At 71.2% G+C, this 57,671-nt stretch carries 44 protein-coding genes, 1 tRNA gene and 1 pseudogene (1 of these 46 running past the window's edge); 15 read left to right on the top strand and 31 right to left on the bottom strand.

Annotated elements, in window-relative coordinates; all coding sequences use genetic code 11:
* The 5 genes from GA0074694_RS20375 to GA0074694_RS20355 form a co-directional block, all read right to left on the bottom strand.
* A protein-coding gene (locus GA0074694_RS20375) for an ABC transporter substrate-binding protein (RefSeq protein WP_091460806.1) crosses the window boundary here: on the bottom strand, positions 1-479 show its 5' portion. The gene continues 550 nt to the left of window position 1, outside the view; only the first 479 of its 1,029 coding nucleotides appear in the window; its start codon is at positions 477-479; its stop codon lies off the left edge, out of view.
* A 67-nt stretch (positions 480-546) separates the two neighbouring features.
* Positions 547-1,362, bottom strand: coding sequence for an ABC transporter ATP-binding protein (locus GA0074694_RS20370; RefSeq protein WP_091460804.1), 816 nt, complete (start codon positions 1,360-1,362; stop codon positions 547-549).
* 1 nt (position 1,363) lies between these two features.
* On the bottom strand, positions 1,364-2,434 hold the full coding sequence (locus GA0074694_RS20365; protein ID WP_245714821.1) for a FecCD family ABC transporter permease: 1,071 nt from the start codon (positions 2,432-2,434) through the stop codon (positions 1,364-1,366).
* A gap of 2 nt (positions 2,435-2,436) precedes the next feature.
* Positions 2,437-3,456, bottom strand: a complete 1,020-nt coding sequence (locus GA0074694_RS20360; RefSeq protein WP_218105850.1) for a FecCD family ABC transporter permease — start codon at positions 3,454-3,456, stop codon at positions 2,437-2,439.
* 40 nt (positions 3,457-3,496) lie between these two features.
* On the bottom strand, positions 3,497-4,828 hold the full coding sequence (locus tag GA0074694_RS20355; protein ID WP_091460799.1) for an MFS transporter: 1,332 nt from the start codon (positions 4,826-4,828) through the stop codon (positions 3,497-3,499).
* An 89-nt stretch (positions 4,829-4,917) separates the two neighbouring features.
* On the opposite strand from GA0074694_RS20355, the gene GA0074694_RS20350 reads away from it, so the two are divergent.
* Together GA0074694_RS20350 and GA0074694_RS20345 are read left to right on the top strand one after the other, a co-directional pair.
* A complete protein-coding gene (locus tag GA0074694_RS20350; RefSeq protein ID WP_141714218.1) occupies positions 4,918-12,789 on the top strand; it encodes a non-ribosomal peptide synthetase in 7,872 nt (2,623 codons plus the stop codon).
* Positions 12,786-19,025 carry a non-ribosomal peptide synthetase gene (locus tag GA0074694_RS20345; protein ID WP_176738039.1) on the top strand — a complete coding sequence of 2,080 codons (6,240 nt, stop codon included), beginning with the start codon at positions 12,786-12,788 and terminating at the stop codon, positions 19,023-19,025. The genes GA0074694_RS20350 and GA0074694_RS20345 overlap by 4 nt, the downstream gene beginning before the upstream one ends.
* A gap of 53 nt (positions 19,026-19,078) precedes the next feature.
* On the opposite strand, the gene GA0074694_RS20340 is transcribed toward GA0074694_RS20345, so the two are convergent.
* The 5 genes from GA0074694_RS20340 to GA0074694_RS31825 all read right to left on the bottom strand — a co-directional run bounded on the left by GA0074694_RS20340 (position 19,079) and on the right by GA0074694_RS31825 (position 23,203).
* Positions 19,079-20,425 carry a salicylate synthase gene (locus tag GA0074694_RS20340; RefSeq protein ID WP_218105752.1) on the bottom strand — a complete coding sequence of 449 codons (1,347 nt, stop codon included), beginning with the start codon at positions 20,423-20,425 and terminating at the stop codon, positions 19,079-19,081.
* 292 nt (positions 20,426-20,717) lie between these two features.
* Positions 20,718-20,918 carry a hypothetical protein gene (locus GA0074694_RS31035; protein WP_141714217.1) on the bottom strand — a complete coding sequence of 67 codons (201 nt, stop codon included), beginning with the start codon at positions 20,916-20,918 and terminating at the stop codon, positions 20,718-20,720.
* A 215-nt stretch (positions 20,919-21,133) separates the two neighbouring features.
* On the bottom strand, positions 21,134-22,324 hold the full coding sequence (locus GA0074694_RS20335; protein ID WP_091460790.1) for a serine hydrolase domain-containing protein: 1,191 nt from the start codon (positions 22,322-22,324) through the stop codon (positions 21,134-21,136).
* A gap of 169 nt (positions 22,325-22,493) precedes the next feature.
* Complete coding sequence (locus GA0074694_RS33065; RefSeq protein ID WP_245714819.1) at positions 22,494-22,823, bottom strand: TetR/AcrR family transcriptional regulator C-terminal domain-containing protein; 330 nt, start codon at positions 22,821-22,823, stop codon at positions 22,494-22,496.
* A gap of 252 nt (positions 22,824-23,075) precedes the next feature.
* Positions 23,076-23,203 (bottom strand) — tRNA-OTHER (locus tag GA0074694_RS31825).
* 242 nt (positions 23,204-23,445) lie between these two features.
* Here GA0074694_RS31825 and GA0074694_RS20325 point away from each other — a divergent pair.
* Genes GA0074694_RS20325 through GA0074694_RS20305 form a run of 5 tightly spaced genes read left to right on the top strand, consistent with a single transcriptional unit; the run spans position 23,446 to position 28,212 of the window.
* Complete coding sequence (locus tag GA0074694_RS20325; protein ID WP_091463483.1) at positions 23,446-24,312, top strand: siderophore-interacting protein; 867 nt, start codon at positions 23,446-23,448, stop codon at positions 24,310-24,312.
* A 48-nt stretch (positions 24,313-24,360) separates the two neighbouring features.
* Positions 24,361-25,299, top strand: a complete 939-nt coding sequence (locus tag GA0074694_RS20320) for an ABC transporter substrate-binding protein (protein ID WP_218105751.1) — start codon at positions 24,361-24,363, stop codon at positions 25,297-25,299.
* Positions 25,296-26,345, top strand: coding sequence for a FecCD family ABC transporter permease (locus GA0074694_RS20315; protein WP_091460782.1), 1,050 nt, complete (start codon positions 25,296-25,298; stop codon positions 26,343-26,345). The genes GA0074694_RS20320 and GA0074694_RS20315 overlap by 4 nt, the downstream gene beginning before the upstream one ends.
* Positions 26,342-27,418, top strand: coding sequence for a FecCD family ABC transporter permease (locus GA0074694_RS20310; RefSeq protein ID WP_218105750.1), 1,077 nt, complete (start codon positions 26,342-26,344; stop codon positions 27,416-27,418). The genes GA0074694_RS20315 and GA0074694_RS20310 overlap by 4 nt, the downstream gene beginning before the upstream one ends.
* The gene (locus GA0074694_RS20305; protein WP_218105848.1) at positions 27,415-28,212 is read left to right on the top strand and encodes an ABC transporter ATP-binding protein; all 798 of its coding nucleotides are present in this window, start codon (positions 27,415-27,417) and stop codon (positions 28,210-28,212) included. Before GA0074694_RS20310 ends, GA0074694_RS20305 begins: the two co-directional genes overlap by 4 nt.
* Before the next feature lie 93 nt (positions 28,213-28,305).
* Here GA0074694_RS20305 and GA0074694_RS20300 read toward each other — a convergent pair whose 3' ends face one another.
* The 8 genes from GA0074694_RS20300 to GA0074694_RS20265 form a co-directional block, all read right to left on the bottom strand.
* Positions 28,306-28,701, bottom strand: coding sequence for a RidA family protein (locus GA0074694_RS20300; RefSeq protein WP_091463480.1), 396 nt, complete (start codon positions 28,699-28,701; stop codon positions 28,306-28,308).
* A gap of 153 nt (positions 28,702-28,854) precedes the next feature.
* The gene (locus tag GA0074694_RS20295; RefSeq protein ID WP_342670939.1) at positions 28,855-30,261 is read right to left on the bottom strand and encodes a trypsin-like serine protease; all 1,407 of its coding nucleotides are present in this window, start codon (positions 30,259-30,261) and stop codon (positions 28,855-28,857) included.
* A gap of 141 nt (positions 30,262-30,402) precedes the next feature.
* Positions 30,403-31,659 carry an amidohydrolase gene (locus tag GA0074694_RS20290; RefSeq protein WP_218105749.1) on the bottom strand — a complete coding sequence of 419 codons (1,257 nt, stop codon included), beginning with the start codon at positions 31,657-31,659 and terminating at the stop codon, positions 30,403-30,405.
* The gene (locus GA0074694_RS20285; protein WP_091460774.1) at positions 31,656-32,654 is read right to left on the bottom strand and encodes an aldo/keto reductase; all 999 of its coding nucleotides are present in this window, start codon (positions 32,652-32,654) and stop codon (positions 31,656-31,658) included. Before GA0074694_RS20285 ends, GA0074694_RS20290 begins: the two co-directional genes overlap by 4 nt.
* Before the next feature lie 47 nt (positions 32,655-32,701).
* On the bottom strand, positions 32,702-33,061 hold the full coding sequence (locus tag GA0074694_RS20280; RefSeq protein WP_091460772.1) for a tautomerase family protein: 360 nt from the start codon (positions 33,059-33,061) through the stop codon (positions 32,702-32,704).
* 46 nt (positions 33,062-33,107) lie between these two features.
* Positions 33,108-33,923 (bottom strand): MetQ/NlpA family ABC transporter substrate-binding protein, encoded by an 816-nt coding sequence (locus GA0074694_RS20275; RefSeq protein ID WP_091460769.1) that lies wholly within the window; start codon positions 33,921-33,923, stop codon positions 33,108-33,110.
* Positions 33,924-33,965: 42 nt separating this feature from the next.
* The gene (locus GA0074694_RS20270; RefSeq protein WP_091460766.1) at positions 33,966-34,628 is read right to left on the bottom strand and encodes a methionine ABC transporter permease; all 663 of its coding nucleotides are present in this window, start codon (positions 34,626-34,628) and stop codon (positions 33,966-33,968) included.
* Entirely contained in the window at positions 34,628-35,590 is a 963-nt protein-coding gene (locus tag GA0074694_RS20265; RefSeq protein ID WP_091460764.1) for a methionine ABC transporter ATP-binding protein, read from the bottom strand. Before GA0074694_RS20265 ends, GA0074694_RS20270 begins: the two co-directional genes overlap by 1 nt.
* A 158-nt stretch (positions 35,591-35,748) precedes the next feature.
* Between GA0074694_RS20265 and GA0074694_RS20260 the strand changes: the two genes are divergently transcribed.
* A complete protein-coding gene (locus GA0074694_RS20260) occupies positions 35,749-37,815 on the top strand; it encodes an FAD/NAD(P)-binding protein (protein WP_176738037.1) in 2,067 nt (688 codons plus the stop codon).
* 97 nt (positions 37,816-37,912) lie between these two features.
* Here GA0074694_RS20260 and GA0074694_RS20255 read toward each other — a convergent pair whose 3' ends face one another.
* Entirely contained in the window at positions 37,913-38,410 is a 498-nt protein-coding gene (locus tag GA0074694_RS20255) for a DinB family protein (protein WP_091460759.1), read from the bottom strand.
* Between GA0074694_RS20255 and GA0074694_RS32315 the strand changes: the two are divergent.
* The 3 genes and pseudogenes from GA0074694_RS32315 to GA0074694_RS32305 all read left to right on the top strand — a co-directional run.
* Positions 38,409-39,491, top strand: a pseudogene (locus GA0074694_RS32315) (exo-beta-N-acetylmuramidase NamZ family protein); the annotation flags it as partial. The gene GA0074694_RS20255 and the pseudogene GA0074694_RS32315 overlap by 2 nt on opposite strands.
* Positions 39,492-39,517: 26 nt before the next feature.
* Positions 39,518-39,679, top strand: coding sequence for a hypothetical protein (locus tag GA0074694_RS32310; protein WP_218105748.1), 162 nt, complete (start codon positions 39,518-39,520; stop codon positions 39,677-39,679).
* A 5-nt stretch (positions 39,680-39,684) separates the two neighbouring features.
* On the top strand, positions 39,685-39,921 hold the full coding sequence (locus tag GA0074694_RS32305; RefSeq protein WP_218105747.1) for a serine hydrolase: 237 nt from the start codon (positions 39,685-39,687) through the stop codon (positions 39,919-39,921).
* Positions 39,922-40,342: 421 nt separating this feature from the next.
* Here GA0074694_RS32305 and GA0074694_RS20245 read toward each other — a convergent pair whose 3' ends face one another.
* From GA0074694_RS20245 to GA0074694_RS20230, 4 genes are all read right to left on the bottom strand, one after another.
* Positions 40,343-41,551 carry an aminotransferase-like domain-containing protein gene (locus GA0074694_RS20245; RefSeq protein ID WP_091460755.1) on the bottom strand — a complete coding sequence of 403 codons (1,209 nt, stop codon included), beginning with the start codon at positions 41,549-41,551 and terminating at the stop codon, positions 40,343-40,345.
* Positions 41,552-41,555: 4 nt separating this feature from the next.
* Positions 41,556-41,948 carry a hypothetical protein gene (locus tag GA0074694_RS20240; RefSeq protein ID WP_176738036.1) on the bottom strand — a complete coding sequence of 131 codons (393 nt, stop codon included), beginning with the start codon at positions 41,946-41,948 and terminating at the stop codon, positions 41,556-41,558.
* Positions 41,949-41,983: 35 nt separating this feature from the next.
* Entirely contained in the window at positions 41,984-42,598 is a 615-nt protein-coding gene (locus GA0074694_RS20235) for a cupin domain-containing protein (protein ID WP_091460749.1), read from the bottom strand.
* A gap of 586 nt (positions 42,599-43,184) precedes the next feature.
* On the bottom strand, positions 43,185-43,793 hold the full coding sequence (locus GA0074694_RS20230; RefSeq protein ID WP_091460746.1) for a CGNR zinc finger domain-containing protein: 609 nt from the start codon (positions 43,791-43,793) through the stop codon (positions 43,185-43,187).
* A 93-nt stretch (positions 43,794-43,886) separates the two neighbouring features.
* Here GA0074694_RS20230 and GA0074694_RS20225 point away from each other — a divergent pair, with 93 nt between their 5' ends.
* A complete protein-coding gene (locus GA0074694_RS20225) occupies positions 43,887-44,762 on the top strand; it encodes an NAD(P)-dependent oxidoreductase (RefSeq protein ID WP_218105746.1) in 876 nt (291 codons plus the stop codon).
* A 119-nt stretch (positions 44,763-44,881) separates the two neighbouring features.
* Here GA0074694_RS20225 and GA0074694_RS20220 read toward each other — a convergent pair whose 3' ends face one another.
* The 8 genes from GA0074694_RS20220 to GA0074694_RS31820 all read right to left on the bottom strand — a co-directional run bounded on the left by GA0074694_RS20220 (position 44,882) and on the right by GA0074694_RS31820 (position 53,802).
* Entirely contained in the window at positions 44,882-45,841 is a 960-nt protein-coding gene (locus tag GA0074694_RS20220; RefSeq protein ID WP_091460740.1) for an electron transfer flavoprotein subunit alpha/FixB family protein, read from the bottom strand.
* Positions 45,842-45,850: 9 nt separating this feature from the next.
* The gene (locus GA0074694_RS20215) at positions 45,851-46,630 is read right to left on the bottom strand and encodes an electron transfer flavoprotein subunit beta/FixA family protein (RefSeq protein WP_091458136.1); all 780 of its coding nucleotides are present in this window, start codon (positions 46,628-46,630) and stop codon (positions 45,851-45,853) included.
* 99 nt (positions 46,631-46,729) lie between these two features.
* A complete protein-coding gene (gene pntB / locus GA0074694_RS20210; protein WP_091460737.1) occupies positions 46,730-48,199 on the bottom strand; it encodes a Re/Si-specific NAD(P)(+) transhydrogenase subunit beta in 1,470 nt (489 codons plus the stop codon).
* Between the two features lie 3 nt (positions 48,200-48,202).
* Positions 48,203-49,753: a Re/Si-specific NAD(P)(+) transhydrogenase subunit alpha gene (locus tag GA0074694_RS20205; RefSeq protein ID WP_245714818.1), complete on the bottom strand. Its 1,551-nt coding sequence runs from the start codon at positions 49,751-49,753 to the stop codon at positions 48,203-48,205.
* Between the two features lie 156 nt (positions 49,754-49,909).
* Positions 49,910-50,809 carry an SDR family NAD(P)-dependent oxidoreductase gene (locus tag GA0074694_RS20200; RefSeq protein ID WP_091460735.1) on the bottom strand — a complete coding sequence of 300 codons (900 nt, stop codon included), beginning with the start codon at positions 50,807-50,809 and terminating at the stop codon, positions 49,910-49,912.
* Positions 50,782-52,002, bottom strand: a complete 1,221-nt coding sequence (gene hutI, locus GA0074694_RS20195) for an imidazolonepropionase (protein ID WP_245714817.1) — start codon at positions 52,000-52,002, stop codon at positions 50,782-50,784. The genes GA0074694_RS20200 and hutI overlap by 28 nt, the downstream gene beginning before the upstream one ends.
* Positions 52,003-52,042: 40 nt before the next feature.
* Positions 52,043-53,317 (bottom strand): NAD(P)/FAD-dependent oxidoreductase, encoded by a 1,275-nt coding sequence (locus GA0074694_RS20190; protein ID WP_176738035.1) that lies wholly within the window; start codon positions 53,315-53,317, stop codon positions 52,043-52,045.
* Between the two features lie 83 nt (positions 53,318-53,400).
* On the bottom strand, positions 53,401-53,802 hold the full coding sequence (locus tag GA0074694_RS31820; protein ID WP_176738034.1) for a nuclear transport factor 2 family protein: 402 nt from the start codon (positions 53,800-53,802) through the stop codon (positions 53,401-53,403).
* Between the two features lie 213 nt (positions 53,803-54,015).
* On the opposite strand from GA0074694_RS31820, the gene GA0074694_RS20180 reads away from it, so the two are divergent.
* The 3 genes from GA0074694_RS20180 to GA0074694_RS20170 are packed head-to-tail and all read left to right on the top strand — an operon-like array spanning position 54,016 to position 57,559.
* On the top strand, positions 54,016-56,001 hold the full coding sequence (locus GA0074694_RS20180; protein WP_176738033.1) for a flavin-containing monooxygenase: 1,986 nt from the start codon (positions 54,016-54,018) through the stop codon (positions 55,999-56,001).
* Between the two features lie 53 nt (positions 56,002-56,054).
* Positions 56,055-56,939 (top strand): alpha/beta fold hydrolase, encoded by an 885-nt coding sequence (locus tag GA0074694_RS20175; protein WP_176738032.1) that lies wholly within the window; start codon positions 56,055-56,057, stop codon positions 56,937-56,939.
* A complete protein-coding gene (locus GA0074694_RS20170) occupies positions 56,936-57,559 on the top strand; it encodes a HutD family protein (RefSeq protein ID WP_091460720.1) in 624 nt (207 codons plus the stop codon). The genes GA0074694_RS20175 and GA0074694_RS20170 overlap by 4 nt, the downstream gene beginning before the upstream one ends.
* Positions 57,560-57,671 lie beyond the last annotated feature (112 nt).

The following is a 57,671-nucleotide window of genomic DNA, read 5'->3' as shown; positions in this document are numbered from 1 at the left end:
ATCGGGGCGATCTTCTCCACCTTCGCCCGGACCTCGTCGGGGATGTACCAGATCATCGGGCCGTAGGCGACGGTGACGATCAGGTCGGGCTTGAGCGCGATCAGCTTCTCCAGCTGGAACTCGCCGAAGGCGGTGCCGACCGACTCGACGCCGGTGAGGTCCAGATTGCCGATCTGAGGGCTGGGCTTCCCGTCGGCGGTCTTCTGCGGTCCGAACACGCCGACCGGCTTGATGCCGAAGTCGTACAGGGCGGCGGCCGGGTGGGACTGCGCCACGATCCGCGTCGGACGCTTCGGCAGGTCGATCTTCGTACCCCGGTCGTCGGTGAAGCTCCACGGCCCCTCGGCACCCGCGGACGACGCGTCGCCCGGGGCCGGGGTGTCGGCGCCGCAGGCGCCCAGCAGAACCGTCATGGCGACGGCGGCGCCCACGGCGAGCAACCGCCCCACGCCCCGGACGGGGGAGCCGATCAATGACATGGTGGATGTTTCCTTTCAGCAGGCGCCGCCGAGCACCCTGCCCGGCGGCGTCGTCAGGTCGTCAGGGTCAGTGGGCCACGGGGACGCGGTGGTGGCGGCCGTAGGGGACGACGTGCGGCCCGCCGCTCACCGGGTCGTCGACGACGACGCACGCGAGACCGAAGACGGTCTCGACGAGGTGCCGCGTGATCACCTCACCGGGCGACCCGGCCGCGACGACTCCGCCACCGACCATGGCGATGACGTGGTCGGCGTAGCGCGCGGCATGGTTCAGGTCGTGCAGGACGAGCACGACGGTGCGGCCCTGCGTCCGGTTGAGGTCGGCGATGAGGTCGAGGATCTCGATCTGGTGGGCGAGGTCGAGGTGGTTGGTGGGCTCGTCCAGCAGCAGCACGCCGGTGTCCTGGGCGAGCGCCATCGCGATCCAGGCCCGCTGGCGCTGGCCCCCGGACAGCTCGTCGACGCTGCGCCGGGCCTCCGCGAGCAGGCCGGTCGCGGTCAGCGCGTCCTCCACGGCCCGCTCGTCCTCGGCGGACCACTGCCGCCACCACGACTGGTGCGGGCTGCGACCGCGGCGGACCAGGTCCAGCACGGTGATGCCGTCCGGTGCGGCCGGGTTCTGCGGCAGCACACCGAGCAGCCGGGCCAACTCCTTGCCCCGCAACGTGTTGATCGACCGTCCGTCGAGGTGCACGGTGCCCGCGGTCGGACGCAGCAGCCTGGCCAGGCCCCGCAACAGGGTGGACTTGCCGCAGGCGTTGGCACCGACGATGGCGGTCACCCGGCCGGGTGGGATGGTGACGTCCAGCCCGTCCACCACACAGCGGCCGGGATATCCCAGCGTGAGTCCCTCTGCGGCGAGTCCGTGGGTCGGTCGGTTCACGTCAGCCTCCTACACCGGAACGGTTCGCGCGGCCCAGCAGCCACAGCAGCACGGGTGCGCCGAGCACGCCCGTCACGACGCCGACCGGCAGTTCGGTGCCGGGCAGCGCCTCCCGGGCGATCACGTCGCCGAGGAGCACCGCCACGGAACCCACCAGGCCGGACGAGACCAGCGCGGGGCCGGGTCCTCCGACGAGCCGTACGGCGATCTGCGGACTGATCAGGGCGACGAAGGCCACCGGCCCGGCGGCGGCGGTGCCGACGGAGACGAGCGCGGCGGCCACCGCCAGCAGGGCCGCCCGGGCCAGGTGAACGGGATGGCCGAGGGCCCGGGCGGGGGCGTCGCCGAGTTGCAGGCCGGTCAGCCACGGCGCGAGCACCGCGACGGCCGGCGCGAGGACGGCCAGGCCGACGACGAGCGGGCCGACATGTTCCCAGCCCCGGGCGTTCAGGCTGCCGGTCAGCCACATCAGTGCCTGCTGCGCCTGGTAGACCCCGGCCTTCAGAAGCAGGTAGGTGGTGACGCTGCCGCACAGGGCGGCGACGCCGACACCGACCAGCACGATCCGGAAGCCGGTGGTGCCGCCGTTCCAGGCGAGCAGGTAGATCAGCAGGGCGGACCCCAGCCCGCCGAGCAACGCCACCGTCTGCAGGCCGAGCCCGGAGCCGGCGCCGACCAGCAGTCCGGCCGTGGCGGCGGTGCCGGCGCCGGCGGTCACGCCGATGACGTCGGGGCTGGCGAGCGGGTTGCGCGTGAGTGACTGGAAGACGGCCCCGGAGACGCCGAACGCGGCGCCGACGAGCAGGCCGACCAGTGCGCGGGGCAACCGCAGGTCGTGCACCACCAGGGCGGTCACGTCGTCCCCGCCGGCCAGCAGGGCGGCCGCGACGTCGGACAGTGGAAGGTCCAGCTCGCCGACGGCGATGTCGAGCAGGAAGGCCGCGGCGACCGCCACCGAGAGCAGCAGGCACACCAGCACCGCGCGGGGCCGGACGAACCAGGACGCCCGGGTGCCGGGGACCCGGATCACGGCGCCCGGAACGAGCGCCGTCGCCTTTCCGTCGACGGACACGGTCACAACTCCCGGAGTCCGCTGCGGCGGACCAACGCGACGAAGAACGGCGCGCCCAGCGCCGTGACGACGATCCCCACGGGTAGCTCGTCGGGCCGGGCGACCAGGCGGCCGCCGATGTCGGCGGCGAGCAACAGGCACGGGCCGAGCAGCGCCGAGTACCACAGGATCCACCGGTGGTCCGGGCCGGTGAAGGCGCGCACGACATGGGGTACGAGCAGGCCGACGAAGGCGATGGGCCCGCACAGCGCCACGGCGGCACCGGCGAGCACGGTCACCGCGACGGCACCGCGCAGCCGGGCGAGCCCCACGCGCTGCCCGAGGCCACGGGCGATGTCCTCGCCGAGCGTCAGGGTGTTCAGCGCGGGCGCGGTGGTGGCGGCGAGCACGGCGCCGGCCGCGAGGAAGGGCAGGACGGGTCCGAGCGTCGCGGCGGGCTGGCCGGTGAGCGCCCCCACCGCCCAGAACCGGAAGTCACCGAGAGCTGCGGCATCGACGAGCAGCGCCGCGTTGACGAGCGACTGCAGCAACGCGGAGACGGCGGCACCGGCGAGGGCCAGCTTGGCGGGTGTGGTGCCGCCGCGACCGGCCGAGCCGATTCCGTACACGAGCGCGGTCGCGGCGAGCGCACCGGCGAAGCCGAACCAGACGTAGCTGTAGACCGACACGACGTTGAACGCAGTGGTCATGACGACGATGCCGACGGACGCCCCGGCGGTGACACCGAGAATTCCCGGATCGGCGAGCGGGTTCCGGGTGAGCCCCTGCATGAGGGCACCGGCGACCGCCAGCGCGGCTCCGGCCAGCAATCCGAACAACGTTCGTGGCACCCGCATCTGGCGCACGATGCCGGCCACTTCGGACCCGTCCGGGTGCAGCAGGAACGTGAAGACCTGATCCGGTGGGATCCACCGGGTGCCGAGCGTCACGGACAGCAGGCAGAGCAGCAGCAGGAGGCCGAGACAGGCCAGCGTCGCCCACGCGTGCGAACGGCCGGCAGGCGCCGGTCGATACGGCGCCACGCTCGTCACCTCGGATGTCACCGAGATAGGATAGCCTCGCCTAACTAGATTGGACAGTCGAGGTCACCACTTCCTCGGATGGCGGTGCTGCGGTGTCCCGATCGGCCTCTTCCGTGCCGTCGAGCCGCTGGTGCCACAACTGCGGAAAGCGCCATCCGACCAGGATGGTGGCGATGACGCAGAGCGTCCCGCCCGCCGCGACGGCCACGGAGGGACCCAGCAGCCCCGCTCCCAACCCGAGGAGCACGCCGCCGAGCGCGGGAGCGGTCATCGCCTGCGCCAACCATAGACTGCCGACCCGGCCCTGCAGGTGCGCGGCGGTGTGCTGCATGAGCAACGTGCGGCGCAGGATCTCCGAGACGGTGTCCACGGCACCGCCCACCGCCAGGAAGACGAGGGCCAGACCGAGCACCGGACTGGCCCCGAACCCGATCGTCACCAGCCCGTAGACACCGACCACCCCGAGCAGCACGCGGCCGGGCCGGCGCAGCCGGGCCGTCCAGCCGGACAGCACCGAGGCCAGCGCCGCCCCGGCTGCCGGTGCGGCGCTGAGCACGCCCACCACACCTGGCCCCGCCGCGAAGACACGTTCCGCGAACTGGGGAAACAGCGCGGTCGGGGTGGCGAACAGCGCACCGCAGAGATCGACCACGAGGACCGCGGCGACGATGCGGCTGCGCCGGACGAACGCGAGCCCCTCCCGCAGCGCGGGCCACCAGGTGGCGGCACCGGCCTTCTCCGGCGGCGCCCCCGCCTCGCCGGGCGCTTCCGGTGGCAGCGCGCCGAGCCGGGCGAGCAGTGGGACCGCGCCGGCCGCGCCGAGCGCCGCCAGCGCGTACGTGGTGGCCAGACCCGGGCCGGCGAGGAGCAGACCACCCAGCAGTGGACCGGCGATGGCACCGACGGTGGTCGTGACGGTGACCAGTGCGCCCGTCGCCGGCAACTGGTCAGTGGGTACGAGACTGGGCACCACGGCGGTCAGGGCGCTCTCGGCGATGCCCTCGGTGACGCCGAACAGCGCGCCGAGCAGGTAGATGAGCCACACCCGCGGGCGGTCGGCGGCCGCGTTGACCGCCAGCGCGCCGAACGTCACGACGGCCCAGCCGCTGCCGAGCAGGATCAGCGACCGGCGCTCCCGGCCGTCGGCGAGCACCCCACCGGCGAGCAGGCCCACCAGCAGGCCGGCACCCAGGGCCAGGCTGACCGCCGCCACCTGGAACGACGATCCGGTCAGGGCGTAGACCTGCACGACCACGGCGACGGACGTGAGTCCGATGCCGAGCAGCGCCAGCAGCCGGGCGGCGAGCACCCAGACCAACCGCGACCCGCCCCACAGGGGACTCAGGTCCAATCCGAACTCACGGACGCGCAAGCGTCACCTCCCCGCATCGCTATGGCTTGATTAGGCTAACCTAAGTTAGGGTGCCCTCCGAGCGATTCGGCTTCGGAGGTGACGGAATCTTGTTTAATCTGGACGGCGACGGCAGTGCCGACCTGGCGGCCCGGCGGCGGGAACTCGTCCGCCGGCGACTCGCGGAACGGGGCATCGCCCGACGGCCGGACGAACCGTCCGCCGTCCCGCGCGTCACCGGGCCCGCACCACTCTCCGCGGCCCAACGTCGCATGTGGCTGCTGCACCAGCTCCGGCCCGAGGAGACCGCCTACCACGTCTGCGTCGGCGCACGGATGTCCGGCCCGTTGTCGGCGGCGGAGCTCGACCGGGCGCTGCGCCGCGTCGTACAGCGGCACGACGTGCTGCGCTCCGTGTACCAGGTCGACGAGGAGGGCGAGCCGCGCCAGGTCACCGCTCCGGCGGACGGGCTGTGGCTGCGCACCACCGACCTGACCGCGCTGCCACCCGCCGAGCGGGAGGCCGCCGTCGACCGGGCCGCCGCACGGCTCGCCGAACGCCCGTTTGACCTGACGACCGAGCTGCCGGTCCGGTTCGAGATCGTCCGGCTCGCCGCAGACGAGCACGTCCTGCTGCTCGTCGCGCACCACATCGCCTGGGACGACGGCAGCTGGCAGGTCCTGCTGCACGACCTCGGCGCGGCGTACGCGGGACGGGAGCTACCCGACCTGCCGGCGCAGTACGCGGACCTGGCCGCCGCCGAACACCGCAGTCCGCCGTGGACCACGGCGGACCTGGACCACTGGCGCGACCGCCTCGCCGACCCGCCGGCCCCGGTGCCGCTGCCCACCGACCGTCCGCGCACCGACGGGCCAGCGGTCGGCGGCCGGCTCGGCCGACACCTGCCGACCGCGCTCCGCGAGCGGCTGCACGCGGTGTGCCGCGCCGAGGGCGTCACCCCGTTCATGGCGCTGCTCGCCGGCTTCACCGGCCTGCTGCACCGCGTCGGCGGCGTGCCGGACCTCATCGTCGGCTCCCCCGTCGTGACCCGCACCGACCCGGGCGCCGACCGCATGATCGGCAACTTCGGCAACACCCTCGCCCTGCGCACCCGGGCGACGCCGGCGACGACGTTCCGCGCCTTCCTGCGGCACGTCCGCGAGGAGTGCCTCGCCGCGTACGCGCACCAGCGGGTGCCGTTCGACACCCTGGTGCAGGAGCTGCGCCCGGACCGCAGCGCCGGGCACCACGTCTGGTTCGACGTGCTGTTCTCGGTACGCAGTGACGTGTGGGCGGCCCTCGACCTGCCCGGCGTCACCGTGGTGGAACGCCCCGTGGACAACGGGGCTGCCGCTTTCGACCTGGCGGTCGCCGCGGTGCTGGGGGCCGACGGCACGCTGGGCCTGGACGTCACCTACCGCGCCGACCGGTACGACACCGCCACCGTCGAGGGCCTCGTCGACCGCTACACGCGGATGCTCGACGCCGCGCTGACCAACCCGGACACTGCGCTCGGTGATCTGGCACTGCTGGCTCCGGGCGAGCGGGAACTCGTGCTCACCGGCTGGGGCAGCGACACGCGACCGCTGGACCGGGCCACCATCGCGGAGCTGTTCCGCGCGCAGGCCCGGCGCGTACCCGACGCCGAGGCACTGGTCTGGGAGAGCAGCGAGCCGGTGGCCGGGGCCGGCGGGACGCGACGCGCGCTCAGCTATGCCGAGTTGGACGAGCGCTCGGACCTCCTGGCGGGCGCGCTCGCCGCCCGGGGCGCCGGACCCGAGACCCTGGTGGCTGTCGCGCTCCCCCGCTCCGGCGAGTTCCTGGTCTGCGCGCTGGCCGTGCTGAAGACCGGCGGGGCGTACCTGCCCGTCGATCCGGAGTACCCGCGGGACCGGATCGCGCTGATGTTCGACGACGCCCGTCCCGCGCTGCTGGTGACCGACTCCGCCACCGTGCCGGCGTTGCCCGACGGCGCGCCGCCGATGTTCCTGATCGACCGGGACACCCCGGTCGGGTCCGTGCCGGAACCCTGCCCGGCCGTACCGGGGCACGCCGCCTACGTCATCTACACCTCCGGCTCCACCGGCCGCCCGAAGGGCGTCGTGGTGACCCACGAGGGCATCCCGAGCCTCGTCTCCACCATGACCGACGAGCTGGGCGTCGGGCCCGGACACCGGGTCCTGCAGTTCGCGTCGATGAGCTTCGACACGTCCGTGTGGGAGTGGACGATGGGACTGCTCACCGGCGCCACGCTGGTCGTCGTCCCGGCGGAGCAGCGGCTCGGCCCCCCGCTGGCCGACTTCTGCGCCCGGCACGGCGTCACCCACCTGACCCTGCCGCCGGGCGTGCTCGCCTCCCTGCCGGACGAGCATGCGCTTCCGGCCGGGGTCACGCTCGTCGTGGCCGGCGAGGCGTGCCCGCCCGAGCTGATGCGGCGCTGGGCCACGACGTGCCGCATGTTCAACTCGTACGGCCCGACCGAGACCACCGTGGACGCCACCCTGTGGACGTGCACCCCGGAACACTCCGGTCCGGTGGTGCCCATCGGAGGGCCGGTGCACAACACCGCCGTCCGGCTGCTCGACGAGCGGCTGCACCCGGTCCCGCCGGGCGCGGCCGGTGAGCTGTACGTGGCCGGCGACGGACTCGCCCGCGGATACCACGACCGGCCCGCCCTCACCGCCACCCGCTTCGTCGCCGACCCGTACGGTCCGGCGGGCAGCCGCATGTACCGCACCGGCGACCTGGCCCGTTGGACCGCGGGCGGCGTGCTGGAGTACCTCGGCCGGGTCGACCACCAGGTCAAGATCCGCGGGTTCCGCGTGGAACCGGGCGAGGTAGAGCAGCTGCTGCGGGCCCAACCCACCGTCGCGCAGGCCGCCGTCGTGCCCCGGGAGGACACGCCCGGCGACGTTCGCCTCGTCGCCTACGTCACCGGGACGGACCCGTCCCCCCGGCAGCTACGCCAGGAGCTGGCCCGCACGCTGCCCGCGCATCTCGTACCCGCCGCGATCGTCGTGCTCGACCGGCTGCCGCTGACCGGCAACGGCAAACTCGACCGCCGCACCCTGCCCACGCCCGTCTATTCGGCCGGGGCCGGCCGGGCGCCCGCCTCGACGCTGGAGGCCCGGCTCTGCGCGGTCTTCGCGGCCGTCCTCGACGTGCCCGTCGTCGGGCCCGACGACGACTTCTTCGCACTCGGCGGCCACTCCATGCTGGCGGCCCGGCTGGTCACCCGGGTGCAGGCCGAACTCGGTGTGCGCCCCACCCTGCGGTCGCTGTTCGACGGTCCCACGCCCGCCGCCCTGGCCCGCACGCTGACCCCGGCACCCGCGACGTCTCCAGCGGCGGCACACGCCTCCGCGCTGCCGCCGCTGGTACCGCGTGGTGACGACGTCCCGGCGCCGCTGTCGTTCGCCCAGCAACGGCTGTGGCTGCTGCACCGGCTCGACGACGTCGGCGCGGCGTACCACATCCCCCTCGGCCTGGCCCTCGACGGCCCGTTGGACGCCGACGTGCTCGACGCCGCGTTACGGGACGTCGTCGCCCGGCACGAGATCCTGCGCACGGTCTTCCCGGAGCGGGACGGGATGCCGTACCCGGTGGTCCTGCCCACCGGACCGGGCCTGGCCGTCCGGGACGTCACCACGGCGACGCTCGACGACGAGCTCTCCGCCGCCGTCGCCCGGGTGTTCGCGCTCGACCGGGAAGCCCCCCTGCGCGCCACGCTGTTCCGGCTCGGATCGGACCGCCACGTGCTGCTCCTGTTGCTGCACCACATCGCGGGCGACGGACGGTCGCTACCGGTACTGGCCCGTGACCTCGCCACCGCCTACACCGCCCGCCGCTCCGGCACGGCACCCGCCTGGCCCCCGCTGCCGGTGCAGTACGCCGACTACGCCGTCTGGCAACGGCGGGCACTCGGAGACGCCGACGATCCGGACAGCCTCACCGCCCGGCAGGCGGCCCACTGGCGGCACGCCCTCGACGGTGCCCCGGCCGAACTGCGCCTGCCCACCGACCGGCCCCGGCCGGCCGAGTCGTCGTACGCCGGCGGGCTCACCCGGTTCGACGTCGACGCCGGGCAGGCGCAGGCCGTCCGCGACCTGGCGGCCCGGCTGGGGGTCACCCCCTTCATGGTGTACCAGGCCGCCGTGGCGGCACTGCTCACCCGGCTCGGCGTCGGCGACGACATCCCGCTCGGCACGCCCGTCGCCGGCCGCGGCGTCGAACCCCTCGACGAGCTGGTCGGCTTCTTCGTCAACACGCTGGTCCTCCGCACGGACACCTCGGGCTCACCGACCTTCGAGGAACTGCTCCGCCGGGTCCGGCGGACCAACCTGGACGCCTACGACCACCAGGACCTGCCCTTCGAGCGACTCGTCGAGATCCTCAACCCGCCCCGGTCCACCGCCCGTCACCCCCTGTTCCAGGTGATGGTGGTGCACCAGAGCGGCACCGCGTCGCAGCTGCCCGTCCCGGGGCTGACCAGTCGCCCGTACGTCGTCGCCACGCGGACGGCCACGTTCGACCTGAGCCTGACGTTCATCGAGGACTTCGACCCCGGGGCACCGGGCGCCGTCGGCGGGTTCGCCGAGTACAACGCCGACCTGTTCGACCGGGACACCGTCGACGCGCTCACGGCACGGCTGGTGCGGCTGCTCACCGCCGCCCTCGCCGAGCCGGACCGGCCGGTGGGCGATCTCGACGTGCTCTCGCCACCGGAGCGGGCGGCGCTGGTAGCACCGCCGCTGCCCGCTCCGGCAGCGCCGACGCTGCCGGAGGCGTTCGCCGGGCAGGCCGCCCGTACCCCGGACGCCGTCGCGCTGGTCGTACGCACCGCGACCGGAGAGGTGTCGCGGCTGACGTACGCCGCGCTCGCCACCGCGGTCGACCGGATCGCGCGGCTGGTGACGGCGCACGGCGCAGGGCCCGACCGGGTGGTCGCGCTGGCGCTGCCGCGCCGCGACATGGTGCCCGCGCTGCTGGGCACACTCCACGCGGGCGCCGCCTTCCTGCCGCTCGACCCGGCGTACCCGCAGGACCGGCTGGCGGCGATGCTCGCCGACGCCGAGCCGGTCTGCCTGCTCACCACCCGGGCGCTCGCGGCCACCCTGCCGCACCCACCGGGCCGGCCCGTGGTGTACGTCGAGGACGACGCGCCGCCCGGGACCGCGCTGGAGCCACACCCACCGGCGGCCGCCAGCGCGGCGTACGTCATCTACACCTCCGGTTCCACCGGTCGCCCCAAGGGCGTCGTGGTGAGCCACGCCAACCTGGCGAACCTGTTCGCCGCCCACACCACGACGCTCTTCCCGCCCGAGGTGGCGGCGGTCGGCGGTCGCCGGATCCGGGTCGGCCACGTGGCGTCGTTCGCGTTCGACGCCGCCCTCGACCCGGTGGTCCTGATGGTGGGCGGGCACGAACTGCACGTCCTCGACGAGGCCGCCTATCCCGACCCGGTGGCCGTCACCGCGTACGTGGCCGACGAACGCATCGACTACCTGGACCTGACGCCGGCCCACCTTCAGCAGCTCGTCCAGCACGGCCTGTTCGCCCCGGACCGCCACCGGCCGGCGCTGCTCGGGCCGGGCGCCGACGCCATGCCCGACGCGCTCTGGCGCGACCTCGGTGCCCGGCCCGGACTCCAGGCCTGGAACTTCTACGGGCCGACCGAGTGCACCGTCGACGCCGTCGTCGCCCCGGTCACCGGCACGGGTACGCCGCGGATCGGCCGGCCGATCGGCGGCATGACCGCGTACGTCCTCGACGCCCGGCTGCAACCGGTGCCGCCTGGCGTTTCCGGCGAGCTGTACCTGGCCGGCGCGGGCCTGGCCCGCGGGTACCTGCGCCGCCCGGCGCTGACCGCCGAACGGTTCGTCGCCGACCCGTTCGGGCCACCCGGCACCCGGATGTACCGCACCGGCGACCTGGCCCGCTGGGTCGACGGTGACCTCGAGTGCCTCGGCCGCGCCGACGACCAGGTGAAGATCCGCGGGTTCCGGATCGAGCCCCGCGAGATCGAGGCCGTCCTCAGCCGGCACCCGGGCGTCGCCGAGGCCGCCGTGGTGGCCCGCGACGACCTGCCGGGTTCCCGCCGCCTGGTCGCCTACGTGGTGCCCGCGCCCGGTCACCCCGTCGACCCGGACGGCTGGCGGGCCCACGCCGCCTCGGCACTGCCGGACTACATGGTGCCGTCGCTGTGGATGCCCCTCGACCGGCTTCCGCAGACCGCCAACCGCAAGCTCGACCGGACCGCGCTGCCGGTCCCGCACCTGCCCGCCGCCGACAGCGGACGGACCCCCGCCGACGCCGTCGAGGCCCTGTTCTGCGACCTGTTCGCGGCGCTGCTCGGCCACGACCGGGTCGCCGCCGACGCGAATTTCTTCGAACTCGGCGGGGACAGCATCGTCTCGTTGCAGGTGGTCAGCCGGGCGCGCGCGGCCGGCTGGCTGGTCGAGCCGCGCGACGTGTTCCGCCACCAGACACCGGCCGCCCTCGCCGCCGTCGCCCGAGCCGCCCCCGGCGCGACGCTCCGAGCGGTGGACGACGGCGTCGGTGTCATCGGCGAGACGCCCATCGTGGGATGGCTGCGCGAACTCGCCACGACCGCCGACCGGCCCGCCCCGATCGACAGCTACAGCCAGGGCATGGCGCTGCGCACTCCGGCCGGGCTGACCGTCGAACGGCTGACCGGTCTCCTCCAGCAGGTCCTCGACCGGCACCCGGCGCTGCGGTCCACGCTCGTGACCGCGGCGGGCGGCGGCTGGGACCTCGTGGCCGCGCCACCCGGTGCGGTGCGCGCCGACGACCTGGTGCGGACGGGCGACGGCGACCCGGCCGACGAGGCACGGGCCGCCGCCCGGCGGCTGCGACCCGCGGACGGGGTGATGGTGCAGGCGGTTTGGCTGCCCGCCCGTGAGCAGCTGGTGCTGGTCGTGCACCACCTCGTGATGGACGGCGTGTCCTGGCGGATCGTCTGCGCCGACCTGGACGCGGCATGGCGGGGCAGCCCGCCCCCGCCGACCGGCACCTCGACGCGGACCTGGTCCACGCGGCTACGCGAGTACGCCGGTCGGCCCGCGACGGTGGGTCAGGCGACCCGGTGGACGACCGCCCTGGCCGCCCCGGGACCGTTCGGTGACCGCCGGCTCGACCCGGTCAGGGACACCACGGCGACGCAGCGACGCCGGGCCGTCACCGTTTCCACGGACGTCACGGAGACGCTGCTCACCCGGCTACCGGCGGCCTTCCGCGCCGATCCGGCCGACGCGCTGCTGACCGCCCTGGTGCTCGCCGTCGCCGAGTCGCGGCGCGGCGGCACGACGTCCACGGCGCTCGCCGTCGCGCTCGAGGGGCACGGCCGGGAGGAGGGCATCGCCCCGGGCACCGACCTGGCCGGCACCGTCGGCTGGTTCACCGCCGTGTACCCGGTCCGGCTCGACCCGGGGCCCGTCGACCTGCCGGCAGCTCGGGCCGGCGGCGCGGAGATCGGCCGGGTGCTCAAGGTCGTCAAGGAACAGCTGCGCGCCGTGCCGGACGGCGGACTCGGGTACGGGGCGCTGCGTCACCTGAACCCCGGGGCCGTCCCGGCGCTGGCGCAGCTGCCCGCCCCCGCGGTCTGCCTCAATTACCTGGGCCGCCTCGGCGGTACCGGTGAGGCGGCGTGGGAGCCGGTGGCCGACGGGCTGTTCCATCACGTCGACCCCGCGCTGCCGCTCGCCCACGCGCTGGAGATCGACGCCTGGATCCAGCCGGGGCCGGGCGGCGCGACCCTGCACGCCACCTGGTCCTGGGCCGGTGCCGCCCTCGACCCGGGCGACGTGCACGCCCTGGCGGACCGCTGGGCGACCTACCTGGCCGCTCTCGCCACGCACGCCACGGATCCGGCTGCCGGCGGCCTCACCCCCTCGGACGTCTCCCTGATGGCGATGAGCCAGGACGAGATCGACGACTTCGTTACCGATTGGAGCTTTTCTTGACCGGCCGTCCCGAGCTCGACGACATCCTTCCGCTGACCCCGCTACAGGAGGGTCTGCTCTTCCGCGCCGAGTTCGACGGGGACGGGCCGGACGTGTACGTGGGCCGACTGGTCCTCACCCTGCACGGGCCGGTGGACCGCGACCGGCTGCGCGGGGCCGCGCAGGCGTTGCTCGACGCGCACCCCGTGCTGCGCTGCGCGTTCCGCCGCAACCGGCAGGGCCGGGCAGCCGCGCTGGTGGCCCGCCGCGTCCCGGTGCCGTGGGAGTACGCCGACCTGGGGGCGCTGCCCGCCGGGGAGCGGGACGCCGCCGAGCAGCGGCTCGCCGAGCAGGCCCGGGATCGGCGTGTCGACCTGGGACGGCCGCCGCTGGTGCGGTTCACCCTGATCCGGCTCGCCGACGACGTGCACCGGTTCGTCCTCACCGCGCACCACATCATCCTGGACGGGTGGTCGCAGCCGCTGCTGGTCCGGGAGCTGTTCGCCCGGTACGCCGGCGAGACCCCGCCCCCCGCCCCGGCACCCCGGCGCTACCTCGAGTGGCTCGCCGCGCAGGACCGCCCCGCCGCCGAATCGGCCTGGCGGGCGGCACTGTCCTGGATCGACACGCCCACCCTCGTGTCCCCCGGCGCGGACACCCACGTGTCGGAGCGCCCGCGTCGCGTCGTCGTACGGCTCGACCCCGAAACCACGGCACAGCTGACCGCCACGGCGCGGTCGCACGGGCTCACCCTGGGCACCGTCGCCCAGGGGGCGTGGGCACTCGCCCTCGGCCGGACGCTCGGCCGCGACGACGTCGTGTTCGGCACCACGGTGTCCGGGCGGCCCGCCGACCTGCCGGGCGCCGAGGCGATGATCGGCGCGTTCGTCAACACCGTCCCGGTGCGCGTCACGCTGCCGCCGGCCGAGCCGTACGCCGCGGCCCTGCGCCGCCTTCAGGAACAGCAGTCCGACCTGGGCCGTCACCAGCACCTCGGGCTGGTCGACATCCAACGGGCCGCCGGCGGGCGGGAGCTGTTCGACACGCTCGTCGTGGTCGAGAACTACCCGTTCGATCCGGAACGCCTCGCCGATCTCGCCCCGGGCCTGCGCCTCGCCGGCTTCTCCGGCGACGAGGGCGTGCACTACCCGCTCGCCCTCACGGTGCTGCCGGGCGAGCAGCTGCGGCTGGAGCTGGGGTACCGTCCGGACACGCTGACGGAGCAGCAGGTGCGGCAGGCTGCGGACGGTCTGGTCCGGGCGCTGACCGCGTTCGCCACGGCACCGGCCACGCCGCTGGGCCGGGTCGAGCTGGTCGACCCGGCCGGGGTCGAGCCGTTGGCCGGTGCGACGACGGCCGTCCCCGACACGACGCTGACCGCGCTGCTGGCCGAGCAGGCCGCCCGGACACCACACGCCACCGCCGTGGTCGCCGACGGCGTCCACCTCAGCTACGCCGAGCTGCACGAGCGTGCCGCGCGGGTGGCCGCCTGGCTCACCGCGCAGGGCGCCGGACCCGGCACGGTGGTGGGTGTGGCCGTGCCCCGCTCGGCCGACCTGGTCATCGCGCTGGTCGCGGTGTTGCACGCCGGCGCCGCCTACCTGCCGCTGGACCCCGACTACCCGGCCGACCGGATCGCCCTGATGGTCGCCGACGCCGTCCCGGCCGCCCTGCTCACCGACACGGCGACCCGCGCCGTACTGCCGGCCGGGGTGCCGGCGGTGCTGGCCCTGGACGACGTCGGCCTGCTCGCGGCCCCGGCCGCCCGGCCGACGGTGCGGCCGGAGGACCCGGCGTACGTCATCTACACCTCCGGCTCCACCGGCCGCCCGAAGGGCGTCGTCGTGTCGCACCGGGCGATCGTCAACCGGCTGCTCTGGACCCAGGCCGAGTACGGACTCACCCGCGACGACCGGGTCCTGCAGAAGACGCCGTCGAGCTTCGACGTCTCGGTGTGGGAGTTCTTCTGGCCGCTCGTCACCGGCGCCACGCTGGTCGTGGCCCGGGCGGGTGGCCACCGCGACCCGCGCTACCTGGCCCGCCTCGTCCAGGACGAACGGGTCACCACCGTGCACTTCGTGCCGTCGATGCTGCGGGCCTTCCTGGCCGAGCCGGAGGCGGCCGGCTGCACCGGGTTGGTCCGGGTGCTCTGCAGCGGCGAGGCACTCCCCACCGACCTCACCGACGCCTTCCACACGCGGTACGGCGGGACGGTGGAGCTGCACAACCTGTACGGGCCGACGGAGGCCGCCGTGGACGTCACCGCCTGGCCGTGCCCGCCGGGCGCCGCCACCGTGCCCATCGGCCGTCCGGTGTGGAACACGACCCTGTACGTGCTCGACGCGGCGCTGCGTCCGCTTCCGGTCGGTGTGCCCGGGGAGCTGTACCTGGCGGGGCGGCAGCTCGCCGAGGGGTACCTGAACCGCGCGGCGTTGACCGCCGAACGGTTCGTCGCCGACCCGTTCGGGCCACCCGGCACCCGGATGTACCGCACCGGCGACCTCGTCCGCCGCACCGCCGACGGGGTGGTCGAGTATCTCGGCCGTACCGACGCCCAGGTCAAGATCCGCGGCTTCCGGGTAGAGCCCGGCGAGGTCGAGGCGGCCCTGGTGGCACTGCCCGGCATCCGCGCCGCAGCGGTCGTCGCCCGGCCGGAGCTGGGGCTCGTCGGCTACGTCGTCGGCGACGCGCCGGATCCGGCCACCGTACGGGACCGCCTGGCCGCGACGCTGCCCGCGCACCTGGTACCCGCTGCGGTGGTGGTGCTCGACGCCCTGCCGACGACCCCGAGCGGGAAGCTCGACCGGGCCGCGCTCCCCTCGCCCGAGCGGCTGCCGGCAGCCGCGGGACGCCGGCCGCGCACCCCCGCCGAGAAGCTGCTGTGCGAGCTGTTCGCCGAGGTGCTCGAGGTCGACGCGGTCGGCATCGACGACGACTTCTTCGCGCTGGGCGGCCACTCCCTGCTCGCCACCCGCCTGGCCAGCCGGGTCCGCACCGTGTTCGGGGCGGAGCTGGCGCTGCGTACCGTGTTCGACCATCCGACCGTCGCCGGGTTGGCCACCCGGCTCGACGGGCGGGAGACCCGGCCGGTGCTGCGGGCGGGGGTCCGGCCCGACCCGTTGCCGCCGTCGTACGCGCAGGCCCGGATGTGGTTCCTGTACCGCCTCGACAATCCGAATCCCGCGTACAACATGGCCTTCGCCGCCCGGATCACCGGTGACCTGGACGTCGCGGCGCTCCGCGCGGCGCTGGGCGACCTGACCGACCGGCACGAGGCGCTGCGTACGGTGCTGGCGGACGAGGCGGGTAGCCCACGGCAGGTCATCCTGCCCGACGCGGCGGCACGACCGGCGCTGCCGGTCACCGCCACGGCCCACGACCGGCTGGCGGAGCTGCTGGTCGCCGCCGCCCGACGGCCGTTCCGGATCGACGCGGAACCGCCCCTCGCGGCGGAACTGTTCGCGCTCGGCGCGGACGAACACGTCCTGGTCCTGGTGGTGCACCACGTCGCCGCGGACGGATGGTCCGCGCTGCCGCTGCTGCGCGACCTCGCCACGGCCTACGCGGCCCGGGCGGACGGCCGGGAGCCGGCCTGGTCACCGCTGCCGGTGCAGTACGCCGACCACGCCGTCTGGCAGCGCGCCCTGCTGCGCGACGACGACGATCCGGATTCGCTGCTCGCCCGTCAGATCGGGTACTGGCGCAAGGCGCTCGAGGGGCTGCCGGAGGAGCTGACCCTGCCCACCGACCGCCCCCGCCGCGCGGTGCCGAGCCTGCGCGGAGCCTCGGTGCAGGTCGCCGTTCCGGCCGAGGTGCACCAGGCGGTCCGGGCGCTGGCGCGGCGCTGCGACGCGAGTGTCTTCATGGTGCTGCACGCGGCGCTGGGGGCCCTGCTGACCCGGCTCGGTGCCGGTACCGACATCCCGATGGGCACGCCGATCGCGGGGCGCACCGACGACGCCGTCGACGAGGTGGTCGGTTTCTTCGCCAACACGCTGGTGCTGCGGACCGACACCAGCGGCGACCCGACGTTCCGCGCCCTGGTGGCGCGCGTCCGGGAGACCGACCTGGCCGCGTACGCCCACCAGGACGTTCCGTTCGAACGGCTCGTCGAGATACTGAACCCGGCCCGGTCGATGGCCCGGCACCCGCTCTTCCAGGTGATGCTGAGCCACCAGGTCCGGCCGGACCTGGAACTGCGGCTCGGCGCGTGCCAGGTGGTGCAGGAACCGGTGGACACGGGTACCGCCAAGTTCGACCTGGCGTTCGAGGTCGTGGAGGAGCCCGGTCGCGCCGGGATGACGCTGGGCGTCGAGTACAGCACGGACCTGTTCGACGAAGCCACGGCGGGCAGCCTGGCGACCGGGCTGGTGCGGCTGCTCGCGGCCGTCACCGCCGAGCCGGAACGCCCCATCGGCAGCCTGGAGCTGCTCAGCGCCGACGGGTACGAACGGATGCTCGCCCAGGGCGCGGGGCCGGTGGTCGAGTGTCCGCGCCAGACCCTCGTCGAGCTGTTCGCGCACCAGGTGCGCCGCACCCCGGACGCTCCGGCACTGGTCTGCGGCGACATCGCGTACACGTTCGCCCAGCTGGACGCCCGTAGTGCGGAACTCGCCCGCCTGCTCACCGGCCACGGCGCCGGACCCGGCACGGTGGTGGCGCTGCTGCTGCCCCGGAACGCCGACACCGTCGTGGCGCTGCTCGCCGTGTTGCGGGCCGGGGCGGCGTACCTGCCGATCGACCCCACCTATCCCCCGGGGCGCATCGAGCACATTCTCGCCGACGCGAACCCGCTGCTCACCGTCACCACCGAGCGTCTCGCCCCGCTGGCCGGCGAGCCGCTCCTGCTGCTGGACTCGCCCGGGGTGCAGGACCGGCTCGACCGCCCCGGCGCGGGCGACCTGCCCCGTCCCCGGCCCGAGCACCCCGCCTACGTCATCTACACGTCCGGCTCGACCGGGCGCCCCAAGGGTGTGGTGGTGGAACACCGCAGCATCGCGAACCTGTTCCACAGCCACCGCGAACTGCTGTACCGGCCGACCGTCGCCGCGGCGGGCGGCCGGCGGCTGCGGGTCGCGCACAGCTGGTCCTTCGCGTTCGACGCGTCCTGGCAGCCGCAGCTGTGGCTGCTCGACGGACACGCGCTGCACATCGTCACGGAGGACACGCTGCGCGACCCGGCGCTGCTCGTCGACTTCATCGAGCGGCACCGGATCGACTTCATCGAGGTCACGCCGTCGCACGCGCTGCAGCTGGCGGGTGCCGGACTGATCCGCGACGGGCGATCGCCACTGCTCGCCTGGGGCGTCGGCGGTGAGGCCGTCCCCACGCCACTCTGGCGGCAGCTGCGGGACCTGCCGGGGACCACGGGATACAACCTGTACGGGCCGACCGAGGCCACGGTCGACGCCCTCGCCGCCCGCGTCGCCGACAGCGAACGGCCCCTGGTCGGCCGGCCCACCGCGAACACCCGGGCGTACGTGCTGGACCGGACGCTGCGGCCGGTGCCCACCGGCGTCGTCGGCGAGCTGTACCTCGCCGGCGCCGGACTGGCCCGCGGCTACCTGAACCGGCCCGGACTCACCGCGGAACGGTTCGTCGCCGACCCGCACGGCCCGGCCGGCAGCCGGATGTACCGCACCGGCGACCTGGTGCGCTGGATGCCGGACGGCACCGTCGACTTCCTCGGCCGCACCGACGAGCAGGTCAAGATCCGTGGCTTCCGGATCGAGCTGGGCGAGATCACCGCCGCGCTGGCCGCCGATCCGACCGTGACCCGGGCCGCCGTCGTGGTGCGCGACGACCCACCCGCCGGCAAGCGGATCGTGGCCTACTGCGTCCTGGCCGACGGTGCCCGGCTCGATCCGGCGGCGCTGCGCTCCGGGCTCGGCCGGATGCTGCCCGACTACATGATCCCGGCGGCGTTCGTCGCGCTGACCGAGCTGCCACTGACCGAGCACGGCAAGCTCGACCGGCGGGCCCTGCCGGCCCCGACGGGAGACGACAGACCGCGGGGCCGCCACCCGCACACCCCCGACGAGGTGCTGCTCTGCGGCCTCTTCGCCGAACTGCTCGACGTGCGCGAGGTCGGCGCGGACGACAGCTTCTTCGACCTCGGCGGGCACTCGATGCTGCTCGTACGGCTCCGCGACCGGGTCCGTGAGGTCACGGGGATCCAGCTGGGTATCGCCGACTTCTTCGCCCACCCCACGGCGGCGACGCTGGCGGAGCTGCTCACCGTCCGCGCCGCAGGCTGACGCACGCTGTGGGCCCCGGTGACCGAGTACGGTCACCGGGGCCCACGCGTGTGTCAGCGGTGCAGGTAGCGGCTGATGCTGCGCAGCTTCTCGGCGGTCTCCTCCAGCTCCCGCTCCGGGGTGGACTGTTCGACGACGCCGGCGCCGGCGCGCAGCCAGGTCCGGCCCTCCTGCTGGAAGACCGACCGCAGGACCAGGGCCGCGTCCATCGAGCCGTCCGCGTCGACGGTGAGGACCGCCCCGCTGTACAGGCCACGCGGAGCGTTCTCCAGCCGTTCGATGGCCTCACACGCCGCGGCCTTGGGCACACCGGAGGCGGTGATCGCCGGGAAGAGCACGGCGAGCGCGTCCCAGGCGTTGCGACCGCTGTTCAGCGTGGCGCTGAGCCGCGACGCGAGGTGCTGCACGCTGCCCCGCTCCTTCACGTCCATGAAGTCGTCGACCTGCACGGTGCCGGGCACGGCCAGGGAGGCGAGTTCGCCGAACGCGAGTTTCACACTGATCGCGTGTTCGAAGACCTCCTTGGCGTCGGCCTGCAACTCCGTCCGGAGCGCCGTGTCGAGCAACGGGTCGCCGTGCCGGGCCCGGGTACCCGCCAGCGGCTGCGTGGAGACCCGGCCGGCGGCGGTCACCTCGACCACCGTCTCGGGGCTGAACCCGGCGCAGCGCAGACCGCCGAGGTCCAGCAGGTACGAGCGGGCCGGGGTGTTGGCGCGGCGTCCCGCCTCGTACGTGGCGACCAGGTCGACGTCGCCGTCGACCGGCACGAGCCGCGACAGGATCACCTTCTGGTACCGCCGGGCCCGGATCTCCTCGACCGCGCTGGTCACCGCTTTCCGGTAGAAGTCGGCGTCGTGCTCGGGATCGGGCGGCGGCAGCGGCGTGGCAGCGGACGGAACCGCCCTCGCCGCGGCGTCCACCGCGGACGTCAGCAGGAGCAGGTCCGCCGCGTCGACCGTGCGCACGTCGATGGCGTCGAGGGAGATCCGCACCTCCCGGGTGGGAACGACGAGATGCAGGAGCGGTCCACGGGCCGCCGCCGGGTCCCCGTGCAGCAGATGGCCGAGTCCGAATCCGGCCCAACCGTACGCCCGCGCGCCGCCGATCGGGCAACGGCTGAACGCATCCGCCACGGTCTGCAGCGGGTCCGCGCCGACGGAGCGGGTCGACCAGCCGTCGGCGTCGCGAACCCGCAGCGTGTCGGCGTACAGCACCAGCTCGTACGCGGATCCGGACGCGAGCGACCAGGTGCCGTTGTTCTCGTAGAGGACGTACGGGCCCGACGTCGCCCGGGCAAGCTCGGTGGCCAGTCGCAGCGGGTCACCGGCGCCGACCAGGCGACCCGAGTAGTACAGACTGGTGAGCTTCCGGTCGTCTTCCAACAACCCAGGACGTTCCACCCGGACGGCCTCCTCCGACGGGCGGTCCCCTGCGGACGGACGCCGGGGCACCGCGACTCGTGCGCACATCTACGCCACTGATTAGGTGAGGCTACCCTTATAGCTTCGGGTTGCGGTAGGCGGTCGCCCTCCTCCACACAGGCTCGTCGTGGCCGCCCACAGTGGTGACCCCGACCCCGCCCGCTCCCCCGCCACGCCGCGCCTCGCCGTGCGGCGTGGCGGCACTTCTCTCACGGCGAGGTCGCCGCGTCGCCCGACGCCGCGCGGCGCACCCGTCCAACCCGCCCGGCCGTCACCGGTCGCCGCGCAGCGGGGAGGGTGCGTCGCGGCGGGTGGCGCGGTAGGCGGGGGTCAGCAGGGCCACCGCCCACAGCATGACGATGGTGGTGGAGACCGCGGCGACGGTTCCCGACGCGACGGCCGACGCCGAGGACAGGTTGTAGGCCACATGCCAGCCGGCCGCACACCCCCGGTGAGCGCGATCGGCACCCACCAGCTCCACGACAGCAGGTACGCCAGGACGAAGAACGATGCCACCGGCGAGCGTCACAGCACCGAAAGCAGCTTGACGGCCATGCCCTGAGTACAGCAGCGGCCGCGTGCGGCGGGTAGGGCCGTAGGACCGGACCGGCCAGCACGGAGGGGTCCCGGATCCGGGGCCCTCAGGTGTCTGCTGCGTCCCGGACATCCGGAAAGCGGCCCGCGTGGTCAGTCGTCGATCGCCTGGTAGACGGCGGTCCAGAGGTCGTGCCACATCGGCAGCCTCTGGTCGCCCGCGTGCGCCCGCTGCATGATGAAGATCGCCGTCATGTCCTCGGCGGGATCGTTGTACCAGGCGGTGCCGTAGTAGCCGGGCCATCCGTAGCTGCCGACCGAGGGGCCGAGATGCGTGCGGCGGGTACGGACCGACACTCCGAAACCCCAGCCGATGGAGTCGAAGTACCCCGGCCAGAACCCGGAGACCGCCTTCTGTGCCGGGGTCAGGTGGTCGGTGGTCATCAGGGTCACCGACAGCCGCGACAGCACCCGCTCGCCGCGGTGGGTACCACCGGCCAGCAGGGCCGAGGCGAAGGCGAGGTAGTCGTCGGCGGTCGAGACGAGCCCGCCGCCGCCTGACTCGAACGCCCGCGGCCGGCTCCACCGCCCGTCGGGGGCGTCCTCGACGACCGGCTCGCCGGTGGCGGCGTTGTCGCGCTCGTACGCCGTCGCCAGCCGGTCGAGGCTCCCGCCGCCCACGCTGAATTCGGTGTCGGTCATCCCGAGCGGATCGCAGATCCGCTCGCGCACGGCTTCCCCGAAGGACATGCCGGTGGCCCGGGCCACGAGCACACCGGTCACGTTGGCGGCGGTGTCGTACATCCAGCGCTCACCGGGCTGGTGGACGAGCGGAAGCGCGCCGAGCTGGCGGATCCACTCGTCCGGCGACGGCTGGTGGAGTGTGTTCAGCGCGTCGGCGATCGGGACCGTTCCGGGCTCGGCGGGGACCATGCCGGTGCCCAGGGTGTTGGCCAGCAGGTCCCGCAGCGTTATCGGGCGTTCCGCCGGGACGGTGTCGTCCAGTGGCCCGTGGGGGTCGACGAGCACGGTCATGTCGGCCAGCTCCGGGAGGAGGTCGTCGACCGGGTCGTCGAGGCGGAGGGTGCAGTCCTCGACGAGCGTCATCGCACACGCGGCGACGATGGGCTTCGTCATCGAGCCCATGCGACAGATCGTGTCGCGCGCCATCGGCGTCCGCGACCCGGCGCCCTCGAACGCGAGGTTGCCCGTTGCCTCGACGTGCACCTCGCCGTGGCGGGCGAGGACGGCCACCACACCCGGGACGAAACCGGAGTCGACGAGACGCTCGAGCAGCTCCCGCACCCGAGCCAGCCGCTTCGACGAGAACCCGCCAGCAGTCACCTGTCTCTTCCTCGCCTCGTCCGTTGGCAAGCTACACGTTGCGCGACGACCGCACGTTCTCGGAGGCGTACCGGCGCGGCCACCATGGCAGATCCCGGAGGTGGACCTGAGCGGGCTCCGCCGGTCAGCGGTTGACCTACGGCGCAGACCCTCCGGTGCGAGCAGCCGGTCACCTGCGGGGGCGGCTGGTGATGCCGTCCAGGACGGTGGTCAGGTTGTGGTGGAAGGTCTCCCCGGCGTCGAGGTGGGCGCCGTCCACCACGAGCCGGGCGACGGTCGGGTAACGGCCTGTTTCGAGCATGCGTGTCAGGTAGGGCCCGAGGGCGGCCTGCCAGGCGGACACGTCGGTGCCGGTCGAACGGGCGGTGCGTCGCTCGGTGATCTCCCTGCGGAGCGCTCCGACGATGAACGCGTCGAGGGCATCCACGGCCCGCTGGAGGTCGTCGACACCGCGCACGCCGGGGGCCTGGCTGAGCGCCGCCGCGATCGACTCGCCCACGGCCAGCGCGTGAGGTCCCAGGCGTGGCCTTCCGCCGAGCAGGTCGGCGAAATGTGCTCCAGCAGAGCCCGCGACGCCGAGAACCCGACATCGAGCAGCGCCGCGTCCAGTTGCCGGGCCACCGCCGTGCCGTCGCCGGCCGCGCCGGTGCTCGCCGGCACACGCAGCGTCTTCTGGACGATTAGCTTCTCGAGCACGTGGTCCCCCGTTCCGGTCGACTCCGGCAGTTGCCGGCCCGCAGACGCGGCACAGTGGGTCGCCGGGGACTCGAACCCCGAACCCTTCGATCCAACAAGGAGAAGGAAGCGCTCCCGTGACCGCACAGGCGGAGAGCGGACGCGCTACTCAGTCGAATGCTCTACCAGTTGAGCTAGCGACCCAGATGTCGATCATCGCACCGGCCGGGCCGACATGGCTATCCGGTTTCGACGTCGCTGCCACGTACCTGCCGGTGCACCCGGGATCCGGACTGTCCGGCCCGGGAAAGTCTGGTGGTGATCGGGTTCGACGGCTTTGCCGGTGGGCCGGCGGCACCCGGGGGCTGACGGGCAGGCTGGTCCGCGCGGCCGAGCAGAACCGGGTCGGTGAGCAGGCCGGGCACGGCCCGCTAGCCTTCTCCGGCATGTCTGCCTTCCGAAACTCGCCCAACATCCTGTTCGAGACAACCGTGACGGCGACCCGGCGCCTGTCGCCCGGGTTCGTCCGCGTCACGCTCGGCGACGGACGACTGCGGGATCTGGCCCCGTACCAGCTCGACCAGCGCATCAAGATCATGCTGCCGGTCACCGGCGACTACCCGGCCGGGCTGCGGGCGGGGCTGCCCGAGCAGGGGTGGCGGCACGAGTGGCGGTCCGTCCCCGACCGCGAGCGTCCATGGCTTCGCAGCTACACCGCGTACCGGACCCGGCCGGCGGCGGGCGAGTTGGACCTGGACTTCTACCTGCACCAGCCGCACGGTCCGGCGAGCTGCTGGGCGGTGGCGGCCCGACCGGGCGACCGACTGCTCCTGTCGGGTCCGCACATCCGGGCCGGCCAGCCCGGGTACGGCGTGCAGTGGGCTCCGGGGCCGGCGACGCGGGTGCTGATCGCGGCGGACGAGACGGCGTACCCGGCGGTGCGGGGCATCCTGCCCAGCCTCGCGCCAGGGGTACGGGCGACAATTCTCCTGGAGGCTGGTGCCGCGGCGGACGCCGCCACCCTCGACGACGTGACCGCCGGCCACTCGGTCGAGGTCCGGTTGCGGGGCGCGGCCCGGGGCGGGACGGTACTGACCGCCATGGTCGGCGACTGGCTGGCCGAACACGGTCCTGCGGCGGCCGGGGCGGGGTCTCGCTTCTACGCCTGGATAGCTACGGAGAGTAGCAAGATTGCGCATGTGCGTCGACTTTTCACTGAGGCGCACATCAGCCCGGAACAGGTCCACACCCAGGGATATTGGCATGATCGCCCAGTCCGGGACGAGGCAGTGAATGAGGGTACGCTAACCTAACTTACTGCCATGACCTCACTGTAAGTCACCAGACAGGAACCCTGTGCCGTGCGCTCACCAACCCCTCGAACAGCCCGCCGACGCATCCTCGCCCTCACCATCGCCTCGACGATGGCGCTCGTCGTGGCCGCCTGCGGCTCCCCCGACTCCGACCCGGCGAGCAGCACCGGCGACACCAGAACCGTCGAGCACGCGAGGGGCAAGACCGACGTACCGGCCGCGCCGACCCGGGTCGTCGTCCTCGAACCGGTGCAGCTCGACACCGCCATCGCCCTGGAGATCACCCCGGTCGGCGCAGCCGTACTCAACGAGGCCACCGGCGTGCCCAAGTACCTCGGGGACAAGGCCGCCGGCATCACCACGGTCGGAACCGTCCAGGAACCCAACGTGCAGAAGATCGCGGCCCTCAAGCCCGACCTGATCATCGCCACCGAGTCCCGGCACTCCGCCCTCTACGACCAGCTCACCGACGTCGCCCCGACCGTCTTCATGGCCTCGCAGACGGCCCCGTGGCAGGACAACGTCCGCTTCACCGCGACCACGCTCGGCGGTGCGGACTCCGCCGACAAGCTCCTCACCGGCTACCAGCAGCGGTGCGCGGAGATCGCCAAGAAGTTCGACACCGCCGGCAAGACCGCACAACTCATCCGCCCCCGTGACGGCGTCCTCACGCTGTACGGACCCACCTCCTTCGCGGGCAGCACGCTGAACTGCGTCGGCTTCACCACCCCGCAGCGCGACTGGGAGAACTCCATCTCGGTCGACATCTCCCCCGAGCGGGTGCTGGAGGCCAAGGCCGACCACGTCTTCGTCACCACCGTCGACGTGAACGACCGCAGCACCATCCCGGCCTCGGTCAGCGCCAACGCCGCCGCCTTCCCCCGCCTGCACCTGGTCGACCAGTCCTTCTGGATCACCGGGGTCGGTACGGTCGGCGGGCAGGTCGTCCTCGACGACCTCGAACGCATCCTCGCCGCGTCGAGTTGACCACCACCGCATCCGCGCGCGCGGCACCGCCGACCACCGGCCGTGCCGCGCGCCGTCGTACCACCTGGCGCTGGCTGACCGGGGTGGTCGCCGTACTCCTGGGGTCGCTGGTGTTGTCGGTCTTCGTCGGCGCGAACCCGGTGCCCCCGTCGGACGTGTGGGCGGCGCTGCGGGGCGCGGGCACCGAGACCGCGCAGTACGTGGTCTGGGGACAGCGCCTGCCGCGCACCCTGGCCGGACTGCTGGTCGGCGCCGCGCTCGGGGTCGCGGGCGCCCTGATGCAGGCGTTCACCCGCAACGCGCTCGCCGAACCGGGCATCCTCGGCGTCAACGCCGGCGCCGCCGCGTTCGTCGCCGTGGGCATCGCCTTCTTCGGGGTCACCTCGCCGGCCGCCTACATGTGGCTCGCCCTGCTCGGCGCGCTCCTGGTCGCCATCGCCGTGTACGCCGTCGGCGGTGCCGCCGACCTGCGGGCCACCCCGACCCGGCTGCTGGTGACCGGGGTGGCGGCGGGCGCGGTGCTGGCCGGACTGACCACCGGAGTCACCCTCACCCACCCCGACACCTTCGACCGGATGCGTGGCTGGAACGCCGGTAGCCTGCTCGAACGCGACATCGCCGTGGTGCTCCCGGTGCTGCCGCTGATCGCGGCCGGGCTGGTCGCGGCGCTGCTCACCGCGCGCAGCCTGAACGCACTCGCGCTCGGCCCGGACCTGGCGGCCGCGCAGGGAGTCAGCCTCGTCCGCACCCGGCTGCTCGTGCTGGGCGCGGTGACCCTGCTCGCCGGTGGGGCGAGCGCCGTCGCCGGCCCCATCTCGTTCGTCGGGCTCGTGGTGCCGCACCTGGTGCGCTGGGGCGTCGGCACCGACCAGCGCCGGATCCTCGCCGGATCCCTGCTGGCCGGCGGGGTCCTGGTGCTGCTGGCCGACATACTCGGCCGGATCGCCGTCCTGCCCAGCGAGATGCCGGTCGGCATCGTCACCGCGTTCGTGGGCGCACCGGTCCTGATCGCGCTGGCCCGACGCCGACGGGCGACGGCGCTGTGAGCGCCGGGATCCGGCCACCCCGCCGCACCAGGGGACGCCGCCGACTGGTGCTCGGCACCGACCGCGCACACGTGTCCATCGGCGTACGCGAGGCCGCCGTCTGCGCCACCGGGGCACTCCTCGTCACGGCGCTGGCGGTGGTCGGCCTCTGGGTGGGTGACTTCCCGCTCCGCCTCGACGAGGTCCTCGGCGTGCTCGGCGGCCGGATCGGCGGGCTGACCCGCACCGTCGTACTGGAATGGCGGCTGCCCCGCGTCGCCGCCGCCATCACCTTCGGCGCGGCGCTCGGCGTCGCCGGTGCGATCTTCCAGACCATCACCCGCAATTCGCTGGCCAGTCCGGACATCATCGGCCTGGCCAACGGATCGTTCTCCGGAATGTTGATCGCCCTGCTGCTGCTCGGCGGCGGCTGGCACCTGCTGATGCTCGGCTCGCTCGCCGGTGGCCTGCTGGCCGCCCTGGCGATCTACCTGCTCGCGTACCGGGACGGGCTCTCCGGGTTCCGGCTCATCGTCGTGGGTGTCGGGGTCTCCTCGATGCTCGCCGCCACCAACACCTGGCTGCTGCTCCGCGCCGACCTGGAGACGGCACTCTTCGCCGCCGCCTGGGGTGCCGGCTCCCTCAACACCGCCACCGCCGAGGTGGTCTGGCCCGCCGCCGGCGTCATCCTGGCGCTGCTGCTGATCACCCCCCTGTGGTCGGCGGCCCTGGCCCAGCTGGAACTGGGCGACGACCTCGCCGCCGCCAGCGGAGTCGCGGTCGACCGGGACCGCGTCGCCCTCGTGCTGGTGGCGGTCGTTCTGGTCAGCGCCGTCACCACGGTGGCCGGTCCGATCTCCTTCGTGGCCCTGTCCGCCCCGCAGATCGCCCACCGGCTCGTCCGGGCACCGGGACTGCCGCTCGCCGCCACCGCCGTGGTGGGGGCGTTGCTGCTGCTCGGCTCCGACCTGGTTGCCCAGCACGTGATCCCGCTGACCGTGCCGGTGGGGGTGGTGACGGTCACCCTCGGCGGCGCGTACCTGCTCTGGCTGCTCGTCCACGAGATCAGGAGGACCGGATGGTCGACCAGCTGAACGCCCGGCTCCGCGCCGAACGCGTCACCCTCCGCTACGACCAGCGGACCGTCAGCGAGGAGCTGTCCTTCGCGGTGCCGGACGGTTCGTTCACCGTGCTCATCGGGCCGAACGCATGCGGCAAGTCGACGCTCCTGCGGGCCCTCTCCGGGCTGCTCCGCCCCGCCGTGGGACGGGTCCTGCTCGACGGGTCGGACCTCGTCGCGCTGCCGGCGAAGGAACGCGCCCGCCGGATCGCGCTCCTACCGCAGACCATGACCGCACCCGAGGGGATCACCGTCCGGGAACTGGTCGGCCGGGGCCGCTATGCCCACCAGCGGGTGCTACGCCGCTTCTCCCGGGCCGACGAGGAGGCCGTCGAGGCGGCCCTGGCCTCGACCGGCACGACCGACCTGGCCGACCGCCGGGCCGACGAACTCTCCGGCGGGCAGCGACAGCGGGCCTGGATCGCCATGGTGCTGGCCCAGGAGACGCCCCTCGTCCTCCTCGACGAGCCCACCACCTACCTGGACGTGGCTCACCAGATCGACGTCCTCAACGTGCTGCACCGGCTCGTCACCCAGGGCCGCACCGTCGTGGCTGTGCTGCACGACCTCAACCACGCGGCCCGGTACGCCACCCACCTCGTGGCGATGCGCGACGGTCGGATCGTGGCCCAGGGCCATCCCGCCTCGACGGTGGGCGCCGAACTCGTCGCCGAGGTCTTCGGGATGCCGAACCAGGTCGTTCCCGACCCGGTCACCGGAGCGCCGCTGGTCGTACCGGCCGACACCAGGGAGCCGGCCGCCGGCTGAGTCTGGGCGACCGCACGCTCACCGGACGTCGGCGGCGTCCAGAGGGGCCGCCAACCTCACCGGCGAACCCGAGGTTCCCGGGCGGTCCGCGGGTCAGCGCCCGTCGCGGACGGCGGCGACGGCCTCGACTTCGACGAGCTGGTCGTCGTACCCGAGCACGGCCACCCCGAGCAGCGTGCTGGGCGGCTCGTGGTCGCCGAACGCGTCCCGGACGACCTCCCAGACGGCCACCAGGTCGGCCCGGCGGGGCGACGCCACGTAGACGGTGGTCTTGACGACGTCGGTGAGCAGGGCGCCAGCCGCCGCGAGGGCGGTCTCCAGGTTGGCCATCACCTGCCGGGCCTGGCCAACCGGGTCGCCCGGCGCGACGGTCCGCCCCTCCGCGTCCAGCGGGCAGGAGCCGGCGGTGAAGACGAGCCGCGCCGGCGGCTCGACCGTGGCCGCGTACGCGTACTCGGCGACGTCGGACAGGGCGGGCTCGCGAATCAGTCGGGCCGGTGAGGTCACGGCGGCGACGCTACCGCGCCGTCGGGCGAGATCCGCCAACGGCACGAGCAGAAGTGCCGACGGCCGGCGATCGAACGCGAGGGGCCCGGCCCGCCGAAGCGAGCCGGGCCCCGTGGAAGAACGCGTCGCCACTGACTAGAGAGTCAGGGTCCAACTGTCGACGTAGCCCGTGTCCGCCGTGGCAGCGTCCTGCACCCGCAGGCGCCAGGTGCCGCTTCGCGCCTCGCTGGAGACGTTGACGGTGTAGATCTGGTTGATGTTGTCGGCGCTGCCGCCAGCGCGGTTGTGCAGGACGTAGGCGCTGCCGTCCGGGGCGATCAGGCTGACGACCAGATCACCGATGTACGTGTGGACGATGTGCACTTCGACCTTCGAACTGCTCGACCCGGTGCCCGTACAACCAATCGAAATGTTGCTGTACACCGTCGTGTTGTCGGGAATCGAAACATTGGTGCCATTGGTCGCAGCCGGGCACCCTCCGACCGGATTGACCGTCCAGGTGAACGACGTACTGCCGGTCTGACCCGCGCTGTCCCGCGCCGTGACTGTCGTGGTGTAGGTCGCCGCGGTGGTCGGCGTACCGGTGATCTGCCCGGTCGAGGAGCTGATGACCAGGCCGGCCGGGAGGCCGGCAGCCGACCAGGTGTACGGCGCGGTGCCACCCGTCGCGCTGTTGCCCAGGGTCACCGCCGTGCCGACCGTGCTGTTCTGGTTGCCGGGGCTGTTCACCGCGAGCCCACCTGGCGCGCCGCCGAGGGACTGCGCCGCCGCCCTGATGTCGTTGGCGAAGTAGCGCACCTCGGTGTAGACACCGGGCGCGTTGGGACGGGCGCAGCCGATGCCCCAACTGGTGATCCCGACCTGGACCCACTGGCCGGCGGTGTTGCGCTTGAACATCGGACCACCGGAGTCACCCTGGCAGGTGTCCACCCCGCCCGTGCTCATGAAGCCGGCACAGATCTCCTCGTCGTGGATCAGACCGGAGTAGCTGCCGCCGGCGCCGGCACAGGTCGAATCGCTCACGAACGGAACGTCGGCCTTCATCAGGTACCGCGACTGGGCGCCACCCTCACTGGTGGCGCCCCAGCCCGCGACGGTGAAGGTGCCACTGTGCAGCGAGGTGTCCGTGGCGATCGGCAGCAACGGACTGTCGATCGGGCTCGACAGGCGGATCAGCGCCCAGTCCTTGCCGTCGCCGTTGTACCCGGGTGCCCGGTACACGTAGTTGGACGTCCGGGTCACCCGGGTCGAGTCCTGCAGGTCCACCACGCCCCAGGTGGCCGTGATGGAGGTGGTCGGGCCGGTAGCCCCCACGCAGTGCGCCGCGGTCAGCACCAGGCTCTGGGTGTACATGGCGCCGCCACAGCCCATCGACAGCCGGACCATCCACGGAAATTCGCCCTGCGCCGCCCGCGTGCCACCCACGACCATCGGACCGACGTCAGAAGCGTGGCTCGGCACCGCCGTGAGGCCACCGCCCATCATCGCCCCGACCAGCGCCACGACGCCGACACGGAACGCCTTGCCCAGTACTCGTCTCAACGGGCCCTCCCTTGATCCACGGGCGCGGCGCACCCACCATGCGCACATTGCCGCCTGCAAGGTAGCCCCTATAAAGATAAATCTCAATATGGAAGATGACCGATAAAATTGCCTCGAGCGGTCCTCTCTGTGGTGCGGGGGCTAGGACGGGAGGTCGAGACGGGTGCCGAGGGCGGCGAGCGCGGCGCGCACCCCGGCGGGGATCGCGTACTCGGGTTCCGGGGCGAAGTACGGCGTGTGGTTCGACGGCATGTCGCCGGGTTCCCGGCCGGGACGGTAGGCACCGAACATCCAGAAGACGAGCGGCACGCCGATCGCGTCGGCGAGCCAACCCACGTCCTCGCTGCCGGTCGCCCGCAGATCGCGCGCGACGTTGTCCGGCCCGAAGACGGCATCGAGGACCGCCGCCACCTCCCCGGCCTGCTCCGGCGCGTTGAAGCACCGGGGGAAACGGCTGATCTCCTCGATGTTCGGCTCGGGCGCGCCGCTCGCGCTCGCCTCGGCGACGATCATGCGCCGGACGGCGGAGAGTACGGTCTCCCGCGCCCGTGCATCCGGCGTGCGGATGTTGAGCGAGAGGATCGCCTCGTCCGGAATGACGTTCTCCTTGGTACCGGCATGGAAGGTGCCGACGGTGAGCACGACCGGAGACCCGGGTTCCACCCGCCGGGAGACGACGGTCTGCAGGCGGGTGACGAGGTGGGCACCGAGCACGATCGGGTCGATGGACTCGTGCGGACGGGCCCCGTGTGCGCCGCGTCCGCGCAGTCGCACACGCCACGAGTCGCCGAGGTTCATGACGTTCCCGACGCCGATCCGCACCCGGTCGCTCGGCAGGGACGTCACGTGCTGCGCCAGCACCGCCTCGGGACGCGGGGCCTTCTCCCACAGCCCGTCGTCGACCATGGCCGCCGCCCCCACGGCCGTCTCCTCCGCCGGTTGGAAGATCCACACGACGGTGCCGGCCCAGGCTGCCCGGTTCTCGACCAGCACGCCGGCGGTCGCGAGCGCGACCGTCACATGGAGGTCGTGGCCGCAGGCATGCATCACCCCGGACACCGATCCGTCCGGAAGCCGGCCCGTGTCGGTGCTCGCGTAGGCCACGCCCGACTCCTCCTGGATCGGGAGCCCGTCGAGGTCCGCGCGGTATGCCACGACGGGTCCTTCCCCGTTGCGCAGGATGCCGACGACGCCCGTACCGCCGCACCGGAACGTCTCGATCCCCAGGTCGACGAGTCGCGCCCCGACGAACTCGGCGGTCCGGTGCTCCTGGCCGGACAGCTCGGGATGGGCGTGCAGGTGGTGATACACGGACACCGCCGGAGCCAGCCGTGCCCCGCTCCAGAGCCGGCTCAGCACGGCACCCGCACGACCCGCCACCCGCGCCGACCGGCTCACGCCGTCTCCCGGGCGGTGGCCTCGAAGTCCTCCGCCAGCTCGTCGAGGGCGGCCGTGACGCTCGCGTCGATGTCGAGTTCGACACCCGCGACGACGTCGTCCAGATGCGACTCGCGCCGGATGCCGCAGATGACGTTGACGGCGTCGGACGACGCGAGGAGGTAGGCGATCGCCAGCGCACCGGGGGTGGTGCCCAGGGACGAGGCGACGGCGGTCAGTCCCTCGACCAGGTCCATGGCCGGTCCGAAGCGGTCGCCGAACAGCGGGTCGTCCCGCCGGGAGCCTTCGCGCGCCGGCGGCGCGGACCGGGTGAACGCGCCCGTGAGCAGCCCGTTCGCGAGGGGTGAGTAGGCGTGCAGGGACAGCCCCGTCGACGCGCACAGCGGCAGGATGTCGTCGCGCACCTCGCGGGCGAGGAGGCTGTACCTGCGCTGCACGATCTCGATCGCGTCGTGCGCGAGGTAGGTCTCGACGTCCTCCGGAGGACAGTTCGACGCACCGATCGTCAGGATCTTCCCCTCGTCGCGCAGCTCGACGAGCGTCGCGATCGTGTCCTCGATCGGCGTCAGGAACGGCGGCATCGCCGGGTTGTGGGTGTAGTAGATGTCGATGCGGTCGGTGCCGAGCCGCCTCAGGCTCTCCTCCACCTCGATCCGGATGGTCCGCGGACTGAGGTTGCGCCTGACGGCGTGCCCGTCCCACGTGAAGCGGTAGCTGCCCTCGTCGTCGCCCCACCACAGCCCGCACTTGGTGGCGATGATGACGTCGTCGCGACGGCCGCGAATGGCTTCGCCGACCACCTCCTCGCTGTGACCGAATCCGTAGACCGGCGCAGTGTCGACGACGTTGACACCACGGTCGAGGGCGGCGCGTACGGCGCGGACCGACACCGTGTCGTCGGCATCCGGGTAGCGGAATCCGCCGCCGATGCCCATGGCGCCGAAGGTGACCACGGACGCCTTCAGCGAGGTCCGGCCGATGGGGCGGTACTTCATGCGGTGTTCCTCTCGAATCAGGTCGGTCGCGAGACGGCCGGCCGGTGTCAGGTCACGTCGAGGCGAAGAACTCCGCCGACTCCGACGTTCTCGGCGGCATGCTCCTTGATGATGACGACCACCTTGGCGGTGTCGCCCCAGTCGTTGGCCTGGACGACGTCGTTGAGCGCCTTCACTATCCGGCGCTTGAGCTCAACGCTCTTGCCGGGTGCCGTGTACAGGAAGAACGTGATCTCGTAGCCGTCCTTCACGGTGCAGTTCTCGGGTGGCAGCGGCACGAGGTAGACGCTGCGCATGTGCGGGGGCAACTCGAAGGCTGTCTGCGCCGCACGCCCGATGTCGTCGACGAACGTGGGGAGGTCGACCTTGTCGAGCGGGAGATCGGTCATGCCGACGACGCTGACCATGGTGTGTTCCCTTCCGGGGGTCGTGGTTCGATGGGCCGGTGAGGAGTCAGGGCGTCTTCTTGAGGCCCTTGTAGGTGTTCGCGATCCAGGTCTTGTAGTCCGCGGACTGCATGAACGAGACCGCCGCGTCGAGCCAGGCGGTGTTCTCGTAACCCTCCTTGACGACCCAGAGCGTGCCTCCGTAGGTGCCGTAGACCTCCGGTGTCTCCTCGTAGAGGGCCTTGATCGAGGGGTCCTTCATCAGGTGGACCGTGATCGACGGCGCGGTCATCGCGTCCAGGTCGGGGAACGCCGCGGCCTTGCTGCGCGGGTTGACCTCGACCCAGCGGAGGTTCTTCGGGTTGGCGGTGACGTCGAGGATCGTGGGTGCCTCGACCCCCTTCTTGAGTTCGATGAGGCCGTTGGCCGCGAGGAGCTGAAGCTCACGGGCGCGATTCGCGGAGTCGTTGGCGATGCCGATGCGCGCGCCGTTCGGGAGGGCGTCGGCCGAGGCGTGCTTGCTCGAGACGAACTGCACGGCGGTGGTCTGCAACCAGGGGCCGTAGGTGACGAGCGATGACCCGTTGCTCTCCTGGTAGCTCTTGAGGTAGTTGGCGTTCTGAAAGAAGTTGGCGTCGATGCTGCCGTCCTCGGTGGCCCGGTTCATGGCGATGTTGTCGTCGAACACCTGGACCTTCATCGTGTAGCCCTGCCGGGCCAGATGCTCGGCCACGAAGGTCAGGTCGGGCTCCTCGCGGGCGAGTACGCCGATCGTGACCGTCCTGCCGTCGCCTCCGGAGTCGGAGCCGGACGAGCAGGCCGCGAAGGACACGGCCAGGGCGACGACGACGAGCGGGATCGCTCTCCTGAGCGGGTTTCTCATGGGGGTGCTGCCTTTCGTACTGGGCACGTCACGGGGTCGGGGTTACCGGAGTTTCCGGTAGAGGGCGTTTCCGCTGAGCTGAATGCCGATCACCATGACGACCAGGATCGCGACGGTTCCGTACATGATCTGGTCGTTGAAGTTCTGGTAGCCGTAGGTCAGGGCGACGGCACCCAGGCCGCCCGCGCCGATCGTGCCGGCCACCGCGGTGAAGCCGAGCAGTGAGATCACCCCGAGCGTCATCTGCGAGACGATCGCCGGTACGGACTCGGTGACGATGACCCGGAAGGTGATCTGCCGGTCGCTCGCGCCGAAGGACCGTGCCGCCTCGATGAGGCTCGGGTTGACCTCCTTGAAGGCACTCTCGAGGAGCCGCGCGATCAGCGGGCTGCCCGCGAAGGTGATGGCGAAGACCGCCGCCCACACGCCGATCGAGGTGCCGACGACCAGCCGGGTCAGCGGGATGATCGAGATGGCGAGGATGATGAACGGCACCGACCGCAGCATGCTGATGCCGGTGCTCACGATCTCGTGGACCGTCCGGTCGGGTCGGAGCCCGTGCGTGTCGGTCGTCACCAGGACCAGGGCGAGCGTGAACCCCACGACGGTGCACGTGACGAACGATCCGAGCAGCATGAGGAGGGTGTCGATCAGCCCGGGCAGGATGATCCGCTCGAAGAGCTCGGAGAACTCGTACTGGTACATCAGATCTCCTTCCAGTCGGCCCCGAGAGCGGTCAGGCCGTCGCACACCGCGCGAAGATCGGCGTCGGCCACCTGAAGCAGGAACGATCCCGAGACCCGGTCCCGGTAGCGGTCGAGCCCGCCCCACGAGATCTCGAACGGCACACCGGTACGGATGGCGAGCTGCGACAGCAGACCGGTCCCCGCGGCGTCCCGCTGGACGACCCGGACGAGCGAGGTGCCGGGAGCGACGTCCGGGCGACGCCCCGCGTCGCGGGTGAAGTCACCCAGCAGCTCCGGGTTCTCCAGGAAGAAGTGCTCGACGGTCCCCTCCGCGCGCAGGTGCCCGCCGCTGAGCAGGCCCATCCGGGTGCACACGGACTTCATGACCGCCACCTCGTGGGTCACCACGACGATCGTGAGGCCGAGCTCGCCGTTGATGCGCCTGAGGAGATCGAGGACCGCCTCGGTGATGTTCGGGTCGAGGGCGGAGGTGGCCTCGTCGCACAGCAGGATCATCGGATCGTTCACCAGAGCCCGCGCGATGGCGACCCGCTGCTTCTGCCCACCGCTCAACTCCCGGGGCAGCGCCTTGAGCTTGTCACCGAGTCCGACGAGGTCGAGGAGATCGCGCACCTTCCGATCGGCCGCTGATCGGCGTACGCCCTGACACCTGAGGGGGAAGTACACGTTGTCGTAGACGTTCTTGCGCTCCATCAGCGAGAACTGCTGGAAAACCATGCCGATTCGGCGGCGGAACCGTGGCAGGTCCCGATCGCTGATGGCACCCACGTCCGTGCCGTCGACGAGGAGGCTACCGCTGTCGATCTTCTCGAGCCGGTTGATGCACCGCAGCAGCGTGGACTTCCCCGCGCCGCTCACGCCCACCAGGCCGAAGATCTCCCGCTGGCCGATCTGCAGGTTTATCTCGTCGAGCACGACGTGATCGCCGTAGGACTTCTTCAGGTCGCGGAACTCGATCACCGTCGCCGCCTTTCCTTCCCACGCTCGTCTCAGCGCGCCAGGGCACGGCGCCTCTCCCACCCCGCGTCACGCCGCGGCACTGCTCGCGTGTGGCGGGTGACCAGCAGTTTCACCGTGCCGGAACCCTACTAAACCTAGTGACCATGTAGGGTATTCCTGTGACCCGATTCATAGGCATTCATCCACTATGGACAGATCGCTCGACCCGCCCCGTCATCGCGCTCGTCGGCGCGGGCCCCCGGGGGGTGTCGCTGCTCGAGCGGATCGGTGCGAATCTCACCGACTTCCCCGATATCGACCATCTCGACATCCATGTCGTCGACGACACCGAGCTCGGCGCGGGTCGCATCTGGCGTACCGACCAGACGCGCCAGATGTGCATGAACACCCTCGCGGGGGCCGTGACACTCTTCCCCGACGACACCGTGACGATGGTCGGTCCGGTCACACCCGGACCCACACTGTTCGAGTGGTGCCGCCTCGCACTCGATGCCGCGCGCCCGTCGCCGTCGTCGGCGATCCAGGTGGCGGACATCGACCCGGCCCACCGCGCCGCGTTCGCCTCCGCTGCCGTCCGCCCGGGCTTCGTCGACGACTACCGCGACGAACTCGAGGCCATGACGGTCGCAACCCATCCGAGCCGGGCGCTCTATGGCGAGTACGTCCGCTGGTGCTTCGCGCGGGCCCTCCACATCCTGCCCGCGCGCGTGACGGTTGCCACCCACCTGGCGCGAGCCGTCGGCGTACGGGAGGACGCCGGGCGCCAGCTCGTCGAACTCAGCACCGGCGCGGTGCTCGCGTGCGATGCCGTCGTGGCCGCGACCGGGTGGCTGCCGCGCGACCACACCGACGAGGAGCACGGTTTCCTGGCGGTGCTGACCCGGCACCCCGAGATGACCTGGGTACGTCCCGACAACCCCATCGACCAGGCCGTCGGAGACATTCCGGACGGGACGACCGCGATCGTACGCGGGCTCGGGATGGGCTTCTTCGACGTGATGACGCTGCTGACCATCGGTCGCGGTGGGCGATTCGTCGACGACCCGCTGACCCGGGCGGGCGTGCGCTACGAACCGTCGGGACGCGAGCCGACGATGTACGTCACCTCTCACCGGGGCGTCCCGTACCGGGCGAAGTCGCTCTACGGCTCACTGCCGCCCTCGGCGCCACAGCGTCACCTGCGGTCGGTCGACTGGTCCACGATCCCACGCCCCATCGACTTCGACCGCCAACTGTGGCCGCTCATCGTCAAGGACGCCTTCGTCGACTACTACGAGACGCTCCACCGCGTACGCCCTGAAGCGTTCGCCGCCCCACTGACCACGGTCCTCGCGACGATCGACACCACCGACGGCGTACCGGCGGCCCTCGACGCCGCGATAGCGCCACACGTGCCGGACGCCACGGACCGCTTCGACCTGCCGGCGGCGATGTCGCCCGTCCGCGGTGCGTTCCCCGACCCCGAGAGCTTCACCGCATGGGTCGCCGACTACGTGGCCGACGACCTCACCGAGTCGGCGAAGGGACGGGACAGCGCCGTCAAGGCCGGCCTGTGGTCGATCAGCGCGGCGCGACGGCTGGCGAACGCCATCGGAACGTTCGGTGGCTTCGACGCCGAGTCGCGCGCGAACGGCTTCCGCGCCCTGCAGACGTTCGGCGGCATGGTCGGCAGCGGCCCACCGGCCTTCCGCAGCCGGCAGTTGCTGGCCCTCGCGGACGCCGGTCTCGTCAGGTTCATCGGCCCCGCGGCGCGCGTCGTCGCCGACGACGAGCTCGGCCTCTTCCGCGCCGAGTCGCCCGCCGTCGCCGGTTCCGCCGTCACCAGTGCCGTGCTCATCGACGCGTGGATGCACGCGCACGACGTCACGGCCAGCGCCGACCCCCTCACCCTCTCGCTCGCGGCGGCGGGCCGCATCCGTCCGTTCAGCGTCCGCGGACGGGACGGACGTCGGCACCCCACCGGCGGATTCGACGTCGACCCCCAGACGGGGCTACTGGTCCATCCCGACGGTACGCGCGACGCCGCGTTCCACGTCGCCGGCATCCCTCTCGAGGAGGTGATGGGCGACACGATCATCAGCCCGGTGCCGCGCAGCGATCCCACGATGCTGCGTGAGACCGACCGCGTGGCCCGTAGCGCGCTGCGGGTGGCGGCCGATGCCGCCACCTCCGTCCCTACGTCGAGGGAGCGCCACGTTTCGCCGATGGTGGACGGTCGACGATGATTGCGCCCTCACCCTTGTCGGTGGTGCCATGCCGGAACAGCTACGGCGTGGTGGACGCGCTTCAGTGCGGGTGTACTCGGTTCGACACGTCCGTGCACTACTCGTTGACGAGCTGCTCCCGAAGAATGTCCGCGTGCCCACAGTGCTGGGCGAGCTCGCGCAACACGTGGAGATACACCCACCGCAGCGGAAGCGGGCCCCGCCGGTTCCCGTGAAGGATGTCGTCCAGACCCAGGGACGACGTCGCACGGCGTGATGCTTCGCAGGCTTCGCGGTGTGCCTGCTGGACGGTGGCGATCGTGTCGCCGTCGTCGAGGACGAACGACTCGTCTGGCGTCGCAGGGATGCCGATCTCAGCGCGCGACCGGCACGTGACGGCTTCGTCAAACCAGACCTTCTCGACGAAGGTCGCATGTTTCACAAGACCCATCAGCGTCGTCCGGGATGCCACCAACGATCGGCGCGCCTGTTCCTCTGTCAGCCCGTCCAGGCAGCCATCGAGTGCGCCTCGGTGCTCGTCGAGGAACGCCTCGAACTGGGCACGGGCTGGCTGCGCGACGACCTGGTCGGCGAAGGTAGGCGGGTAGGAAGGCATGGGCGAAGCATTCCATACCGCCCCCGCGAGCAGCTACGGTCGGCCACCCCGCGCGCCGCCGGTCGACTCCTTCCTTGACGGCCTGCGGGATGTAGCTAGGTTTCGATGGATTGAGCGGCTTGGGAGGCACCCGATGGAGCGCAGAACCTTCCTCACCGGAGCCAGCGCGGTCACCGGGGGCACCCTCGCCGGGGCCCTGGCCAGCGCACCCGGAAGCGCCGACCCTGGAATCCGCCGGGTCGAGACCGGCCTGGACGTTGTGGTCCGCTCCGGCTTCCGGGACCTGCGCGGGCAGCGGGTGGGGGTCATCTCCAACCCGACCGGCGTCGACTCCTCCTACCGCCACCTGGTCGACCTGATGCACGGCTCGGGTCAGGTCAATGTGGTGGCGGCGTTCGGCCCCGAGCACGGGTTCCGGGGCTCGGCCCAGGCCGGCGGCAGCGAGGGCACCGGCACGGACGCCCGGACCGGCATCACCGTCTACGACGCGTACGGCGCCTCGCAGGCCGACTGGGAGACCATGTTCACCCGGTCCGGGACGGACACGGTGGTGTTCGACATCCAGGATGTCGGCGCCCGGTTCTACACCTACATCTGGACGATGTACACCTCGATGCTCGCCGCGGCACGGGTCGGCAAGCGGTACGTCGTACTCGACCGGCCCAACCCGGTCGGCGGCCGGCCGCACGGCCCGATGATGACCGCCGGCTACACCTCCGGTGTCGGGCTGAAGGAGATCGTGCAGCAGCACGGTATGACCGTCGGCGAACTGGCTCGTCTCTTCAACGCCGAGTTCCTGCCCGACGAGGCCGGACGGCCGGTCGACCTGCACGTGGTGCAGTGCCGGCACTGGAAGCGGGACATGCTGGCGGCCGACACCGATCTGCCGTGGGTGTTGCCCAGCCCCAACATGCCCACCACGGACACGGCGCTCGTCTACCCGGGCACCTGCCTCTTCGAGGGCGTCGCGTCGATCACCGAAGGTCGCGGCACCTGCCGTCCGTTCGAGCTGGTCGGCGGACTCGACACCGACTTCGACTACCACTGGAGTGACCGCCTCAACGCCCGCGACCTGCCCGGGAGTACCAGCCGTACGCCGGGCGCGGCATGGTCTGGGGCGAGGTACACGACGAGAACGCCTGGTCGCTCGGGGGCGTGGCCGGGCATGCCGGCATCTTCTCCACCGCCGCGGACCTCGCCGTCCTCTGCCAGGCACTGCTCAACGGCGGTACGTACCGTGGCAGCGGATTCTGCGGGACGACACGGTAGGGGCGATGATGGTCAACCACAACGCACGGCTGGAGCCGGCCGATCCGGAAAGCCGCCGCGGACTCGGCTTCGAGCTCAACAAGCACTGGTACATGATGGGGTTCTCCTCCCCCGTGACCTTCGGGCACACCGGCTTCACCGGCACGTCCATCGTCATCGACCCGCTCTCCCACTCGTTCGTCATCCTGCTCAGCAACCGGGTGCACCCCGACCGTGGCTGGGGCAGCAACACCATCGCCTGACGCGCGGTCGCGCGCGACCTCGCCGAGGCGATGCCGGTGCGCCCCCGGTCACGCGGGGCCTGGCGGACCGACCCGCGCGACGGCGCGACGAGCACGCTCACCGCACCGCTGCGTCGGGCGGCGCGAGGCGGGACGGCGGCTTTCCTCCTGTGGTACGACACGGAGCCCCGCTACGACAGCGCCCGGTCCGAGGTTTCCACGGACGGAGGGCACACCTGGGCTCCGGGGCGAATGCGGCTCCACCAAGGGGACCGACGGTGGAGCAGCACGACCGACAACTCCAGCCAGGGCCGCGGAGTGTACGTCGACCAGATCATCGCGACGGACCGGGACGGAGTGCTCCTCCACGGCGAGGGCGGCGACGACTTCCGACTCATCGCCGATGGATGGTCACCCGCCCGCGACTTCCGGACCCCGGGCCCTAACCCGACAGTGCCTCGGCGAGCCGGGCGATGCCCTCGGGAATTCGGTCAGGCGGGGTGCTCGCGTAGTTGAGCCGGGCGGCCTGGTGGCCGCACCTGGGATCGACATAGAACAGCGAACCGGGGATGTAGGCCACACCCGCCTCCAGTGCCCGGTCGAGGGCTGCGGTGAAGTCGACGGAGTTTGGCCCTTCGAGCCAGAGGAACATACCGCCCGACGGCCTGGTCCAGGTATAGCCGGCGGTGTCCGAAAAATGTCGCGCGAGCGCCTGGTCCATGACCCTGCATCGCTCAGCGTAGGCGGCACGGAGGGACTGGAGGTGATCCTCGAGAACAGACGCTCCAGGGTCCAGGAATCGGGCTGCGATGGCCTGGGTGAATCCCGATGCCTGCATGTTGTAGGCCGACTTGACGCGTCGGGCGTGCTCCACAAAGGCAGGAGGAGTCACGAGGGCGCCTACGCGCATGGCGGGCGCGAGGATCTTCGAGACGGAAGAGGCGTAGAAGACGTGGTCGGGCGCGTAGGACTGCAGGGGTGGCAGGGGATCGTCAGTGAACCGGAGTTGGGTGTAGACGCCGTCCTCTATCGCCAGAACGCCGGTGTCCTCGATGATTTGCGCCAGGCGCTCCCGGCGCGCGGCGGGCATGACCCGTCCGGACGGATTCTGGAAATCGGGCATGACCGACAGGAGCTTGGGCTGATGCAGCGCGATGGCCTCGACGACGGCTTCGGGGATGATGCCGTCGTCGTCGCAGTCCACATGGATCACCCTGGCCCCGCAGCGCTGGAAGGTGCTCATGGCGCCGGGGAAGGCCGGGCTCTCGACGAGGACGACATCTCCGGGGTTGAGAGTGAGTTCCGCGGCCAGGCTGATGGCCTCCATGCCCCCGCTCGTTATCAGCAGGCCATCGGGTGTGCACCGGACACCTAGATCCTGGAGCAGCCCGGCAAAGTGCGCACGCAGCGACGGCAGGCCCTGGGGCATGGCGTAGTTGAGTAGGCCGATGTGCTGGTCGGCCCGGCGGGCGTCTCGCACCAGGTCTTCGAGCAGGTCATTGGGGAGCAGGCGGTTGTCGGGCGAGCCTGCGGACAGCGAGACGAACGAGGGATCGGCCGCTTGTAGGGGCATGATTCTGCCGAAGATCGGTGCGATGGGGTCAGCGACGGCCCGACCGGCCAGGGATGACAGCGGGGTGGTTACCGGCATGGAACTACACCAAAGTCACTTTCTGCCCTTCCACGGTGGCATAGAGAGGGCCGTCAAGATGCTTGTCGTCTACGTCGTAGACGTTGAACTCGGCGGTGCCGGTGAATGAGTTGTGGCTGACGCTGAGCGTCAGCTCTATCACGCCGCGGGTAATGCTGTGGTCGTGGCAGGCGAGGCGGTACTCCTCGAGTCGGGCCTTGACGGCGCCTCCTCGGTCCTCCCAGACGCCCAAACCGGCTGTGTCGCTCGTGGTGGTGTTTCCGGCCGGGGGGTTGGACTGATGCAGGATTCCGTCGGAATGGAAGGCGAACATATGGTACGGAAAAGGCGCCCCCTCGGCCCTGACTCGCCAGACGCCAACGATTGGTGACGAGGCCATCTTCACGATCTCCCACAAACGGCACTGGTCACGCAGAGCATGGGCGTTGACCCCTACTGGCCATCAGGGCGGGAAGTTCTCGTGAGGCCCCAGTGGCTCGGCACCTTCAGGCTGCCCTCCGCGAAACGTCGCTGTAGTTCGGTCGCCGCCTCCAGCATGGCTTCTTCCTGCTCAGGCACCAGCACCACATCCTCGTTGAGCTTCGGGTCAGTCCGAAACTCATACGCCACCACACGATGCTCAAAGCTCAAATTCACGGCAGAATGGAGGACACCTTCGGGCACGTACATGAACTCACCCGGTCCATGCAGTACCGGCTCGAAGTCAGGTCCGATCAACGTGGCCGCCCAACCCTCTACGCAGACCACCACGATTTCTGTCCGCGCATGCAGATGCAGCCGCGCCACCTTGCCGGGTTGCATCACTACCGCGCAGGCCGAAATTCCGCTCGTCCCACACAGCTGTTGGCTGACCGTCGGGATCAGCGCCTGCCCCTGAGGACTGGCTAAACCATCGCCATCCCTGGCCGAGCGGACGGCCACCCTCTTGCTGCCGGCGTGAATGCCAATTCCATTTCTCGTACTCGTTGGCGCAAGCATGTCAAAATCTCCCGTCGGCTCGGAGACGTACAGCGAGTAGCGGTGGCGGCTCAAGAACCGCGAAGTCACGAACGGTCAAACCTGAGCGCTGCGTCGCTCCGGACCTGTCCGAGAACTACCAAGAAGGCCTCGCCTGAATTCACTGTCGGACGTGGCATTCGGAACCGATGAGGGCCGGTTCCCGCTTAGCGCAGTCCACTCGGGGAGCGGACGTCCTTCCACGCTAGACTGGGTAAGCTACGACGGCTCCATGCGCGAAGGCCTTCCTCAAGCACAATGGCGGGTGAGGTGGTACCGCGAACAAGCATTAACTCGTTGATCTACTGCGCACATCGTATGCCTGCGTGTTACATACGCAACGGGATGTCCGCTATCTTTGAATTCGCACATAAGCCATCAAAGAGGATAATCCATGCGATTGCGGTCCGTTATTGGGCATGACCACTGTGTCGCCCCCGGAGTCTCACACCACGGGCACGCGTCGGATCCGCTCGCGGTCCGCGGAGGTCCTTTTGTTCAGCTCGTGGTCGTGGCGTACGGAGCCCGGCCATCACCACCGGCTTGAGGGGCACCTGACTCACGTAGCTCGTGACTGCCGCGTTCAGGTGTCTCGCCACGTGGGAGCGGTTGCACGGCGGCACCGGTCCCGCAAAGGTCATATCGGGGTTTTCGCGACGCTCTGGTGCCGGAACTTGGCTTTCTTGGCGCGGTTGCCGCAGGTGTTCATCGAGCACCAGCGGCGGTTCTGACCCCGACTGGTGTCGAGGTAGAGACCACCGCAGTCCGCGTGCTCGCACGCCTTGACCTGACCGCGCTGATGCCCGCCGAGGGCGATGATCGCGTCCTGGGCGATGAGGCCGAGTGCGGCGCGGACCGGGTGCCTCGACCGGGTGCGCCAGCGCAGCCGGGTCTTGTCGAGTTCGGGGAATGTCCGACTGTCGCGGGCGAGGGTGTTGATGAGGTCGAGGTCCGCTCGGTCGGGGGTCGTGTCGGTGGTGGTAGCGGTGCCGGTGCGGTGGATGGCCTCGCGGAGCCGGCGGGCGAGGTTCAGGTCGGCCTCCGTGGCGTGAGCGGACCCGAGGCTCAGGTCGTTCGCGGCGAGCCAGTCGTCTAGACGTCTGGGGGTGGGCAGGCGGTCGACCGGGGTACCGCTGCGGTCGCTGAGGGTGGCGGTGAAGCGGAAGGCAAGCTGTTCGTTGTCCAGCCGGAATGGCGGAGCCTCTGCCACGCCCACCTCGGCCAACACCACCGTCACCTCACCCATAGAACCAGTCTAGATGGTTCCACCCATTCCCGACCGTGTAACGTTGGAACCGTCTAAGACGGTTCCAGTTGGAAGGTGTGTGTAATGGCTGAGGTGACCGTGGTGGGTACAGGAGCGATGGGGGCCCCGATCGCGCGGAACCTACTGAGGGCGGGATTCGAGGTCGCGGTCTGGAATCGGAACCGTACGCGGACGGCGCCGCTGGTAGAGCTTGGCGCTACCGAGGTCCAGGACCCGGCCGAGATGTTCGGTTCGAAAGTGGTGCTGTCGGTGCTCGCCGATGACGCGGCGGTGCGTGAGGTGTTCCTGGACAGTGGCGCCCTGACGGCCGCTCCCGAGGGGGCGGTGCATGTGAACCTCGCGACGATCAGCCCCGCCCTCGCCGAGGAGGCCGACACCGTGCACGCCGACCACGGTGTCGGGTATGTGGCAGCGCCGATGTTCGGCGGCGTCCCTGTCGCCGAGGCCGGCACGCTCAACATCGTCACCGCCGGCGCCCCGGAACCCGTGCACCGCGTGCGCCCGCTGCTGGAGGCAGTGAGCGCGAAGGTGTGGCTGGTAGGCACCGAGTCGTGGCAGGCGAACGTGGTGAAGGTCGCCGGACAGTTGCTGATCGCCTCGGCGATCCAGACGATGTCCGAAGCCGTCGCCGTGGGCGAGCGCGGCGGGATCGACGCCGCGGTGCTCGTGGAGCTGTTCACCTCCACGATCACCCCCGGCCCGGTCTACACCAGGTACGGCAACCTCATCGCCGCCTCCCGGTACGAGCCTGCCGGCTTCACCCCGGTACTGGGCCGCAAGGACGTCGATCTCGCTCGCGCTCAAGCCGCGACCACGGGACTGCACCTGCCGGTGGGCGACCTGCTCTCGGCCCTGCTGACCGAGGCGATCGGCGCAGGACACGGGCAGCAGGACTGGGCGTCGCTCGCCGAGGTACAGCGCCACCGCGACACCGAGGCGACCCGATGACCAGCGCGTCGACCACCGGCACCATCACCACCCAGAGACCAGAGAGGAGTCGTCTGCCGTAGGGCGCGCTGGTGGCACTGGCGACGGCTGGCGACCGTCGTCGTGCCGACCCCGGTCTGTCACCTGCGTTTGCGGATCTCCTCGGCGGCCTGCGGGACGATCGTGAACAGGTCGCCCACCACGCCGAAGTCGGCCAGCTCGAAGATCGGCGCCTCGGCGTCCTTGTTCACCGCGACGATGATCTTCGAGGTCTGCATGCCGGCCCGGTGCTGGATCGCGCCGGAGATGCCGAGCGCGACGTAGAGCTGCGGGGAGACGGTCTTGCCGGTCTGCCCGACCTGGAACTGGTGCGGGTAGTAGCCGGAGTCGACCGCTGCCCGGGACGCGCCCACCGCCCCGCCCAGCAGGTCGGCCAGCTCCTCGACCAGCATGAAGTTGTCGGCGTTGCCGACCCCGCGGCCACCGGAGACGACGACCGACGCCTCGGTCAGCTCGGGACGGGAGCCCTTCTGCTCGGCGACCCGGTCGACCACCCTCGCCAGCCGGTCCGTGTCGGCCACCGTGACGGTGAGCTGCTCGACCGTCGGGGTCGCCGGGGCCGGGACGGGGTTGACCGAGTTCGGCCGGAGCGTGACCAGCGGCAGGCCCCGGGTGACCTTCGACGTGACGATGGTGGAACCGGCGAAGGCGACCTGGGTGGCAGTGCCGTCGGCGGCGAGGCCCACCACGTCGGTCAGGATGCCGTTGTCCAGCTTGACCGCGAGGCGGGCAGCGATCTCCTTGCCCTCCTGAGCCGAGGCGAGCAGCACCGCCGCGGGCTGGACCCGCCGCACCAGGTCGGCCAGGACGGTGGCCTTCGGAGCCACCAGGTAGCCGTCGATCTCCTCGCTCTCGGCGGCGTAGATCTTCTCCGCGCCGTACTCACCCAGCTTGGCGGCGAGCGCCCCGGCCGCGCCGGGACCACCGAGCACCACCGCGGCGGGGGTACCCAACTCGCGGGCGAGGGTGAGCATCTCGAGGGTTACCTTCTTGACGCCGAACTCACGGGTGGCTTCGACGACGACGAGAACCTCAGACATCCTGACCCCTCACACGAACTTCTCGGTGGCGAGGAACTCGACCAGCCGCACGCCGCCGGAGCCCTCGTCGATGACCTTCTCACCGCCGGAACGCGGCGGACGCTTGCGGTGCTCCAGCACGGCGCTGGTCGCGCCGTCGAAACCGACCTCGCCGGGCGTGACACCCAGGTCGGCCAGGGAGAGCGTCCGCACGGGCTTCTTCTTCGCCGCCATGATGCCCTTGAACGACGGGTAACGCGGCTCGTTGATGGTGTCCCACACGGAGACCACCGCCGGGGTCGAGGCGGTGACCACCTCGTAGCCCTCCTCCGTCTGCCGCTCGACGGTCAGCGTCTGGCCGTCGACGGTCAGCTTCCGCGCGCCGGTCAGCGCGGCGACACCGAGCCGCTCGGCGAGCATGTGCGGCAGCACCTGGACCCGCCCGTCGGTCGACTCCGCCCCGCACAGCACCACATCGGCGTCGAGCGTGCCGAGAGCGGCGGCGAGGACCTTAGAGGTGGCCACCGCGCAGGAACCGTGCAACGCGTCGTCCACCACGTGAACGGCCCTGTCCGGGCCCATCGAAAGCGCCTTACGGATCGACTCGGAAGCCCGGTCCGGACCCATGGTCAGGATGGTCACCTCACCACCGTGCGCCTCCTTGATCTTCAGCGCCTCCTCGATGGCGTACTCGTCCATCTCATTGATCACATTGTTCGCCGAACCACGGTCGACGGTGTTGTCGTCACTACGCAGGTTGCGGTCCGCGCCCGAATCGGGCACCTGCTTGACGAGTACGACGATGTTCATCGCGCTTCGACATCCTTTCTCCGTTGTTCGCCGCCCTGGGCCGGGAGGCGGCACGTGGCTCAGTTGGATGAGATCTCCTCGCCCCTGAGACCCGACAGGTCAGACCAGCGCCGGACGATGGATGGCCGCCCCGCTGACCTCTGGAACCCGGTCCAGGGCTCGGACGATGTCCTCGACCCGCTCCTTGGCGTCGCCGAAGAGCATCTGGCTGTTGTCGCGGAAGAACAGGGGGTTCTGCACGCCGGCGTATCCGGTGGCCATCGACCGTTTGAAGACGATCACGTCGTGGGCGTTCCAGACCTTCAGCACCGGCATGCCGGCGATCGGCGAGGACGGGTCCTCCGACGCGGCCGGGTTGACCGTGTCGTTGGCGCCGATGACCAGGACCACGTCGGTGCTGTCGAAGTCGTCGTTGATCTCGTCCATCTCGAGCACGATGTCGTAGGGCACCTTGGCCTCGGCCAGCAGCACGTTCATGTGGCCGGGAAGGCGACCCGCCACGGGGTGGATGCCGAACCTCACGTTGACGCCCTTGGCGCGAAGCTTCGCGGTCAGGTCGGCGACGGGGTACTGCGCCTGCGCCACCGCCATGCCGTAGCCGGGGGTGATGACGACCGAGGACGCGCCGGCCAGCAGCTCGGCGACGGCGTCGGCATGGATCTCGCGGTGCTCGCCGTAGTCCTTCTCGCCCCCGGGGCCGGCCTCGATGCCGAAGCCACCGGCGATGACGGAGATGAAGGAGCGGTTCATCGCCTTGCACATGATGTAGGACAGGTAGGCACCGGACGAGCCGACCAGAGCACCGGTCACGATCAGCAGGTCGTTGCTGAGCAGGAACCCCGAGGCGGCCGCGGCCCACCCCGAGTAGCTGTTGAGCATCGAGACCACGACCGGCATGTCGCCGCCACCGATGGAGGCGACCAGGTGCCAGCCCAGGGCCAGAGCGAGCACCGTCAGCACGACGAGGACGACGTCCTGGCCGGTGCTGCCGGCGTCGATGGCGGCGTAGACGATGGTGAGGATCGCGAAGAGGACCAGCGAACCGACGTTGACGACGTTCTTGCCCGGCAGCATGAGCGGGGCGGACTTCATCTTCGCCGAGAGCTTCAGGTTGGCGACGATCGAGCCGGTGAAGGTGACCGCGCCGATGAAGATGCCGATCGCGACCTCGGCCTCGTGGATGTTGTCGAGGCTGCCCAGGGCGTGGTGCGAGCCTTCGATGTGGCCGTTCCACCCGATCGCGACGGCGGCAAGGCCGACGAAGCTGTGCAGCAGCGCGATGAGCTCGGGCATCCCGGTCATCTCGACGATCCTGGCCCGCCACAGGCCGATCACGGCACCGACCGTGATCGCGGCCAGCGTGAGCAGGACCGAGATCATGCCGCCGTCGAGGTCGGTGGCGACGTCGACGACCAGGGCGACGGTCGCGACGAGCGCCATCGCCATGCCGGCGATGCCGTAGGTCAGTCCGTTCTTGGCGGACTCGTGCTTCGACAGGCCGGCCAGCGAGAGGACGAACAACAGCGAGGCGACGATGTACACCGCGCCAGTGGTCGAGTTGATGTCCATCGCTCAGGCCCCCTTGTTGAACATGCCGAGCATGCGCCGCGTGACCGCGAAGCCACCGAAGATGTTGATGGAGGCAAGCAGGGTCGCCACGGTGGAGAGAATCCGAATGGTGGTGTTGTCCGAAGCAACCTGGATCAGCGCGCCGACCACGACCACGCCGGAGATGGCGTTGGTGACCGACATCAGCGGCGTGTGCAGCGCGTGCGCCACCTTGCCGATGACGTAGTAACCGATCACGATCGAGAGCATCAGCGTCGTGAAGTGCCGTGGAATCGGGTCCGGCGCGGTCGCGTTGACCAGCCAGAACAGGACGATCCCGCCCAACACCAGACCGACCTTCGCACCTGCGGACAGCGGCGCCTTCTCCTCCTTGACCGGAGCAGCGACCGTGGGTGTCGCGGCTGCGGGCGAGGCCGAGACCTGCACGGCCGGCGGCGGCCAGGTGGGCTGGCCCTCCTTGACGACGGTGATGCCACGCTGGACGACGTCGTCGAAGTCCAGCGTCAGGTTGCCGTCCTTCTCCGGGGTCAGCAGCTTGAGCAGGTTGACGATGTTGGTGCCGTACAGCTGCGACGTCTGCGCAGCGAGGCGGCCGGCGAGGTCGGTGTAACCCAGGATCGTCACGCCGTTCCCGGTGACGACCTTCTGATCCGCCACGGTGCCCGCGACGTTGCCGCCGTTGGCCGCGGCCATGTCGACGACCACGGAGCCGTTCTTCATGCCGGCCACCGTCTCGGCGGTGAGCAGGCGCGGCGCCGGGCGCCCGGGGATCAGCGCGGTGGTGATGACGATGTCGGCGGCGCGCGCCTCCTCGTCGTACATCGCGGCAGTCGCGGCCTGCTGCTCCTCGGTCATCTCCTTGGCATAGCCGTCGGAGGACTTCTCCGTCCTGAACACCGACCGGTCCAGTTCGACGAACTGCGCGCCCATCGACTCGACCTGCTCGGCCACCTCGGGACGCACGTCGAACGCACGCACGACCGCACCCATCGCCGACGCGGCACCGATCGCGGCCAGACCCGCGACGCCGGCGCCCACCACGAACACCCGGGCCGGCGGGATCTTGCCCGCGGCGGTCACCTGGCCGGTGAACATCCGGCCGAACTCGTGCGCGGCCTCGACCACGGCGCGGTAGCCCGCGACGTTCGCCATCGAGGACAGCACGTCCATCGGCTGCGCGCGCGAGATCCTCGGCACCGCGTCCATCGCGAGCGCGGTCACGCCCTGCGCCTGCAACTCCTCCAGCAGCTCGGGGCTACGACCCGGCGCCATCATCGAAATGATCGTGGCACCCTGCCGGAGCCGGCCGATCTCCTCGTGCGTGGGGGCGTTGACCTTCACGACGACGTCGGCGGCCCACACCTCGTCCGTCGTACCGACCCGGACACCAGCGTCGGTGAACGCGCTGTCCGGCTGGTCGGCGAGGTCGCCGGCACCCGACTCGACGAGCACGTCGTAGCCGAGGTCGGTCAGTTGGGATACGGTCCTGGCGGTCGCCGCGACCAGGGTGCTCTGTTTCGACTCGCTCGGGATGCCGATGAGCATGAACATCATCCTTCTCTCGTTCTCACCGCGTCCACCCTCCCCGGCAGCCGAGGTGTTCCATGGCCGTGCAGGCCTCCTCGACCTGCCAGCGCCGCCGCATCGGGACCGTCGCCACGATGGACACCGCTCGGTGGGCGCGGGGCGGGTCAGGGGCGCGAGAGGTCGCTAGTAGAGAGCCTTCCCGCCGTCGAGACGGATGACCGTGCCGTTCAGGTAGGGCGAGCACGTCGAGAGGAAGAGCAACGTCTCCGCGACGTCGTCCGCATCCCCGTTGCGGAACTCGTACCGCGTCCCGACCCGGTAGGTGTCGCCGTCGACGAGCGGTTCGCCGCGATAACGACGCAGCGCGTCGTTGGTGCCGTCGTCCGAGCGGAAGAACTGGGTGGGTGCCACCGCGTTGCACTGCACCGTCGGAGACAGGGCGACGGCGAGCTGCTCCATGAGCCTGATCAGGGCCGTCTTGGACAGGCCATGCGGGATGAGGTTCGGCCATGCCTCGTTGGTCGAGTTGCCCACCAGCGCGATGATCCTGCCGTGCCCCTGCTTCTTCATGACTGCCGCCGCGGCCTGGCTGAGGAAGAACGGTCCCCGGATGTTGATCCCGAACGAGGCATCGAAGTCGTCCTCGGTCACGTCCTCGAACTCCTTCGCGCGAAGTGAGCTCGCATTGTGGATCAGCACGGAGACGTCGCCGCGCCAGGCCGCCGCCTGGTCCACGAGCCGACGGGCGTCCGCGGTGTTCGACACGTCCGCCTCCACGGCGATCGCCTCACCGCCCGCGGAGCGGATGAGCTCGACGGTCTCCTCGGCGAGCTCCGCCTGCTTCCAGTGGTTCACCACCACGGCCGCCCCGGCCGCTGCGAACCTGCGCGCGAACACGCGGCCCGCGCGTTCGGCCGCGCCGGTGATGAGGACCGTCCGGCCGGCGATCGTTGAAGTCATGATGTCTCCGATCAGAGTGGGGTGTGGATGTTCGGTGGCCCCCGCGACGGCGATGGGCCGCAGGCGGGAGCAGAAGTGTCTCGGCGGGCGGGACGTCAGACCTCGCGGATGCCGGACCGCCACACGGCGCTCGTGAGCGGGACGCCGGGACGGTAGGCGAGGTGGGTGACCGAGGGGGCGTCCAGCACCTGGAAATCCGCCCGCCGGCCAGGACCGACCACCCCGACGGCCGGCTGCGCCGCGCCCCGGGGATCGAGCCACCCCTCCTCGTCCATCCCCAACGCGATCGCCCCTCCCAAGGTCGCCGCGCGGACCGCCTCCTGCACGGTGAGACCCATCTGCAGCACGGCGGTGGCGACGGAGAACGCCATCGAGGTGGTGAAGGACGTCCCGGGGTTGCAGTTCGAGGCGATCGCGACGACCGCGCCGGCGTCCAGGAGGCGTCGGGCAGGCGCGAGCGGCATCCGTGTGGAGAGGTCGCAGGCCGGAAGAACGGTCGCGACCGTCCCTCGCCTCGCGCCCGCCCAGGAGGAGGCCAGGGCCGCGACGTCGTCGTCGGTCAGGAAGCCGAGGTGATCCACGCTGAGGGCGCCGTACTCGACCGCGAGCTGCGCCCCCGGCCCGTGCCCGAGCTGGTTGCCGTGCAGGCGACGCGCCATTCCCCGCGCCCTGGCCACGTCGAGGATCCGCCGCGTCGCCGCCTCGTCGAAGGCACCGACCTCGCAGAAGACATCCACCGCCGCCACGAAGGGAGCGACGGCGTCGAGCATCGGACCAGCGACGAGCGCGACGTACTCGTCCGGGTCGGCGCCCGCAGGCACGACGTGGGCGCCGAGGAACGTCACCGCGTCCACGTACCGACCGGCCAGGCGAGCTGCCCGTACCTCGTCGGTCAGGGTCAGGCCGTACCCGGTCTTCGTCTCGATCGTCGTCGTCCCGCCACGGCGCGCCTCCGCTACGAGCCGCTCGATGTTCGCCTCGAGATCCGCCTCGCTCGCCGCCCGCGTGGCCTGGACCGTCACGTTGATACCGCCCGCCGCGTACGGCTCGCCGGCCATCCTCGCCTCGAACTCCGCAGTGCGGTCCCCGGCGAAGACCATGTGGGTGTGGGAATCGACCCAGCCCGGGAGCACGGCCCGGCCGGCCAGGTCCACCCTCCGGTCGGCGGGGGGCGCCGCACGGGACGGCCCGACCCACGCGATCCGATCTCCTTCGACGACCAGCGCCGCGTCACGGATCCGCCCGCCGTTGGCCTCGTCGTTCGTGGTCAACTCTGCGATGCCGTCGATGACGACGGCTTCCGGTGGCTCGTTCACGTCCTGGTGCCTCTGGTCGTCCCACATGCTCGCCGGCCCCTCATCCCCGAAGCTGGCCCTTGTGCGGATCACGCAGCCGGGAGAACTGCGCGGTCGAATAGCTGCGCCCGCTGGTGGGAGCGACGAAGGGTTCCGCGGTGTGGTCGCGGCCGTCCAGCGCTGTCTCGACGACATGGCGAAGTAGCTCACCCACGATCGGCGCCGTCTTGAACTGTGTGCCGGAGGTCGCCATCGCGACGAACAGCCCGTCGAAGCAGGTCCGGTCGTAGATTGGCAGCCAGTCCTCCGCCGCGTCGTACAGCCCGACGACGCCGGTTCGCGCACGCGGGATGCCCAGTGCCGGGACGCGCCGGGCCAGCCGCAGAGTCGTGCGTTCCCAGACGTCGGCCGTCGTCAGCGGGTCGAACTCGTCGGGGTCCTCGACGACCGTCTGCTCCTCGACGAGATCACCGTTACTGCCACCGAGGAACGCGTTGCCCAGCTCCGGACGGAAGTTGATGTTGAGGTCGCCGTCCACGAGGTGTACCCCTTGCAGCGCGAGGTCCAGCCCCGCAGGCGCAGGCACGTGGAGCAGTTCCTCCCGGATCCGCCGGGTTCGGACCCGGAAGTCGGAGGTTCCGCCGATTGCACTGACAAGTGAATCGCTGTGCGGGCCGGCGGCGACGAGAACCGCGTCCGCTCGCAACCTGCTCCCATCGGCCAGCGTTGCTCCCACGGCGCGGGCGCCCTCGAGATCGATCCGCGCGACGGTGGCCGAACGCCGCAGGCGGGCACCTTCTCGCTGGGCCGCGTGCATCAGATTGACTGCCGCGAGGGTCGGGTCACCGACGTACCCCGACTGCGGGGTGTAGAGAGCGCCAGGCAGCAACTCTGTCGGATCCGACCAGAACTCGTCGTCGTCCACCGGCCGGGGCGGTCCGAACCGGTGGAAGTCGAAGTACGGGAAGTGATCGCTCATCTCGTCCAGCGACCACTCCTCGAACGAGACCTCGGCGGCCCTCATCGCCGCTGCGGCTCGGTCGACGAACCCGTTCCCGGCATCGAGGATCAGCGAGCCGCACCGTACGAAACGCGTGACCTCCTCGGTGCTGTCGGCCCCGAGGAAGTCACGCCAGTTGTTCCAGACCGCCAGGGCGTCGGCAGCGAGCGCCGAGCTCTGCGCGTCGCTCGCGTGGACGCGGATGATGCCTGCCGACGACCCGGTCGAACCGTCTCCGACCCCGCGGTTGCGATCGACCACGAGCACGTCGTGGCCCGCCTTGGCCAGCGCGAAGGCGGCACTGGCGCCGATCACCCCCGCCCCGATGATCAGCACGTCAGCGCGGTTCTCTACCTCGGTACCCATGCTCCCTCACATCTGGCTCGACGCGGCGCTGGACGATCGTTGGCGGCGGAGCCTCAGAGACCCCAGCCAGCGTGCGGCGCAAGAGCACCCTTCTGCTTGACGAACGACTCGCGCAGGTCGGCAACCCTCTCCCCGGCGAAGGTCAGCAGGAAGTTGCCCGCCAGGGTGTAGTCCTCCCCGCCCGAGCGGAGGTTGCACCACCATTCGACACCCACCCGGTCACCCTCGATCACCGGCGTTCCGTAGCGGAAGTCGACATCGGAGACGCCGACGAGCGCGGCCTCCCAGAACCCCGCGATGGCGTCGTGACCGACGTACGGCTGCTCCAGGAAGGGACTGTTCCGGTAGCTGGCGTCCTCGGTCATGATGGCCGCCGCCCCCTCCACGTCGCCTTCGCGCCATACCCGCCCGAACTCCTCCAGCCATGCCTTGACGACGTCAGCCGAAACGCTCACTTGATCTTCCTCGCTCTCGTGGGGGACGGATCCGCGTCGGCCGCGGTGCGGCCGGCGTCGCGGCCGGCCGTCAACCCGGGCCCGGCACAACTCTATGCGAGATCGCGTCGCTAGCATAGTATTATGCGAGCGGGAAAAGCCCAGCTCCGACACTGCGCAGCCGGCGCTGGCGTCCGCTCGCCAGACCCACAGACGAGGGGGGTAGCAACCCGAATGACACCGACTCCCGAACCTGATGCTGACGAGATCCATCGGTTCGACGACCTCTACCCGGTCTCCCAGTCCGAAGCGATCGTCGAGGACGACGAGTTCCTCAGGCAGGTGTCGGCCGGCTCGGAGCTGCCCGTCCTGCTCGCTGCGCTGGCGGCAGCTCTCGGCGACACGTCGATCCTGCACACGGACCTCCAACCACCTCTGACGCCGATGGACACGCAGCCGCATCCGCACGGGGGGATGTCGGAGAGTCAGAAGGAGAAGGCTGCTGCCGTCGCCTTCTCCGCACTGACCGTCCTGCGCGAGAAGCAGATCACCACGGTCGACGTGCTGCCGGACGAGACGGTCCGGGAGATCTTCCACTACCTCAGCGGCGGTCGAGAGGAGTGGTATCGGATGCTGACCCACGAGCTCGACCTCGCAACCGACAAGGGCGGCCGGCCGTCCTGGACGTTCGGAGAGGTCGCGCAGGGACGATCGTTCCCCACCCTCATCATCGGCGCAGGTGTCGCGGGGATCGCCGCCGCCCACCGGTTCGCCCAGGCGGAAGTGCCGTTCACGCTGATCGAGGCCAACGGGTCCGTGGGAGGTACGTGGGCGAAGAACACCTATCCCGGCGTCCGTCTCGACACTCCCACCTTCGGATACTCCTACTCGTTCGCGCAGCGTGGGGATTGGCCGCACCAGTTCGCGCGGGGCGGCGAGATCCTCGACTACCTTCGCGACGTGGCCGAGCGGGCCCTGATCACCGACCGGATCGAGTTCTCGACCAGACTGCTTCGCCTGCGCTGGGACGACGACGGCAGGGTCTGGGAGGCGACCACCCGTGGGCCGAACGGCAGCGAGCAGGTCCGCCGGTTCGCGGCGGTGGTCAGCGCGTTGGGCCAGCTCGACAGGCCGAACATCCCGGAGTTCGAAGGCCAGAGCCTGTTCCGTGGGACGACGATGCACTCGCAGGAGTGGGATCACGCAGTCGACCTGAAGGGCAAGCGGGTTGCCGTCATCGGCACCGGTGCGAGCGCCTACCAGATCGTGCCGGCCATCGTCGGGGATGTGGACGCTCTCACCGTCTTCCAGCGCAGTGCGCCGTGGATGCTGCCGGCACCGAACTACCACCACCCGATGACGGACGCGTTCAGCTGGCTCGTGCGAAAGGTTCCGCACTACGCGCAGTGGTACCGCCTCTGGGTGATCCTCACGGGCATCCCCGGACGGACCCATACCGTCACCGCGGAAGCGGACTGGCCCGGTGCGCCGCTCAGCGTCTCGGCCAAGAACCAGGAGCTGCGGGAGTACCTGGTCGCCCGACTGGAGGCCCAGTTCCGGGACGCCCCGGAAATCCTCCAGCACGTCGTCCCCACGTACCCACCGGGTGCGAAGCGCATGCTGCGGGACAACGAGGTGTGGGCCTCCGCGCTGCTCGCCGAGAAGACGACGCTCGTGACTTCCGGAATCGCGCGGTTCACCGAGGACGGCATCGTCGACAACGACGGTCTCCTGCACGAGGTGGACGTCGTCGTGTACGCGACGGGCTTCAAGCCGTCCGACTATCTCGACGAGGTCGAGGTCCTGGGACGGAACGGTGTGGAAATCCACGACTTCTGGGACGGTGACGCACGCGCCCACAACGGCGTCATGGTCCCGGGGTTCCCCAACTTCTTCCTGATCTACGGCCCCAACGTGGGTGGCGTCGTCGCGGGCAGCCTGCACTTCATGCTGGAGCGCGCGGTCGAGTACTCGCTCAAAGCGATCCACGAGGTTCTTCGCCGGGGGGCGGCCGCGATCGACGTACGCAGGGAAGCGCTCGACCGCTTCGTCGCCTGGGTCGACCAGGGCAACCGGAGGATGGCCTGGGGTCAGCCGTACGTGAGCACGTGGTATCAGAACCGGCACGGACGGGTGTCCCAGATCTGGCCCTACACCAATGTGGAGTACTGGGACATCACCGAGTCGGTCGTCGAGTCGGACCACGATTTCCTCGACTAGACACCAGATCCCTGATGACCCTTGGCACTGTGCACTCGGCAGGAGACACCGACATGTCGACAATCAAACGAGACCAGATCAGCGTCGGCGGGCTTGTGACGAGCTTCCTGTCAGCGGGCTCCCCCTCCGCCCCTCCCCTGGTGCTGCTGCACGACGGGGCATGGGGTGGTTCGGCCGAGGCCAGCTGGATCAACGTGATCCCCACCCTGGCGGAGCGCTACCAGGTGATCGCGCCAGACCTGTACGGCTACGGGTCCTCCAGCAAGATGGTGCAGCTCGACGTGGCACCGTACGAGTTCCGACTCCGCCAGGTGGCGGCGCTACTCGACACACTCAGGCTGGAGGACCACCCCGCCCATCTCGTCGGGAACTCCTTCGGCGGCGCCATGGCGCTGCGGGCAGCGACCCTGCCCTGGTTCTCGTGGCGTGTCCGGACGGCCGTGTCGATCGCGGGAACGGGTGGCCCGTACCGCACCAGGGAGGCGTTGGCCGCGCTGTCGCACTTCGACGGCTCCCACGCGGACATGCTGCGGGTCGTGCGCCTGCTCACCGGGCAGTTCCCGGCGATCGACGACCACGTCGAGCTCCGGCTACGTGACGCCTGCAACCCGGGTCACTACCGAGCCGTCGCCGCAGCCGGGCTCGCCACCCCGTTCGAGGGCGTGCCGAGATCCCCCGACGACTACCCGCAGAGCCTCCGAACGGTCCGGACGCCACTGGCACTGGTCAGCGGACGCCAGGACGACCTTGTCGAGCCGGACTGGGCGCACAGGATCGCCGAGCACGCACCCAGCTGCCGGGTCTACGAGATCGACGCGAAGCACTCTCCCAACATCAGCGACCCCGAGGCGACGGCGACTCTCCTCCTCACGATCCTGGAGGAGCTCGAGAGTGACGCCGCGGCGCAGGACCACGCCGCGCCCGGGACGAATCGGTGACGCGGAACTCGACGGCTGGCCACGGAGCCAGTCACGTCGACGGGGATCTCGGTCAGGGGACCGGAGACGCCCCAACGGGCGGGCCCCCCGGTGACGGCGGGGTGCCCGCACCGTTGCGCCGCTTCTGCCAGCTTCGGCCGACCCCGTGGGCGACGGGTGCAGGTGTCACCCGCGAAGTGGTGTCCTACCACGAGAGCCGGGGGCTGACCCCCGGCCGGCCGGCCTGGCGACTGAGCATCGCCGACCTGACCGGACCAGGCCCGTTCTCCCGCCTACCGGGGGTCACGCGCACCTTCGTTCCGGTGGACAAGGCCGTCGAGCTGCGGGTGGACGGTGAGACCCACCGCATCGCCGCTGACACACCGTTCTCGTTCGCCGGCGACTCCGAGACGACGCTGCTCCGACTGGCGACGCCGTGCCGTGCCGTCAACCTCATGGTCAAGGTCGACGACCCCGACCCGGCTGAACTCCTACCCTGCCGGTCCCCATGGCGGGAGTTCCCGACGGCCGCCGTCGTGATCGCCCTGACCGCTGGCCGTGGGACCAGCAGGTTCGACGTCTGGCGACCGTCGGCCGCACTCGACGGGCTAGGGGTTCGGCGGTGGCTCGCGGTTCGGTGACCTCAGCCTGAATCCGTGGACGGGTTCGGTTCATCGATCGTCGCGGCGGGCAGTCGTCGAGGTGGCCGACGTGGACCTGTCGGGACGACGGCCACCGGCGCGGACAGCATCC

It is taken from the genome of Micromonospora inyonensis, assembly GCF_900091415.1.
GTDB lineage: Bacteria > Actinomycetota > Actinomycetes > Mycobacteriales > Micromonosporaceae > Micromonospora > Micromonospora inyonensis.
Note: the sequence above shows the minus strand (reverse complement) of the source record. Positions and strands in the feature narration are given on the sequence as shown.

Excerpts from the sequence above, each read along its gene's own strand:
- GA0074694_RS20285 (WP_091460774.1), bottom strand. The coding sequence starts at position 32,654 with ATGAAGTACCGCCCCATCGGCCGGACCTCGCTGAAGGCGTCCGTGGTC.
- GA0074694_RS32310 (WP_218105748.1), top strand. The coding sequence starts at position 39,518 with ATGGTCTGGGGCGAGGTACACGACGAGAACGCCTGGTCGCTCGGGGGC.
- GA0074694_RS20180 (WP_176738033.1), top strand. The coding sequence starts at position 54,016 with ATGACACCGACTCCCGAACCTGATGCTGACGAGATCCATCGGTTCGAC.
- GA0074694_RS20215 (WP_091458136.1), bottom strand. The coding sequence starts at position 46,630 with ATGAACATCGTCGTACTCGTCAAGCAGGTGCCCGATTCGGGCGCGGAC.
- GA0074694_RS20245 (WP_091460755.1), bottom strand. The coding sequence starts at position 41,551 with ATGCCGGTAACCACCCCGCTGTCATCCCTGGCCGGTCGGGCCGTCGCT.
- GA0074694_RS20220 (WP_091460740.1), bottom strand. The coding sequence starts at position 45,841 with ATGTCTGAGGTTCTCGTCGTCGTCGAAGCCACCCGTGAGTTCGGCGTC.
- GA0074694_RS20325 (WP_091463483.1), top strand. The coding sequence starts at position 23,446 with ATGTCTGCCTTCCGAAACTCGCCCAACATCCTGTTCGAGACAACCGTG.
- GA0074694_RS20255 (WP_091460759.1), bottom strand. The coding sequence starts at position 38,410 with ATGCCTTCCTACCCGCCTACCTTCGCCGACCAGGTCGTCGCGCAGCCA.
- GA0074694_RS20270 (WP_091460766.1), bottom strand. The coding sequence starts at position 34,628 with ATGTACCAGTACGAGTTCTCCGAGCTCTTCGAGCGGATCATCCTGCCC.
- GA0074694_RS20205 (WP_245714818.1), bottom strand. The coding sequence starts at position 49,753 with ATGATGTTCATGCTCATCGGCATCCCGAGCGAGTCGAAACAGAGCACC.
- GA0074694_RS20275 (WP_091460769.1), bottom strand. The coding sequence starts at position 33,923 with ATGAGAAACCCGCTCAGGAGAGCGATCCCGCTCGTCGTCGTCGCCCTG.
- GA0074694_RS32305 (WP_218105747.1), top strand. The coding sequence starts at position 39,685 with ATGATGGTCAACCACAACGCACGGCTGGAGCCGGCCGATCCGGAAAGC.
- GA0074694_RS20280 (WP_091460772.1), bottom strand. The coding sequence starts at position 33,061 with ATGGTCAGCGTCGTCGGCATGACCGATCTCCCGCTCGACAAGGTCGAC.
- pntB (WP_091460737.1), bottom strand. The coding sequence starts at position 48,199 with ATGGACATCAACTCGACCACTGGCGCGGTGTACATCGTCGCCTCGCTG.
- GA0074694_RS20175 (WP_176738032.1), top strand. The coding sequence starts at position 56,055 with ATGTCGACAATCAAACGAGACCAGATCAGCGTCGGCGGGCTTGTGACG.
- GA0074694_RS20230 (WP_091460746.1), bottom strand. The coding sequence starts at position 43,793 with ATGGGTGAGGTGACGGTGGTGTTGGCCGAGGTGGGCGTGGCAGAGGCT.